General features: G+C 44.9%; 60 protein-coding genes and 1 pseudogene (1 of these 61 running past the window's edge). 17 read left to right on the forward strand and 44 right to left on the reverse strand.

The features are described from left to right. Positions 1-37, reverse strand: the 5' end (the start) of a protein-coding gene (locus SPTER_RS12785) for a replication-associated recombination protein A (RefSeq protein ID WP_144350744.1). 1,283 nt of this gene lie to the left of the window's left edge; only the first 37 of its 1,320 coding nucleotides appear in the window; it begins with the start codon at positions 35-37; its stop codon lies beyond the left edge, outside the window. 717 nt (positions 38-754) lie between these two features. Continuing rightward, positions 755-1,714, reverse strand: a complete 960-nt coding sequence (locus SPTER_RS12790) for a Bug family tripartite tricarboxylate transporter substrate binding protein (protein WP_246105623.1) — start codon at positions 1,712-1,714, stop codon at positions 755-757. 505 nt (positions 1,715-2,219) lie between these two features. Between SPTER_RS12790 and SPTER_RS12795 the strand changes: the two genes are divergently transcribed. Next, positions 2,220-2,546 (forward strand): winged helix-turn-helix transcriptional regulator, encoded by a 327-nt coding sequence (locus SPTER_RS12795; protein WP_144350745.1) that lies wholly within the window; start codon positions 2,220-2,222, stop codon positions 2,544-2,546. A 203-nt stretch (positions 2,547-2,749) separates the two neighbouring features. Here the strand turns inward: SPTER_RS12795 and SPTER_RS12800 are convergent, their stop codons facing one another. Next, positions 2,750-5,701: a chemotaxis protein CheB gene (locus SPTER_RS12800; RefSeq protein ID WP_144350746.1), complete on the reverse strand. Its 2,952-nt coding sequence runs from the start codon at positions 5,699-5,701 to the stop codon at positions 2,750-2,752. 436 nt (positions 5,702-6,137) lie between these two features. On the opposite strand from SPTER_RS12800, the gene SPTER_RS12805 reads away from it, so the two are divergent. Further along, the gene (locus SPTER_RS12805; protein WP_144350747.1) at positions 6,138-6,479 is read left to right on the forward strand and encodes a L,D-transpeptidase; all 342 of its coding nucleotides are present in this window, start codon (positions 6,138-6,140) and stop codon (positions 6,477-6,479) included. On the opposite strand, the gene SPTER_RS24745 is transcribed toward SPTER_RS12805, so the two are convergent. The 7 genes from SPTER_RS24745 to SPTER_RS12835 form a co-directional block, all read right to left on the reverse strand. Next, positions 6,476-6,631: a hypothetical protein gene (locus SPTER_RS24745; RefSeq protein WP_170233253.1), complete on the reverse strand. Its 156-nt coding sequence runs from the start codon at positions 6,629-6,631 to the stop codon at positions 6,476-6,478. The genes SPTER_RS12805 and SPTER_RS24745 overlap by 4 nt on opposite strands. Positions 6,632-6,653: 22 nt before the next feature. Further along, positions 6,654-7,892: a hypothetical protein gene (locus tag SPTER_RS25370; protein WP_246105292.1), complete on the reverse strand. Its 1,239-nt coding sequence runs from the start codon at positions 7,890-7,892 to the stop codon at positions 6,654-6,656. 231 nt (positions 7,893-8,123) lie between these two features. After that, a complete protein-coding gene (locus SPTER_RS12815) occupies positions 8,124-8,522 on the reverse strand; it encodes a GtrA family protein (RefSeq protein WP_144350748.1) in 399 nt (132 codons plus the stop codon). Then, the gene (locus SPTER_RS12820; RefSeq protein WP_144350749.1) at positions 8,506-9,264 is read right to left on the reverse strand and encodes a glycosyltransferase family 2 protein; all 759 of its coding nucleotides are present in this window, start codon (positions 9,262-9,264) and stop codon (positions 8,506-8,508) included. The genes SPTER_RS12815 and SPTER_RS12820 overlap by 17 nt, the downstream gene beginning before the upstream one ends. 67 nt (positions 9,265-9,331) lie before the next feature. Next, positions 9,332-10,351, reverse strand: a complete 1,020-nt coding sequence (locus SPTER_RS12825; protein ID WP_144350750.1) for an NAD-dependent epimerase/dehydratase family protein — start codon at positions 10,349-10,351, stop codon at positions 9,332-9,334. Next, positions 10,351-11,538, reverse strand: a complete 1,188-nt coding sequence (locus SPTER_RS12830) for a nucleotide sugar dehydrogenase (RefSeq protein WP_144350751.1) — start codon at positions 11,536-11,538, stop codon at positions 10,351-10,353. The genes SPTER_RS12825 and SPTER_RS12830 overlap by 1 nt, the downstream gene beginning before the upstream one ends. Before the next feature lie 34 nt (positions 11,539-11,572). Continuing rightward, positions 11,573-13,072: an ArnT family glycosyltransferase gene (locus tag SPTER_RS12835; RefSeq protein ID WP_144350752.1), complete on the reverse strand. Its 1,500-nt coding sequence runs from the start codon at positions 13,070-13,072 to the stop codon at positions 11,573-11,575. Between the two features lie 205 nt (positions 13,073-13,277). Between SPTER_RS12835 and SPTER_RS12840 the strand changes: the two genes are divergently transcribed. Beyond that, on the forward strand, positions 13,278-14,198 hold the full coding sequence (locus tag SPTER_RS12840; RefSeq protein ID WP_144350753.1) for a LysR family transcriptional regulator: 921 nt from the start codon (positions 13,278-13,280) through the stop codon (positions 14,196-14,198). 259 nt (positions 14,199-14,457) lie between these two features. Here SPTER_RS12840 and SPTER_RS12845 read toward each other — a convergent pair whose 3' ends face one another. From SPTER_RS12845 to SPTER_RS12900, 12 genes are all read right to left on the reverse strand, one after another. Further along, the gene (locus SPTER_RS12845; protein WP_144350754.1) at positions 14,458-15,126 is read right to left on the reverse strand and encodes a GntR family transcriptional regulator; all 669 of its coding nucleotides are present in this window, start codon (positions 15,124-15,126) and stop codon (positions 14,458-14,460) included. Between the two features lie 246 nt (positions 15,127-15,372). Next, positions 15,373-16,146 (reverse strand): HpcH/HpaI aldolase family protein, encoded by a 774-nt coding sequence (locus SPTER_RS12850; RefSeq protein WP_144350755.1) that lies wholly within the window; start codon positions 16,144-16,146, stop codon positions 15,373-15,375. A gap of 113 nt (positions 16,147-16,259) precedes the next feature. After that, complete coding sequence (locus SPTER_RS12855; RefSeq protein ID WP_144350756.1) at positions 16,260-17,612, reverse strand: FAD-dependent oxidoreductase; 1,353 nt, start codon at positions 17,610-17,612, stop codon at positions 16,260-16,262. A 70-nt stretch (positions 17,613-17,682) separates the two neighbouring features. Further along, the gene (locus SPTER_RS12860) at positions 17,683-18,072 is read right to left on the reverse strand and encodes a carboxymuconolactone decarboxylase family protein (protein WP_211367274.1); all 390 of its coding nucleotides are present in this window, start codon (positions 18,070-18,072) and stop codon (positions 17,683-17,685) included. Between the two features lie 190 nt (positions 18,073-18,262). Next, positions 18,263-19,549 carry a nickel pincer cofactor-dependent isomerase, group 22 gene (locus tag SPTER_RS12865; protein WP_144350758.1) on the reverse strand — a complete coding sequence of 429 codons (1,287 nt, stop codon included), beginning with the start codon at positions 19,547-19,549 and terminating at the stop codon, positions 18,263-18,265. Positions 19,550-19,696: 147 nt separating this feature from the next. Beyond that, entirely contained in the window at positions 19,697-21,244 is a 1,548-nt protein-coding gene (locus SPTER_RS12870) for a UxaA family hydrolase (protein ID WP_144350759.1), read from the reverse strand. Between the two features lie 58 nt (positions 21,245-21,302). Next, positions 21,303-22,679 (reverse strand): MFS transporter, encoded by a 1,377-nt coding sequence (locus SPTER_RS12875; RefSeq protein ID WP_144350760.1) that lies wholly within the window; start codon positions 22,677-22,679, stop codon positions 21,303-21,305. Between the two features lie 229 nt (positions 22,680-22,908). Continuing rightward, positions 22,909-23,802 carry an NAD(P)-dependent oxidoreductase gene (locus SPTER_RS12880; RefSeq protein WP_144350761.1) on the reverse strand — a complete coding sequence of 298 codons (894 nt, stop codon included), beginning with the start codon at positions 23,800-23,802 and terminating at the stop codon, positions 22,909-22,911. 52 nt (positions 23,803-23,854) lie between these two features. Next, positions 23,855-25,543: a dihydroxy-acid dehydratase gene (gene ilvD / locus SPTER_RS12885; RefSeq protein ID WP_144350762.1), complete on the reverse strand. Its 1,689-nt coding sequence runs from the start codon at positions 25,541-25,543 to the stop codon at positions 23,855-23,857. A gap of 503 nt (positions 25,544-26,046) precedes the next feature. After that, positions 26,047-26,559, reverse strand: a complete 513-nt coding sequence (locus SPTER_RS12890) for a PaaI family thioesterase (RefSeq protein ID WP_211367275.1) — start codon at positions 26,557-26,559, stop codon at positions 26,047-26,049. A gap of 3 nt (positions 26,560-26,562) precedes the next feature. Continuing rightward, on the reverse strand, positions 26,563-27,345 hold the full coding sequence (locus SPTER_RS12895) for an AraC family transcriptional regulator (RefSeq protein ID WP_144350763.1): 783 nt from the start codon (positions 27,343-27,345) through the stop codon (positions 26,563-26,565). A 5-nt stretch (positions 27,346-27,350) separates the two neighbouring features. Then, positions 27,351-27,947 (reverse strand): LysE family translocator, encoded by a 597-nt coding sequence (locus tag SPTER_RS12900; RefSeq protein ID WP_144350764.1) that lies wholly within the window; start codon positions 27,945-27,947, stop codon positions 27,351-27,353. A 282-nt stretch (positions 27,948-28,229) separates the two neighbouring features. Between SPTER_RS12900 and SPTER_RS12905 the strand changes: the two genes are divergently transcribed. After that, on the forward strand, positions 28,230-28,685 hold the full coding sequence (locus tag SPTER_RS12905; protein ID WP_144350765.1) for a CBO0543 family protein: 456 nt from the start codon (positions 28,230-28,232) through the stop codon (positions 28,683-28,685). Between the two features lie 13 nt (positions 28,686-28,698). Here SPTER_RS12905 and SPTER_RS12910 read toward each other — a convergent pair whose 3' ends face one another. Then, entirely contained in the window at positions 28,699-29,322 is a 624-nt protein-coding gene (locus SPTER_RS12910) for a CBO0543 family protein (protein WP_144350766.1), read from the reverse strand. A gap of 180 nt (positions 29,323-29,502) precedes the next feature. On the opposite strand from SPTER_RS12910, the gene SPTER_RS25905 reads away from it, so the two are divergent. The 3 genes from SPTER_RS25905 to SPTER_RS25070 are packed head-to-tail and all read left to right on the forward strand — an operon-like array spanning position 29,503 to position 31,552. Next, on the forward strand, positions 29,503-29,694 hold the full coding sequence (locus tag SPTER_RS25905) for a hypothetical protein (RefSeq protein WP_425474368.1): 192 nt from the start codon (positions 29,503-29,505) through the stop codon (positions 29,692-29,694). Continuing rightward, on the forward strand, positions 29,616-30,692 hold the full coding sequence (locus SPTER_RS25065) for a prolyl oligopeptidase family protein (protein WP_211367276.1): 1,077 nt from the start codon (positions 29,616-29,618) through the stop codon (positions 30,690-30,692). Before SPTER_RS25905 ends, SPTER_RS25065 begins: the two co-directional genes overlap by 79 nt. A gap of 17 nt (positions 30,693-30,709) precedes the next feature. Beyond that, a complete protein-coding gene (locus SPTER_RS25070; protein ID WP_211367277.1) occupies positions 30,710-31,552 on the forward strand; it encodes a prolyl oligopeptidase family serine peptidase in 843 nt (280 codons plus the stop codon). 214 nt (positions 31,553-31,766) lie between these two features. On the opposite strand, the gene SPTER_RS12920 is transcribed toward SPTER_RS25070, so the two are convergent. Both SPTER_RS12920 and SPTER_RS12925 read right to left on the reverse strand, forming a co-directional pair. Beyond that, the gene (locus SPTER_RS12920) at positions 31,767-33,686 is read right to left on the reverse strand and encodes a TonB-dependent receptor plug domain-containing protein (RefSeq protein ID WP_144350767.1); all 1,920 of its coding nucleotides are present in this window, start codon (positions 33,684-33,686) and stop codon (positions 31,767-31,769) included. Positions 33,687-33,918: 232 nt separating this feature from the next. Next, a complete protein-coding gene (locus tag SPTER_RS12925; protein WP_144350768.1) occupies positions 33,919-34,275 on the reverse strand; it encodes a nuclear transport factor 2 family protein in 357 nt (118 codons plus the stop codon). 267 nt (positions 34,276-34,542) lie between these two features. Here SPTER_RS12925 and SPTER_RS12930 point away from each other — a divergent pair, with 267 nt between their 5' ends. After that, the gene (locus SPTER_RS12930) at positions 34,543-35,559 is read left to right on the forward strand and encodes a saccharopine dehydrogenase family protein (protein WP_246105293.1); all 1,017 of its coding nucleotides are present in this window, start codon (positions 34,543-34,545) and stop codon (positions 35,557-35,559) included. A gap of 189 nt (positions 35,560-35,748) precedes the next feature. Here SPTER_RS12930 and SPTER_RS12935 read toward each other — a convergent pair whose 3' ends face one another. The 3 genes from SPTER_RS12935 to SPTER_RS12945 all read right to left on the reverse strand — a co-directional run bounded on the left by SPTER_RS12935 (position 35,749) and on the right by SPTER_RS12945 (position 38,037). After that, positions 35,749-36,063 carry a hypothetical protein gene (locus SPTER_RS12935; protein WP_246105294.1) on the reverse strand — a complete coding sequence of 105 codons (315 nt, stop codon included), beginning with the start codon at positions 36,061-36,063 and terminating at the stop codon, positions 35,749-35,751. Continuing rightward, positions 36,044-37,201 (reverse strand): NADH:flavin oxidoreductase, encoded by a 1,158-nt coding sequence (locus SPTER_RS12940; RefSeq protein ID WP_144350770.1) that lies wholly within the window; start codon positions 37,199-37,201, stop codon positions 36,044-36,046. Before SPTER_RS12940 ends, SPTER_RS12935 begins: the two co-directional genes overlap by 20 nt. A 128-nt stretch (positions 37,202-37,329) precedes the next feature. Next, complete coding sequence (locus SPTER_RS12945) at positions 37,330-38,037, reverse strand: flavodoxin family protein (RefSeq protein WP_246105295.1); 708 nt, start codon at positions 38,035-38,037, stop codon at positions 37,330-37,332. 167 nt (positions 38,038-38,204) lie between these two features. Between SPTER_RS12945 and SPTER_RS12950 the strand changes: the two genes are divergently transcribed. Continuing rightward, the gene (locus SPTER_RS12950; protein ID WP_144350771.1) at positions 38,205-38,798 is read left to right on the forward strand and encodes a TetR/AcrR family transcriptional regulator; all 594 of its coding nucleotides are present in this window, start codon (positions 38,205-38,207) and stop codon (positions 38,796-38,798) included. A gap of 23 nt (positions 38,799-38,821) precedes the next feature. On the opposite strand, the gene SPTER_RS12955 is transcribed toward SPTER_RS12950, so the two are convergent. From SPTER_RS12955 to SPTER_RS13015, 14 genes are all read right to left on the reverse strand, one after another. Next, positions 38,822-39,148, reverse strand: coding sequence for a nucleoside triphosphate pyrophosphohydrolase family protein (locus SPTER_RS12955; protein WP_144350772.1), 327 nt, complete (start codon positions 39,146-39,148; stop codon positions 38,822-38,824). 174 nt (positions 39,149-39,322) lie between these two features. Further along, positions 39,323-39,655: a Dabb family protein gene (locus SPTER_RS12960; RefSeq protein WP_246105296.1), complete on the reverse strand. Its 333-nt coding sequence runs from the start codon at positions 39,653-39,655 to the stop codon at positions 39,323-39,325. 1,018 nt (positions 39,656-40,673) lie between these two features. After that, complete coding sequence (locus SPTER_RS12965; protein ID WP_144350773.1) at positions 40,674-41,606, reverse strand: hypothetical protein; 933 nt, start codon at positions 41,604-41,606, stop codon at positions 40,674-40,676. 26 nt (positions 41,607-41,632) lie between these two features. Further along, positions 41,633-42,205, reverse strand: a complete 573-nt coding sequence (locus SPTER_RS12970) for a YSC84-related protein (protein WP_144350774.1) — start codon at positions 42,203-42,205, stop codon at positions 41,633-41,635. A gap of 46 nt (positions 42,206-42,251) precedes the next feature. Next, on the reverse strand, positions 42,252-42,401 hold the full coding sequence (locus tag SPTER_RS12975; protein ID WP_139164435.1) for a lmo0937 family membrane protein: 150 nt from the start codon (positions 42,399-42,401) through the stop codon (positions 42,252-42,254). A gap of 67 nt (positions 42,402-42,468) precedes the next feature. Continuing rightward, on the reverse strand, positions 42,469-42,918 hold the full coding sequence (locus SPTER_RS12980; protein ID WP_144352898.1) for a hypothetical protein: 450 nt from the start codon (positions 42,916-42,918) through the stop codon (positions 42,469-42,471). Between the two features lie 109 nt (positions 42,919-43,027). Further along, positions 43,028-43,258 (reverse strand): hypothetical protein, encoded by a 231-nt coding sequence (locus SPTER_RS12985; protein ID WP_144350775.1) that lies wholly within the window; start codon positions 43,256-43,258, stop codon positions 43,028-43,030. Positions 43,259-43,383: 125 nt separating this feature from the next. Next, positions 43,384-43,767 (reverse strand): hypothetical protein, encoded by a 384-nt coding sequence (locus SPTER_RS12990; RefSeq protein WP_170233254.1) that lies wholly within the window; start codon positions 43,765-43,767, stop codon positions 43,384-43,386. Positions 43,768-43,832: 65 nt separating this feature from the next. Beyond that, positions 43,833-44,132: a YtxH domain-containing protein gene (locus SPTER_RS12995; RefSeq protein ID WP_144350777.1), complete on the reverse strand. Its 300-nt coding sequence runs from the start codon at positions 44,130-44,132 to the stop codon at positions 43,833-43,835. A 42-nt stretch (positions 44,133-44,174) separates the two neighbouring features. Next, the gene (locus SPTER_RS13000; RefSeq protein WP_170233255.1) at positions 44,175-44,390 is read right to left on the reverse strand and encodes a hypothetical protein; all 216 of its coding nucleotides are present in this window, start codon (positions 44,388-44,390) and stop codon (positions 44,175-44,177) included. 82 nt (positions 44,391-44,472) lie between these two features. After that, a complete protein-coding gene (locus tag SPTER_RS13005) occupies positions 44,473-44,799 on the reverse strand; it encodes a LapA family protein (RefSeq protein WP_144350779.1) in 327 nt (108 codons plus the stop codon). Between the two features lie 165 nt (positions 44,800-44,964). Next, complete coding sequence (locus SPTER_RS13010; protein ID WP_144350780.1) at positions 44,965-45,168, reverse strand: CsbD family protein; 204 nt, start codon at positions 45,166-45,168, stop codon at positions 44,965-44,967. A gap of 497 nt (positions 45,169-45,665) precedes the next feature. Further along, entirely contained in the window at positions 45,666-46,133 is a 468-nt protein-coding gene (locus tag SPTER_RS25375; protein WP_246105297.1) for an AAA-type ATPase lid domain-containing protein, read from the reverse strand. A 19-nt stretch (positions 46,134-46,152) separates the two neighbouring features. Then, the gene (locus SPTER_RS13015) at positions 46,153-47,181 is read right to left on the reverse strand and encodes a sigma-54-dependent transcriptional regulator (RefSeq protein WP_246105298.1); all 1,029 of its coding nucleotides are present in this window, start codon (positions 47,179-47,181) and stop codon (positions 46,153-46,155) included. Between the two features lie 389 nt (positions 47,182-47,570). On the opposite strand from SPTER_RS13015, the gene SPTER_RS13020 reads away from it, so the two are divergent. Further along, complete coding sequence (locus SPTER_RS13020; protein ID WP_144350781.1) at positions 47,571-49,241, forward strand: PAS domain-containing sensor histidine kinase; 1,671 nt, start codon at positions 47,571-47,573, stop codon at positions 49,239-49,241. A 41-nt stretch (positions 49,242-49,282) separates the two neighbouring features. Here the strand turns inward: SPTER_RS13020 and SPTER_RS13025 are convergent, their stop codons facing one another. Then, positions 49,283-50,320: an AI-2E family transporter gene (locus tag SPTER_RS13025; RefSeq protein ID WP_144350782.1), complete on the reverse strand. Its 1,038-nt coding sequence runs from the start codon at positions 50,318-50,320 to the stop codon at positions 49,283-49,285. 886 nt (positions 50,321-51,206) lie between these two features. Here SPTER_RS13025 and SPTER_RS13030 point away from each other — a divergent pair. The 6 genes from SPTER_RS13030 (at position 51,207) to SPTER_RS13050 (ending at position 55,235) form a co-directional block, all read left to right on the forward strand. Further along, entirely contained in the window at positions 51,207-52,160 is a 954-nt protein-coding gene (locus SPTER_RS13030) for a hypothetical protein (protein WP_144350783.1), read from the forward strand. A gap of 42 nt (positions 52,161-52,202) precedes the next feature. After that, complete coding sequence (locus SPTER_RS13035; protein WP_144349161.1) at positions 52,203-52,430, forward strand: GlsB/YeaQ/YmgE family stress response membrane protein; 228 nt, start codon at positions 52,203-52,205, stop codon at positions 52,428-52,430. Positions 52,431-52,560: 130 nt separating this feature from the next. Then, complete coding sequence (locus SPTER_RS13040; RefSeq protein WP_144350784.1) at positions 52,561-52,911, forward strand: hypothetical protein; 351 nt, start codon at positions 52,561-52,563, stop codon at positions 52,909-52,911. Between the two features lie 588 nt (positions 52,912-53,499). Then, positions 53,500-53,703: a DUF5652 family protein gene (locus SPTER_RS13045; RefSeq protein WP_144350785.1), complete on the forward strand. Its 204-nt coding sequence runs from the start codon at positions 53,500-53,502 to the stop codon at positions 53,701-53,703. Positions 53,704-54,808: 1,105 nt separating this feature from the next. Next, the gene (locus SPTER_RS24755) at positions 54,809-54,967 is read left to right on the forward strand and encodes a hypothetical protein (protein ID WP_170233256.1); all 159 of its coding nucleotides are present in this window, start codon (positions 54,809-54,811) and stop codon (positions 54,965-54,967) included. Beyond that, positions 54,960-55,235 (forward strand): hypothetical protein, encoded by a 276-nt coding sequence (locus tag SPTER_RS13050; protein ID WP_144350786.1) that lies wholly within the window; start codon positions 54,960-54,962, stop codon positions 55,233-55,235. Before SPTER_RS24755 ends, SPTER_RS13050 begins: the two co-directional genes overlap by 8 nt. A gap of 278 nt (positions 55,236-55,513) precedes the next feature. On the opposite strand, the gene SPTER_RS13055 is transcribed toward SPTER_RS13050, so the two are convergent. Next, the gene (locus SPTER_RS13055) at positions 55,514-56,191 is read right to left on the reverse strand and encodes a CBO0543 family protein (protein WP_144350787.1); all 678 of its coding nucleotides are present in this window, start codon (positions 56,189-56,191) and stop codon (positions 55,514-55,516) included. A gap of 99 nt (positions 56,192-56,290) precedes the next feature. Between SPTER_RS13055 and SPTER_RS13060 the strand changes: the two are divergent. Continuing rightward, a pseudogene (locus SPTER_RS13060) lies at positions 56,291-57,437 on the forward strand (IS3 family transposase). Positions 57,438-57,671: the final 234 nt, after the last annotated feature.

Below are 57,671 nucleotides of genomic sequence, written 5' to 3' on the forward strand. Positions count from 1 at the left end.
TCCTATTTTCAAAAAAAGTACCTTGTACATAATCCATTCATTACACCTGATTTCCTTAAAACAGTACATTTGTTCTACTTTATATAGTATCATCCTATTGCCCAATTATTCAATAGGCAGCACCAAATGATGAGGATTTCAGCTAGGTATTGCTTCAGCTGTTGCGATCCCGTGGCCGGGCTAAATGGACGATTTGGGAAATTGCCCATGCCTGCAAAAAGATCTCACTGCTTCACTTGTTCTTCTCACCAGTGCGGTCCATGTATTCAAATTTAAAATGGCTTTCCAAAATATTGCTGGAAAGCCATGATCGATGTCCTCACATCAGTCAACAGTGCGCTATGCCAACTTCGACTGATTTTTACGGACTTCCGCCTGATTTAATTTCTTGGCCAAAACAATAGCAATAGCAATGCACTTACAACAAAAGACTGAAGCAACAGTTCCAACACATCCCTAAATCTAACTCGCGACACTGATAACACCTCGCCTTTCATTGTCGGTTTCCCGATTACCGAGACGATTGAACGATTACGTAATTTTCAATTTAATCATAACAAATAAACAAAAACTTATTGTTATATTATAATTAAAATTAGATTAAGATATTGCCCTTATATTTCGGGGGTTTTGCGTTTTTTTGTTACTATTAAGCTACTAATTAATAACTGTTTAAAAGATCTGCATGGTTTTTTTAATAAAAAAGCCCCCCCTACGGAGGAGGGCGGCGTATTCGACTAGTGTCGATAGGTTATTATTTTTTCTGGGCTTTAATCTGCTCTAATATACCGCTTTGTTCCAGTGTTTTTTTCAGTTTCTGACTTTCGGTAATCCACTTGGCTTGTGATTCTTCTGGACCTAAATATTCAACAGGCATACCTATATTATCCATATTTTTTTTGAATTCTGGATCAGCAATGATGACCTTAAACCTTTCTGCCAGCTTGTTTTTAACCGCAACTGGTATCTCTTTTGGCGCAGCAATTCCATGCCAGTTTTTTAACGTAATATCAAATCCTTGCTCTTTAAAAGTCGGTATCTGTTCAAACACCGGATCGGGTATGCGCTGATCACTGGATACGGCAAGGACCCTTACTGTACCATTTTTTACGTGCTCTTTAATAGAAACGGGGTTAATAAATATAAGTTGAACATGTCCGCCTAATAACGCAGCTGTCATTTCACCTCCACCGGAAAAGGGAACATGATTAATTTTGATACCTGCATCATAACCGAACATTTCCCCAAGGACATGTGCAAATGACCCCGTACCACCATGACCAAGTTTTATTGCCCCAGGATGTTGGCGAGCATATATTATTAAGTCGTCCAGTGTTTGCCAAGGCTGATCTGCTTTAGCTACTAATACTACCGGCAATGATGCTATTTGCGCTATAGGTGCTAACGCCGTCAGATAATTATAAGTTGTCGATTCATATAATGAAAGCAATAGCATATCAATACTAGCTATGCCAATAGTGTAACCATCCCAGCTTGCTCCAGCCAATTCATTCCATCCAATAACACCTGCGCCACCGGGCTTATTTATAATAACCAATGGCTGTTCTAAATGCTGAAGAGACACTTTTTCTAATGAACGTGCTGTCATATCCAAACCTCCGCCGACACTGAACGGAACAATTACAGTAATAGGCTTCTCGGGATATTTTTGAACAGGTAATGCTACTTTTTCTACCTCGCCACAACCCCCTATTATGATAGAAATCACCAAGGCTGCTGCTACTAGTAAGACCAGTACTCTTTTCTGCACTACATACCTACCTCCTCGTTCTGCAAAATACTACAATTCAGACAAACTATAAATAAATTATATGGTAATTTCTATGTCATAAATTGTCATTCGAGGAATAAATGACAAAAAAACTGCCTGTAGATCTGATCTTTTTCGATGCGAGTAATGCCAGCGCGCAGCGTTTCACAATCTCCTTGACAAGTATCTCCTTTTATTACGAAACCGTCTGTAAACTATATTTATTTTTTGTGTTTGCAGGCTATAAAAAGCCAGGGTTCAAATATTGCTGAATTTCTATCGAACATAAATCGCCCATTTTCCCCGCGAGTGACGGAAAAATGAAGAATATTACTCATGTGATATTTAATCTTGACTTTGCGTTTCAAATTATATATTCTTATAGGAAGATATTCAAGTATGAACGTTTTTGTTATATACTAACCTTTTTGTTAGTTAAGGAGGTTGTATGGTGGATTTTGAAAGCAAGTATGGGAAATGCCCAATGTATCACACAATGTCAGCAGTAGAGGGTAAGTGGAAGTGGATTATTTTATGGGAAATTTATCAGGCCGAAGTAGTAAGATATAATAAATTGAGAGAAGCGCTACTGCCGATTGCACACAAAACGTTAAGCAAGCAACTAAAAGAGTTGGAAGCAAGCAAATTGATTCATAGGGAACAATATAACGAAGTGCCACCTAAAGTTGAGTATTCATTAACGAATATAGGAAAAACCTTAATTCCTATTCTTGAGCTTATGTATCAATGGGGAGAGAAGCATATTAACAAGTAGTGGAGATTGGTTTAAGCGTAGGCGGGTGTTCCTCCGGCCTGTCAAATGGTGATTATTATATGAAGTCAGTTTTCCTGACTCTGGATCATCGCTCCACCAAACCTCATGGGACAAGAAAGTGCCAGCCTGGTAACCTACCCTGCTGGCACTTTTTGCGCAACCTTGCGATATTGCATTTTGGGTTAGCCAGTAGCCGTTTATCTTTATTTTCCGCCCTGTGCGGCAATAATTTCAAAAGCCATAAGAATCAGCACCGCCTTGTTTTGCGGGTTTACTATCCGGCGGGCATTAACCAGCATCTTTTGCCAGCCTATATCGGGAAGATCGTAGCTGACCGCAAAATCCTTAAACGCCGTATCATGCTCCACAATATCAGTCAGCAGGGTACGCAGATCCGAAAGATTCCACCGGTTATCTTTTTTCGAGAAAATGGATTGACCGATCGTTTCTGCAGGCACCAGCCGAAATGTCTGATAAAAAGCCTTGTTGGCTGTTTTCAGCCGCAAGTGGGCATCGAGAACCACCATGGGGTGCCTTACGGTTTCCACAATGGCTTCCGCGTACGCCTGGGCTTCCCGGGCAACTTCTAAGCTTTTCTTGATTGTATCAATATCGGCGAAGGTGATGATTACGCCATCGATCTTGTTATCTGTAGTTCGATACGGACGTATCTGCATGGAATACCAGTGTCCCCACCGGTCCTGGACCTCCTGCTCCTTACTGTTTAGAGTATCGATTACTTCCAGGCTCGCCTGCTCCAAATTAGGAATATCGATGTTCAGCTTGATACTCTTGATCGGCCGCTCAACATCGGCGCCAATCAGGTTAAAAACCTTTTTAGCAACAGCATTGAATCGCCTGATACGCAAATCGCCGCTGAGAATGAGGACGGGAATATTGATGCTGTGAAGCAGATTGATCATATCATTGTTGATGTGATTCAGTTCCATATTGCGGGTTCCCATTTCTTCGTTCAAGGTCATCAGCTCTTCGTTGGTCGACTGGAGTTCCTCTTTGGCGGTTTCCAACTCCTCATTCATGCTCATTAGCTCTTCATTGCTTGATTGCACTTCTTCGTTGGCCGCTTCGTGCTGGTCGATGATCGACTGCAGGTATTCCTTCGTGGCGGCGACCTCCTGTTTTAAGCCTAGGACCTCATCGGTAGCCCTCGCTTGATGCGAATCTTCCCGCGCCAGAGTGACGTCGTTAGACCTAGACTGGGATGCGGCATCCTGAAATAGCACCAAAAAGTATTCACCTTGCTGAAATGACCCGTTGATCGGGACAACATCAACATTGACCTGGAGGGAATTGCCGTTTTCAAGAACATGCAGGCCTTCTTTTCTGACAAGGATGTTTTCCTTCTTAGCCTGGTAAATGGCTGCCCGCAGTCCGGCGAACAACCCTTCCCGGGCCATCTTCATCAGGTTTAAGCTCGGCATGCCGGACGCCGGTTCGAGATAAACGCCGGTACGGCCCCGGTACTGGATAATATCCAGCTTGCTGTTAATAATGACGCCAGGCGGGGCATATTTGCCGAGAACGATCCGGTCAGCCTCTTTTTGTACATCAAGTAAAGAAATGCCGCTAAAGCTTTCCGGATAGTCGTTGCTGCGGCTTCGAACCGTTGCCGCATGCTCGGTGGCAGAAAGCTCAACTGCCATCGGGGTCGCTACCGATTTTTTCGTATAAATCTGGTGTTTTTTATCCACCAAGTCAAACAAATCCGCAAATACGCCGACCGACTCCGACGCTCCCATGATCAGAAAGCCGCCGGGATTTAAGGCATAATGAAAAATCGGGAATATCCGTTTATGCAATGCCGGCCCGAAATAGATCATCACATTGCGGCAACTGACGAGGTCCACCCTGGAAATAGGCGGGTCCTGCCCGATGTCCTGCCTGGCGAATACGCATATGTCGCGAATGGCCTTGCTGATCTGATAACCCTGTTCGACCTCGACAAAGAAGCGGCTGAGCCTTGGGGGCGAAATGTCGGCCACGATTGTTTTGGGGTAGATTCCGGCACGGGCTTTATCGATAACCGTTTCGTTAATATCGGTGGCAAATATCTGAATTTTCCGACATATGGCCTTATCATCCAGATATTCCTGCAAGGCGATGGCCAAGGAATAGGCCTCTTCGCCGGTGGAGCAACCGGGCACCCAAAGCCGGATAGGCGCGTTAGCTGGGGCAGTGCTGATAATGGATGGGAAAACCACTTTTTTAAATGTATCGAAGACCAGCGGCTCTCTGAAAAATTTCGTGACATTGATCAGCATATCTTGCTGCAGGGCAGCAAGCTCCGCGCCATTTTGCCGCAGATAGACAACATACTCGCCAAGCCTGTCTATTTTGAGTAAAACCATTCGGCGCAGAATACGCCGTTTTATGGTAAGCTGCTTGTATTCAGCGAAATTAATGCCGCTGGCTTTACGAAGCAGGGCAATAATCCTGTTTAGTTCGTCTGCTTCGTCCGGAAACAGCTCGCCGGCTTCGGCCACCGGACCGGTAATCATTAGAGATTGGCCGATCCGCGAAAGTTCGGCACCGATTTTCGCTGGCGTCAGGACAAAATCTACCATGCCGGTGGCGATTGTACTGCGCGGCATGCCGTCGTATTCCGCCGACTGGGGCTCCTGAGCTAAAGTTATGCCGCCGACGGCTTTGATCTCCCGCACACCGCGCGAGCCATCCACGCCGGTTCCCGATAAAATAACGCCGATAGCCCTGTTTCCCTCGTCCATGGCCAGCGATTCCAGGAAAGAATCAATGGGCGTATGCCGTCTCACGTCGCTTTTTTGCGGCGCGGCGGTCAGCACCCCGTGAGAAACGGTCAACTCGGTGCCGGGCGCAATAACGTAAACATGGTTGGGTTGCGCGACGGCGTCATCTCTTACTACGCTGACAGGCATAGTTGTCGCTCTGGACAAAATGTCGGCCAGGGCGCTGTCTTTGTTGGCATCGAGATGTTGAATCACCACAAAAGCCATGCCGACCTTCTCTGGCATGCTCTCAAACAACTGCAACATGGCTGACAAACCGCCGGCGGAGGCCCCAATGCCGACAAGGCCCGCCGCTTTTGCTACCGTTACAGCGGATTGCTTACCGGATTGCCGGCTGCGGGTTTTATCATCGGAATTACTTTTTCTCAACACTTTCCTCCCCTTACAGAAATCGTGCGGCACTCTATGATGAGTCATATACGCTATTACACCGCAGCGACAACTGACAAAATATTTTATAAGTCTTCTAACATTTATTGTGTTTTTCCTTCCTGGAGACTGACAGCATTATCTGAAAAAGCAACCATTATGGAAAAACCGCCGGCCTGGCGGTTTTTCGTCCCTTCGCAATGGTAAAAAAATCAATAAAAAGAACCAGCGCAGAGGCTGGAGCATCCAAGAAGCTGTCGCGAGCACAAACATGCCTATCAAGCAAATTGTTGTAAACCGCTTCTTGTCTACAAGAAGCCACCACACAATCCAAGGCACAATGAGCAAAGCAGCATTAAATTATATAATTTTTTCAACAAATCTTTGTTTCTATTGTAAAAAATGCTACATAGAATATCATTAGGAGGGATGATAAATGAACAACAAAGTGATTGTTAACCTGACTACTCACCGAGCCTACTACTATGAAGATAATCAATTAATTAGAGAATACCCTGTGGGCAGTGGCAAAGCAGAAACACCTACCCCACCCGGCAGCTACGAAGTTATTGAAAAGCTGATCTTTGACAAACCAGGTGAATTTGACCTTGGGTCCCGGAGATTGGTTTTATCTTCTGACAAAACCTGTCTGCACGGTTCATGGGACGGCCCTGTGGAAGGATATGTTTCCGGCGGCTGCGTCAGAATGTATAATAAAGATATTGAAGAACTGTTTGAAAAAATGGAGATTGGCGCACCTGTAGTTATGCTACTTTAATCGTCTTGCCGCTCGTTTTCTTTAGCTAATGGTTTCGCAGCAGGGGCAGGCTTGAAATTTCGCTGTTTAAATAAATCTTTCGGATATTCATAATTTTGCTCAATATTGAGGCTTCCGAGCAATACTAATCGTGCCAATAAAGCTATTCCCATAATCAGAGCAAAGCTACCCGCCCTACGCCTTCACAGTACCAACCCCGAAGGCGGTATTGTTCCGAAGTACCTGCTCCACCATGTTAGCTTCGGCATTGACACAACTGACCAGTAGGACAAGTTCCGAAACCTTGTCTCTCCTCCGGCTGGTCATCTTTCGTCCCGTCAGGAGGTAGTCGCCGGCGAGCCCGACCGCCGCGCCGCCAAACAGCCCGATCAGCGCCCAGAATATTGGCCCCCAGGCCCAGACAAACCCGTAGATTGTACCCAGAACCATGCCTATAGTGCCGAACACGGAGGCAGTATCGATGATGCTGACTCCATCGGACCGGTAGATGGTATCTAAAATTGCAAAGTTTTTTTGCTTCTGAGCGAGAGGTATCGCCAGCATCTTTTCTTTGGCAATACCCTTTGCTTCCAGCTCGGTTATGGCAAGCTCAACAAATGACGAATGATTGAAAGTGGCCGCTATCAGCATCTGGGTCGCTCCCTCCGTTATTGGTATGGGCAGTTCAAGCAGCAATCGCTGGTATCTTTTCGCGAGATATTCGCGTTGTTCCGTATCAAACTTTTTGTTCAGTTCCACCGTGCAAGAGTATGAATCGTAGGCGGCAAAGCAGTAAAGCGACGGCATGAACAGTAACCATTGTGGATCGGCTACAGCCAGCGCCTGGCCCAAATCTCCCAAAAATGTAAAATGCACGACCTGGAACAATCGCGAATAATAAACGCTGATCATCCAGAAGGTGATCATGAAAAGGCCGGTGACCATTCGCATGACGAACATATGCCCCAGTCCCGGAAACACCATGCTCCAGAAGACGCTGACCCAAGGCGACCTTTTGTCCAGGAAATTAATGCTGTACGGCAGCACTGTGAACACATCAATCGGCGCTTTTTCCCGTTCGGCAAGCACGGCCTGCTTATTGAGGCTTACAGTATGGTTGTAGGCATCCCAAAGTCCGTAACAATACGCAAGGATATAGGCCAACAGCCACCTGGTATCCAGCACTTCTTTGGCAAGCTCGATCCGCCCGGTAAACGAGTATAATATTGCCACATTTACATGCGCCATCAGATTGATGAGGATTTCCATAACTACCAGCACGAAGCCTTTGATATAACTGCCGATCATTATCTGCCCGAAGCCTCCGAAAGAGGCCGCCCACCATACGGTCATGAGCGGATTCCGGACATGCATCTCCGATGTGGTAAAAGCGGAAAGGGCCAATCGCTTGCGGCGCGGCGTGTAGTCGCTCATTCATTTCTCCTTAGGTATGCCCGTTCATTAGTCTATGCCCCGTGTTTAAGCGGTAACCATCACTGCCGCAAATTCGAAGCAAATTATGTTAAGTCAATTTCAACACACTAAATCCGGCTACTCCCCGTTTTATTATTGGCTCAATTGTAAGCCTTCGGACTGGGTAGTATCTTTAGTTATGCCCAATTCCATTCCCGATAAACCCCATCCCTCTTCGCCATGGCCGGCTGATTAACAGGAGTACAGCCACCATCTGCGCAGCGAAAAATTCCAGATAAACACGAGGCCGGTAGCCCCAATCTTGGCTGTCATCGGATAGATATCCCCTAATTCAATAGCTAAGAATATAAGCACCAGGTCAAGCAATAAGCCGGTGGTATTCAGGGCTAGGATACTTAATGCTTCGATATTGGCATTGAACTTACACTGATTTTTAAAGACAAACTCTCTTCCCAGGAAAAAATTGACGATAACGGATAATACAAAACTGCCGGCAGCCGCAGCAATATAATGATAGCCAAGTTTCAGGTAAAGAACGTAAAATAAGCTCCAGTCTACCAGGGCCGCAATACCGCCAACACAGAAATAGCGTAAAAACTGATTCAGTAAGCCCCTATTTCGAGATAACATTTTTGTTGCTATCCTGCTGCTTAAACTTTACATAATTTAGACTAAACCAGGTTTCACAGAGGGCAAGGAAATACCATTTCAAATAAAATGGCAGCCATCTAAGCAATTGGAACCGTGATTCTCCTGCCGTCCGTTCCTGCCAGGAAGCAGGTACCTCCGTTATTCTATAGCCATTCAAATAGGCTTTTACCGTAATTTCCATGCCGATTTCAAAACCGCCGGCACTCTCAATTTGAATAGATTCAATAACAGCCTTGTGATACATTTTAAAACTGTTGGTTATATCGTGCGTAGCAATTCCTGTTGCCCAATGCAGGCTTACGCCCGCCAGGCGGGACAAGGCTTTTTTAAGGAGCGGTCCCCCATATTGCTGCCCGCCTTTCATATACCGCGAACCGCAGACAAGGTGATTGCCCTCTTTTACAATTTTAGCGTACATTAGATCCACGGCATCCAGACTGTCTGATAAATCGGCCATTAACACCAGCACGATGCTGCCTTCAAAGGTATGTAACCCTGTTTTGATGGCATTTAGCGCCCCACGGCCATAGATATTCTTTTTTAAATGAATTGGGAAATTATATTTTGCGCGTACCTTGTACACAACAGGTAAAGTATTATCCTCTTCGCAGTCATAGATAAGCGTAAGCCTTTTTTCTGTTTTGACATGGCTCGCTATCTGCTTTAGCAGGTTTTCGATATTTGCCCCTTCGTTATATACCGGGACAACAATATCAAGCATGTTATACACCTCCTTGTTTTCCTTGTTCACCCGGGGAGTCCTGAGTAACGAACTCCTCTTGTTCTATTTAAATATTGCCGGTCTTCACCTGCTCTTTGATCCAGGGGATGACTTCATCAAGCATAACGTTCAAATCCGATTTAGCCTCAAAACCGAGCAAGTTTTTCGCCTTGTCTACGGCCGGTATCCGTTTTTGCACATCATACACATAGGGTGTATCCGATAGGTAGCGGAACGGCTTGTCCCCATTCACCTTGTTCCAGATAGCTTCTGCCAGCTCCAATACCGTAGTTGAAACCGGTGTTGACAGATTAAAGTCTTCGTTAACTGCTTGTTCGTTTTCAATGCACAGCGCAATGCCCTCGGCCAGATCACCGCCATAGGTGTAATGGCGTATTTGCCTGCCGGTCCCCAAAATATGCAGCGGATCCTGCCCCTTGATAATCTTTTGCACCAGATCGGGGACAACATGGCTCATAGCCAGCTTTACATTGCCGGAAAGAATTTCCTTTTCATTTTTAGCCCGCCGTTCACCGGTTCCCACACAATTGAAGGGCCGTATAACCGTATAGGGAAGTTGGTATTGCTCCCATGCCCCCTTGGCAAAATACTCGCACGCCAGCTTCTGAAACCCATAAGTAGACAGCGGCGGCGGGCAGCGCAATTGCTCTCCTTCCGGGCTGGGATAAACAGCCGTAGATTCATAAACCATCGACGAAGATAAAACATTAATCTTACGTAATTTTTTATGCTGATAGGCCCAGATAGCGGCATCAAAGGTAGCGGCCGTAATGCGCTCATTTTCTGCGAGCAGATCATAGGCATATTCGTGAAAATAAGTGATCCCGCCAATCATTGCCGCCATCGCCACAACCTGATCACAGTCGGCGATTAGTTCCTTCAGCAAATGGCTGTCCTTAACATCGCCTTGCACAAACTGATAACGCGGATGATGGTCATAGGATTTTTCCACCGGACCATATTTACTGTAGTTATCAATGCCTACAACCGAATGACCGCGTTGCAATAATTCTTCTACCAGATAGCCGGCGATAAAGCCGGCCGAGCCGGTAACCAGGATTTTCACTATATTAGCCCTCCTCTGCCCAATACATTCCAGATATCAACAGTAACTTTATTGAGCGGAATGTCCAGTCCCTGATATTGTTTATGAGGGGTGGCGATGATCAAAATATCGGCCTGGGCAATCACTTCCGCCTGCGGCAGCAAGGAATCATCCGTCACATAAGGATCGGCACTCAAAACGCTGCCGGCATGCACCTGCAGGATTTTACGCAATTTGTACGACAGAGATTCACGGATATCATCCGAGTTCCCCTTAAATGCCATGCCCAGAATGCCTACAGTCATTTTGTTCAGCAGATATTTCACTTTTAACTTTTGCACTATATAGTTAGGCAGCCCCTCATTGACCAGCATGGCTGAATGCCCCAGATAAAAGTTGCCATTATTGAAAGCAGCCAGCTGCATCGCATCCTTAAACAAGCAAGGCCCGGCGGCAAAACCGGCTTTCGGTAAATCCCGGGCGCGGTCATACCGGTGTGTGACGGCATGATAAACTTTATAAAAGTCCAGGTTATAATCATTGGCAATCATATAAAATTGATTGGCAACAGCAAATTTAATGTACCGCCAGACATTCGTAAACAGCTTGGCCAATTCGGCTTCCGTCGGCTGCACTTCCACCAGTTCAGTTGTCAGGAGGCCAAATAAATCCCGGCATTCCTGCAAACCTGCCGGCGTAAAGGATGAAATAATCTGCGGCAAGGAGTATAGCTCCGTCATGGCCTTACCTTCTAAGATCCGTTCCGGACAGAAGCAGACATTCATGGTTAAGCCTGCTTCCCGCAGCCAGTCATTGACCCGTTCACTAATCCCCGGGTAGACTGTGCTGCGCAAAATTAAGGTTTGGCCGTTGCGAAAATACGGCATGCACTGATTCACCGAATCAACCATCACTTGGAAATTCGGGTTTAGATGCTCATCCACCGGCGTACCAATGATCATAATTACAATCTTACTCTGGGAAATTACCGCCGGCGAATCAGATAGCTCCAGCGTGCCGTCAGCCAGTACCTTTTGCAGCAAGCCAGCGGCGCCTTCTTCATGAAAAGGCATGGTCCCTTGTCTTACGGTATGTACCGCCTCTGTGCTGATATCATAGACGATTACTTTTTTGCCACGATCAGCCAGCGTAATGGATAAAGGCAAGCCGACATGCCCGCAGCCGCCAATCACACATATATCATACATAAACATAGCTCCACCTCAAATCTGTTGAAATCATTTATTCTTCCGCAAAATACTTATCGGTAAAATAATTACCCTGCGTTGGCAGCCAGGCCGGCAGCTGATAGTATTTGTTTTTAATCGGCCGCAAAACCAGTTCGCGATAAACACCATACCGGAAAGCGCTGCCCTGGATTAAGTATAAGCTTGTATTCTCTAATTTTATTTCTGTAACGGAAACGGTTTGAAAATACGGCATGTATTTATTCATATCAGGCGGCGCGGTACGGACGATTGCTATATTTTTCTGGTCAAATTGCCGAAAATCAGTGTACATATCATCATGACGGGCGTGAAAAGAGCCTGGCCCAAAGCTGCTTATGTATCTGCCTGTATAGTAATACAGCACGGCTGACTTAGAATAGCTTTCGGTAGTCAAAATATAGTCTGTAGTATACGGGGTAAGAATGTCCGCTACTGCCCGGGGCTGCCAATAGAATAACGCCTGCTGATAAAGCTTGCTGTGCGTCAATTTCGCAGGCGGATTAATCACAATATACGCTATTAAGGAATTTACAGTAAACGTACATATTGCAACCAGCAGAACTACCTTGCGGAAAGTTGCTGCATTAAAGTGAAAGATGGTAAGGATGAACACAAAGGGCAGAAAAGCCAGCGGCCAATGAATGCCAATTGATTTGGTGAAAGACAAGAGGGCCAGAATGCCCAGCGGCACGTAACATAAAACCAAATAGTAGCGCCGCAGCGACTCTGCCGCAACAACATGCCGCGCTGATTTCACGGGCCGGAATAAACAGTACATCGTAAACGGTGTGAGCAGAAACAGGAGTTGCCCCAGATAAACAAAAAAATTCCCCGGTGTAAAGGAACCCATGGCGTGATTACGGTTAAATACATTAAACATAATATTGGCCCAGGCATGAGTATAGTTGTAGTATACATTCAGCAGCACAAAGGGTATGGTACAGGCAGCTACCAGCGCAAGCGCGGCAAAGCCCCGGCGATTACGCTGATAAAGCAGCACATAGACGCCATAGGCGATGATAAGTAAGACGGAAAAATATTTAGATAAAAAAGCACAACCGAGGAAAACCCCTGCTAAGATTAAACTTATCCGCTTATTAAGGTGCAGACCCTGATAGAAGCAGACCGCCGACAGGGAGACAAACAATAAAAGCGGCGTATCGGTGGTAACTAAAATATTCATCATATTAAGCGGTGATACCAAAAATAAGATCACCGCCCAGCGAGCACGGTTTTTATCGAGAACCTTTAGCAGACTATACATAACAGCACCAACAATATATGGGAAAATAAGCGCCGGGAGCCGGAGAGCATACTCACTGGCGCTAAATTTCATAATGAGCGCCAGCAGCCAGCCAATCATTGGCGGATGATCATAATAACCAATGTCCGGAAATGTTCCCCACGTGTAAAATAATGCCTCATCGCCAGTAAACGGAATTATATAGGCTAGCAGCGACTTTATTAGAAATGTCGCCATTACTGTTATCCATAAAAGCTTGTCTGTAGGCAAATAATATCATCCTTCCTGAGAAAAAAATTAGGTCCATAGCTAGTTGCACCGGCACATCTCCAGCATTCCATGTTGTCCAACAAACAGGATTTAAGCTTGCAGAAAACATATTTATAGTGTACTCTTGTAATTATCATTGGTCTAATACTATAATTATTATAAACTACATAGGATTAACACTATATCATTGTTAAGGGTGGGGCAAATGGAATTAAGACAGCTTCAATACATGTTGAAGGTTGCCGAAGAAGGCAGTTTCTCTAAAGCGGCCCAGCAATTATACATATCGCAGCCATCTTTAAGCCAGTGTATTCAAAGGATCGAACAACGGTTTGGACTTCAATTGTTTGACCGGGCAACTACCCCCTTAAGCCTGACCTATGCCGGCGAGGTTTTTGTGGAAAATGCGCGGCGCATGCTAAACTTGAATCATCAATTCCAGTCGCAAATGCAGGAAATTATTGACTTTAAAAAAGGACGCCTCACAATCGGCGTTTCCAACATCCGGGGCAGCATTTTATTTCCTAATGTTCTCCCCTTGTTCTGTAGAAAATTCCCTGGAATTGAAGTGATCCACAGGGATGGCACCCTAGCTGAATTAGAAGATTTTGCAATAAGAGGGGTAACAGACCTTTCCTTGATTAACTTACCGCTGAACAAGCCACACTTTATCAGCGAGCCTCTCTTCACCGAGAATATTGTGCTTATCGCCCCCCGCAGTCACCCTTTGAACAAGCCCGCCGGCACGCGGCCGCCGTGGCCGCAAATCCATGTGGCCGGGTTACGGGAAGAGCCTTTCCTTTTACTGAAGAAAGGACGAAAAATGCGAGAGCTTGCTGATCAATGTTTTATTAATGCCGGGTTTAACCCTCGAATTGTATTTGAAAGTGATAATTATGAAACAATATTATCGCTAGTAAAGGCTGGCCTGGGTATTACTTTCGGTTTGGATGTGTTAGCACTATTTAGAGTACCTGATCAGCTGGCTTTCTGCACGTTTGCTGAGCCCCTGCCGTCGCGAACATTTGCGGCAGTTTATTGTAAAGAACGGCATCTGTCACGGGCAGCGCGTGAATTTATAGCTTTGACAAAAGACATATTAGCTGCAAACGATAACGTTGGTTAAAATCGGCAAAAAAAAACAACCTGAATATTCATGTCATAAAATTAACTGATTACAAATTACCGCCCTACCGGCGATCGCCCTGTGTATTGCAGAGATTGCTTTTATAGACGAAAAGGATAACAAAAATAGGGCTGCCTTATGGCAGCCCTTGTCTACCGCCTCCGGTGGCCGGTAGACTCGGAATGTTCCATTTAAACAATGCTGTGACATTCTCTTTACGGTCTTAGAAACTATGTGTGCAGTTATGTTGACTTTTACACTACTCTTTAGCCGGTAACCATGTGTTCATATTTCTGCGAATCAGATTTTCTGTATAATCAAGCACACAATTTAATTTTTGAATTGCTTCTTTCTCTTCACCTGCTGCAATCATTTTCATTAAGTCAATATGAGCATAGTTTATTTCCAGCGTTAATTCCTCGTTGGATTCATAGTGGTAAAAATAAATTCTTTGAGACAATGCATAAAACGGCACAATAGCCTGCCAGGCAAATAGATTTTTTGAACATTGACCCAATAACTGATTAAATTGCTCATCAATTTGAACTGCGTAAAAACGATCATTATCTTTCGTCGCCTGCTCATATTGATTTGCTAATTGCAATAACCTTTCTCGCTCTGAAGCAGTTGCATATTTACAGGCTCTTTTCACAATTAATTCCTCCAATACTGCCCGAACTTCTAATTGTAAAAAAATTTCATCTGTTTTAATTTCAGTAATGAGAATTCCCCTTCGGGGAATGATGGAAACCAAAGCGGCAGATTCCAGTCGTTTGAAAGCTTCCCGTATAGGCATTCTGCCAATTCCCAGTAATTTGCTAATTTCATTTTCAGAAACAACTTCACCCGGTTTTAATTTAAGAGTGATAATCATCTCTTTAAGCGTTATATATGCTTTTTCAGCTAAGGATAGTTCATTATTACTCAAGATGCATTCCTCTTTCAATTACTTATTTATCACCTGATATAATAGTATTATATCAGGTGATAAATAAAATGCGAATACTTTCCTAATTAAGTATCACAGTTTTATATTCAGCTTATTCTGTGTCAACAGAAATTTGGCTGAGCATATTATTTTAGCAAGTGGTTTTCTGCAACAGAGAGAGCCAAAGCCAAAGAAAAATATAACAAATTCTCCTGAATATTATTCAGGAGAATTTGAAAATACATTTTAGTTTTTAGTATCTTCCCGTCCAACTCTGACCATTTCTTTGAATTTCTCGGATATTAACGCGGAGGCCACAAGCGAAACAAATCTTGCTCCCTGGGCTGCACACCGGCCAAGATCCTGAATATTGCTGGCCATGGTTCCCATATAAACTCCCTGCTCTTTACCGCGACGAAGTAAATCCTGAATAACCCTTTGCACTTCCGGATGATTCCATCCTTCCGCCTTATAGCCCATAGAAACCGATAAATCTGCCGGACCTACAAATGCAATATCAATGCCAGGTACGCTAACAATTTCCTCAAAATTTTTGACTGCTTCCATTGTCTCAATATGAACGACGATTAACGTATTTTGATCGGCCGCATCCAAATATTCTTTACCAATATAATTACCATATCGTGCGGCCCTAACCGAATACGCCGCTCCTCTTGTGCCTAGCGGAGCAAATTTTGCTTTTCTTACAACCGCCTCGGCATCGGCTCTGGTATTGATCATTGGAACCTGGATACCTTTTGCTCCCCGATCCAGTGCTTTTTGAATGGAGGCTTGATTGTAGGAAACACGGACAATTGGAGTTACGTTTGTTAACTCGGCGGCCCGAATGAGTTCCTCAATATCGGCATCTGAAAATGCTCCATGCTCATTATCAATAACGATAAAATCCAGGCCGGAATAGCCAATAATTTCTATCAGCGTTGGTGAATTAATATTTACGAATAACCCCAATGCTGTTTCACCGCGACTCAATTTTTCCTTTAACGCATTTTCCAACATATGAACACTTCCTTTTTGACATACTTTTCAGTATTTATGCCTAGAACTAAACCATTCTAAAAATTTGCAACAACATTCCGTTTTTCCAATCACCTCTTTGTTATTCTCTATTTTCACTCCATTCTCGCATTGTCTTTATTCATCAGGAAGCGGATTTCTTCTCCTGCCAACGCACGAATAGCTCTGTTACTTTTGATTGCAAGACCCGCAGCGATACCGGCCGCTTGACCATATTGAAAACACTGCGCCGTTACCCTTGCCGATGCCATTGCTTCGTGTTCAGCAGACAAGGACCGGCCGGCTATAAGAATATTTTCGCCCTTGACAGGCACAAGAGCACCAAAAGGAATCTCATAATAATCATCTACAATCCATTCAACTTTTGGCTTTTCACCGCTGTGCAATTCAATTGGCCAGGGACATTTCGCAATACCGTCCGTACGTTTCCGATGCGATATAACATCTTGGTTGGTTAAACACGCCACTCCTACTATGCTTCTGGTCTGTCTTACCCCAACCTCAACACCGGTATCATCAATAAAACTGTTTTCACAGCCGGCAACATATTTTTTTAGAAATGAGGCATACGCCCGAGCCTGCCGACGGCCTACAATTTCAGCTTCCGTGTGATCCCGGGGCAGCATGACATTTAATTCTCTGCCGTCTCTGCCCACAATCCGGGTAGCATTTACCAGCAATTCGTTAGGACGTGGCGTACTAAAAATCCAGATTTTCTTCCGGGGCAAATCATAGCCGTCGTTTTCACAGGCCGCTTCAATCTGCTTTGTAATTTTCGCTGGCGATATCGTATCATCACCCCATTCTTGCAAAAATGCCTGTACATCAACACCCCCAAGTCTGAAAATCATTGTAGGATTCTGAATATGCCCATTATCACCCATCACATAGTCGTAGCCTGATCTATAAATGAGATCCGCGTCGCCAGTGGCATCAATGATTACTTTTGCATGAATAGCCGCTACACCGGATTTTGTATCAATAACGATGCCTTTATAATCCCTATCGTCTTTAATCACGCCCACAATATTGGAATGATATAAAATATTAGCTCCGGCAGCTTCCAACAAGTTTTCAGCAACCTCACGCCAGACCAACGAATCATGGGTTACCGTCCAGGTCTTTCCGTATTTCTGAGGTGCAGTAACTCCATCCATTTTAGCAAGCTCTCTGTAGAATTTATCTGTAAAACCATATACAATTTGTTCGGGTCTAGAATTTACATCGCTTGCTAAAAACAGGCCGCAGATAGTACCTGATAATCCGGCAACAGCGGCACCGCCTAAAAATCCGTACTTTTCAACCAGCAATACTGAATTTCCTGACCGGGCAGCTGTTTCCGCAGCGGCTATACCAGCCGCGCCGCCACCGGCTACCAACACATCGACCGTAGCAAATACAGGCAATGTATGGCAAGAATTTTCAACATACAGGTCCCTGAATTTCATGAAAACTCTCCTTTCTCAGTATTTAATATACTATAAATATTTACATTGATAAAAAATTCCTTTAATATCATCAGTCCTCCGTCGATACTATCAAGGACTTATTTCTAAGTACCTGTAAAGCATTAATAGCAGTAGGAAATCCTGCGTAAGGAGAAGTTTGGATAATAATTTCCTCCAGCTCTGCTACGCTTAACCCCACCTTCATAGCAGCAGGAAAATGAACTTTCAGCTGGGCTTCCCGCCCAAGGACGGTGAGTGCCGTAATAATAACAATTTCTCTGTCTCGCAATGTTAAGCCGCTCCGGCTTAAGATATCGCCAAAAGCAAATTCGATAATATATTTACCAAGATCATCTAATGGAAGAATAGCCTCCTCGCCAGTTTCCCCGGTCATTTCTCTCATTTTTTGCAATCCACGCTGATATCTTGACTCTATTTCTACCATATTTTCATCCCACACCAGGCTGTGCATAGCAAAAATCTATACCTGGTACCCCTTTCTTCTCGACCATAGTTATTAGGTTGCTGCCGACTTCGCGGAGAGTTTCAAGCCTTTGGAGCAGCTTCTTGATTCGCTTTAGCCTGTTTTTGGTAAACCTTTTAAATTTATACAGTATCGTTACAGCATTGTAATATATTTATGTTTGTACTTAACAAACGTGGCCTAAATTCAAAATGTTGCCCTGTTCATCAAAGCCTATTTCTTCAGCCTCACCGAGAACTGTTATATCGGGATGCTGATTTGCTTCCTCCAGCATGTTCTCCGATATATAAATTTTCTCAACATGAAGGCTATTCGGTATACGAACCATTCTAACCTGAGTTGCATCAAGAATATTGCAGGTTTTGATCGATCCCTGAACGGCTAAACGGTCATTGTCCATAATCAAAGGGATCTTGCCGGAGACAAGAGTTGTAGAAGTTATATTGTTGGCATAGGTATATTCAAAATTTATTTTATGAAAGAGTCTGCGAGTACTAAAGTCCGCCAGTCCCATGCCGGAGCAATTTCCATGACTTTGCTCACTCACATCAAGAATCGCCAGCCTGCCGGGTTCGGGGCCTACGCTTATATATGGCGTGGCTGCTCTCCCGGTTGTATAAGGATCCATGCCGCCGCCGGAGAACTCTTTGCCGATCATGTCGACAAGGAGGACATCCATGGGCTTTAGCAATAACCTTGGCATGCTCTGTTTTGCTTCCAGCAATAATACTCTTTCTTTTTCAATAATTTTTTCTGCTGGAATGGCGGCGATCTTTCTGACGCGGTCATAAGCATTTTCCACAGTGCCAATGCCAAATAGAAAAGGAAGCTTTTCCAATTTAATTCTGGCCATATCCACGATAAACTCGGCCATGCTCCCCCAGCCTAATGTGTGACAAGATTCCGCCCCTTTTTGTTTTCCCAGCCCAATTGTAATCATTTTAACCAGGCCGCTCTCATTCGGACCGCTAAATCCGTTATGCGCTTTTATCCGGTTGATCACAATAATTCCATCAGCTTCAAAAGCATTTTTGTCGATCAGTATTGGTAAGCCATTGTCCATAATCCCTAGATGGATAACCTCCATGGATGAAAGAATCGGACAGCCCGCGCTTGTTTCTGTTACGCCAAGATTAGCCAATACATCAATCTGTCCTTCGGCTGTGGCTCCCCCATGACTGCCCATTGCGGGCACAATAAAAGGCTCGGCTCCACACCGTTTAAGCTCGTCAATTGTAGCCCGCACAATTCTTGAAATTTGAGCTACGCCCCGGCTTCCTACGCCAACAGCAATTCGCATGCCTTTTGTTACACGATTGGCAATTTGGGGATTCCGCAATTCTTTAGCTACAGCACCCTCTATGTCTATAATCTCATCGTTTGAAAAATGTTGTTGAATCTTTATCATTTTGGGTATTTTAACATCCTGCAGCATTTTTCTAATAATCTCCATTTTATCCTCCCCATCAATTACTTGGCACTGCACTGCTTAAGCAGAACTACATAAAGACAATGGAAAAAGCTAGTGAGCTGGCAGTACATCATCGTTTGGCACCTACCAGCCCAGCTTCTAGCGGGAGATTGCCTTTACACTATGGGTTTAACCCATTAAGGTAAGTCTCCAGGGAACAAATTCCGCTCTGCCTACGCCCAGCTCTTCACTTTTAGTTTTTTCACCGGAGGCAACCCGCAAAATCTGATCAAATATTTTTTGACCCATCTCTTGAACGTTCACTTCGCCATCAATTACAATTCCGCAATTCATATCCATATCTTCTTCCATGCGCATATACATTGGTGTATTGGAGGCCAATTTCATTGTCGGCGATGGAACAGATCCAAAGCACGAACCACGCCCGGTGGTAAACACAATCATATTGGCACCGCCCGCAATCTGTCCGGTTGCTGATGCAGGATCATAGCCGGTAGTATCCATAAAGACGAGACCCTTTTGTGTAACCGGCTGCGCGTATTCATACACAGCCATTAGTGGACCTGACCCGCCCTTTTTTACGCCTCCCAATGATTTCTCAAAAACATTTGCCAACCCGCCTTTATTATTACCCGGACTTACCCTGCCATTAATCTGCATGTCGCGCCCGACACAATATTCCTCTTTCCACCAGCGCATTCTTGCCACCAGTTTTTCCCCAACTTCCCGGCTGACCGCCCGACAAGTAAGAGTTTGTTCTAACCCGTAGATTTCCGAGGTTTCAGACAGAATTGCCGTTCCGCCATTGCGTGTCAATAAATCCATTGCAGCTCCTAAGGACGGATTGGCTGACAAGCCAGAAAAGCCGTCAGAACCACCACACTGCAGCCCTATTGTAATATGGCTGGCAGGAACTGTTTGCCGTCTAGCTTTATTGGCATCCGGCAACATTTCTTTTACTGCAGCAATACCTGCTTCAATTGTCTTACGCGTCCCGCCAATTTCTTGCATGATAAGAGTTCTGACATTTGGCCCAGGTTGTATATTCTCCGCCTTTAAGAAATCTTCCATCAGATTTCGCTCACAGCCAAGTCCAACAATCACCATTCCGGCAAAATTAGGATGACGCACATAGCCACCGAGTGTTCTCCTTAGCACTGCCATAGGACCTGCGGTCGAATCCCCGCCGCACCCTTGATCATGACTGAGCTGTACAACGCCGTTCACGTTGGCAAACTCAGCCAGCCGTTCTTCAGTAAAATAATCAGCAACTTTATTGACAACGGTGGCTGCACAATTAGAGATTGCTATCACTCCTATATAGTTACGAGTTGCCACTCGCCCGTCTTTCCTCACAATTCCCTGAAATGTTGCGCGCTCATTTTCCGGTATCATTTCCAGCGGCCGATAATCGCGGCAGAAGGCATAATCGCGCTGATATTCATGGAATTCAATATTATGATCATGCAGCATCGTTCCCGGAGTCAGATCGACGGCAGCAAAGCCAATCACCGTATTATATTTTAAAATTGGTTCCCCTTTGTGAATCGGTACTGTTGCGATTTTGTAGCCTGAAGGAACTTCACTGAGTGTGGTAATTTTTTCGTTTGGGATAACGGTGCCAGCCGGAATCACGGTGCGGGCCACAACTACATTATCCTTTGCATCCAAACGAATAACCGGACTGATTAGTTTCCTCCCTGATTGAATAGCCATTACTACTTCCTCCCTTTTCTTTCACGCTGAGTGACATATATGAATTGATGTTAATATTTTATTCTTTAAGTTCAAATCTCTGAATTTTTCCTACAATAACCCAATAACTTAAGATAACCATTACACCATGGACACCGACGTAGATGAGCGCACCATTGAAAGAACCTGTTGCGTGCAGAATGTAGCCAATAACAACGGGAGTAATGATACCAGACATCTGACCAATCGAATTAAATACACCACCCGTAAGCCCAACAATTTTCTTAGGAGCCGTATCAGCAACTACAGTCCACCCCAAATTACCAAAGCCTTTCCCAAAGAAGGCTGCACTCATTAGAAAAACAACCATCGCGTCTGTCTGCACATAATTACAGAGAATAATAAACGCGCTAAGAGTGAAGCCAATGGTAATTGGAATCTTTCTGGCAAGAGACAGTGAGCCAGTTTTTTTCAATATCCAGTCGGAAACAAACCCGGCAAGAACACCGCCGATGCCACCTGCAATAGCGGGTATTGATGCCATGAATCCGGCTTGGAGGATAGATAATCCACGTTCTTTTACCAAATAAATCGGAAACCATGACCAGTAAAACCACGAAATAGCAGTAATACAGTATTGCGCTAGAAAAATGCCTCCCAGCATTCTGCTCTTAAACAATTGTCCAATATCACTTAGTTTTACTTTTGGTTTTGAACTCGCTTCATTGGACTTGCTTTCCCCAATATTTGCGTCCATATCGATCAGGCCGCCACCTGCTTGAATTAAGTCAAGTTCAGCCTGATTAACACCTTTATGCTTACTTGGCACCTGAAATAAGGCTTGCCAGATGAACGCCAATATGATCCCTAAGGCTCCCATGACAATATACACATAATGCCAACTGAAAGTATATGCCAGCCACCCCATAAAGGGAGTGAAGATCGCCAAAGAAAAATACTGCGCGCTGTTAAATATTGATCCGGCAATACCACGCTCATGACCCGGGAACCAACTGGCAATAATCTTTCCGGAAGATGGGCCAACAGGTGTCTCAAATATTCCAAGGCAAAAACGTAACCCTAATAATAGGAAGAACGCGATGCTCGAAGGAACGATAAATCCCATCAGTACAGTCACAACAGACCACATAAATAAGCCAATGAAAATTGTTTTCTTCGAGCCAATTTTGTCACCTAGCCAGCCTGCCGGTACTTGGCCCAGAACATACGCCCAACTAAATGCCGAAAAAAGATAGCCCAACTGAACGGAATCAAACCCCAGATCTTTTCCCATCCCCACCCCGGCTACTGACAACGTTGCCCTGTCGGCCGTACTTAAAGTGAGGATAATCGTTATTAGTGCTAACACTAAAAAGCGGTAACGGGTGGGTCTCTGGAGAGGTATTTCAGTTTGTATTCCGTAGTCACTTTTCGCATTTGCGGCTTCCTTATTCATGATTTTCTCCCTCCTGTAAATTGAATAAAAAATTATGAAACATCAAAACATAGGCAATTCAATGTGTTGATTTATTATTCTGTATATTTCAGCTGCAAAATGCTAGGGCCGAAGACACTTCCTAAAAATCAGCAATCTACTTTTAGGATAGTAGTGTCCAGCACCTAGATCTAGCGTACAAATATGTTTGAACTTACTTTTATAACCAAACTCCTAATAACCTAGCAAATCATTTACCTGTCCCTACTCTTACTTCCACGTCAGCCATCTCTTCAATTAGGCGGATAACATTGGTATGATCCTCTTCCCCCAAGCCTTTCGCCATACAAGTTTTGTAAAATTCATGTACGATGCTCGCCACAGGCATGGGGGCATCGATACCCCGGCTAAGCTCCATCGCCAGACGCAGGTCCTTGTACTGCAGTTTGCTTTTAAAACCTGGGGCAAAATCTCCCTGAAGGATATTGGCGCCACGGATTTCGATCGCCCCGCATCTTGCATAGCCTGCGGACATAACCTCCATAATTTTGGCTGGGTCGGCACCTGCTTTGGTGCCCAGCACAAGAGCTTCGCCTAGCGCCAGCACGGTGGAAGCCGCCAGCACCTGATTACAGGATTTTACAACCTGCCCCATCGAACTTCCGCCGACATGAGTCACGCGTTTACCCAACACATTAAAGACCGGCAGACAGGTTTCAAATGCTGCTTTTTCACCGCCTACCATGATCGACAGTGTACCGGCAATAGCGCCTTTGTCGCCGCCGCTGACGGGAGCATCCAGCATCAGCGCGCCGGTTTCTTTAACTTTGGCCGCCAATTCTTTAGTTGACAGCGCTGAGATTGTACTCATATCCACGATTATTTTGCCTTGCTTGAGCACAGGCAGTACACTGGTGATTACCGCTTGTACCTGTGGAGTATCAGGCACCATGGTGATAGTAATGTCGGCCATTGCCACGACGGACTGCGCATCCGTCTCCGCAATGGCGCCATCTTTTACTACATCCTGAATTTCGGACGCCTGAATGCTGTAAACATGTACCTGGTAACCAGCTGCCAATAGATTCCGCACCATCGGTCTTCCCATAATTCCTAAGCCAATAAAGCCCAGTTTCTTTTCCATATTGCTGTTCCTTCCTTACATGGGCCAATTTTTTTGGCCCATGCATTTATTTTTATTTTTTCCTGAAATCGCGTTTTCCTAACACTGCGCCTTGCGCAATCGGCTGTACAAGTTCGCAGTACTGCGCCAAATAAGTACCTGCCTTTAAATGAGGCTTGGCCGGAGGTGTCCATCTGCTTAAACGTTCATCAATTTCTGCATTAGCTATATGGGCATGAATAGTTCTGGCTTCCATATCAATGGTAATGGTTTCTCCTTGTTTAACAATGGCCAATGGGCCGCCAGCCGCCGCTTCGGGCATCATCTGACCAACTACGATGCCTCGGTTTAAGCCGGATAATTCACCGTCAGTAACAACCGCAACATAAGGCGCCAGACCGGCACCGTTCATAGCTGCGACAAAACTGCAGGCAAACACGGTGCCAGGACCACCGATCGGTCCCATATTTCTTAAAATAATAACATCACCTTTTTTGATTTCGCCCTTACCAATCGCTTCAATGGCTTCATCTTCACCGTCAAAAATATTTGCAGGCCCTTCAAACCGATCGATCCCCTGCGGTACGGCTGAGAGTTTAACGATACAGCCGTCCGGTGCAATATTGCCTCTAAAGATCGCAACGCCGGGACGTTTACTTTGCGGATCTTTAACAGTTTTAATTACTCTGTCGTCGTTAATTTTGGCATCGTCTATGTTTTCCGCGACAGTTGTTCCGTTTACTGTAAGAATTTCTTTATTTAATTTATCTTCTAATCGTTTCATAACAGCTCTCGTACCACCTGCGGCTTCCAGATCCTCTGTACGATATGGTCCGTTTGGACGAACAGCTGTCAGTAGTGGAATTTTACTTGCCAGATTTTCGTACATTTTCACAACATCAATATCAAGTTCCGCCTCGGTAGCAATAGCTGATAAATGCCGGACCGTATTAACTGAGCCGCCCACAGCCTGAACGACCATAATTGCGTTTTCGATAGCTTTTTCTGTGACAATATCGCGAGGACAAATATTTTGATTGATCAGTTCAACGATTCTTTCCCCAACCTTGCGTGCATAATCATACAGCTTACGGCTTTCAGCCTTTACCGGCGAATTGCCAGCCAGGGATATGCCCAGCGCCTCTGCAACAATATGCATCGAATTTGCTGTACCTAAGCCGGCACAAACCCCCGGTGTCTGGATTGCAGCTTCCGTCATATCGGTCAAATCTTCCAGGGAAATGGTGCCGGCCTGTAATGCCCCCACCGCTTCATAGACATCGTCAATATCAACAAACTGTCCGCTGCTGCAATAACCGCCGACTTGATACCCGCAGGTTAATACCAGCGTAGGCACGTTCAGCCTGACGGCCGCCATAATATGGGCCGGTGTCGTTTTATCACATGACGATAAGCAGACCATGCCGTCCAGCACCGCTCCCTCGACCATGCATTCAATTTCATTAACAATCAGATCCCGCGTTGGCATAAGATATCTCGCTTTTTTCCCAGCACTGGTAACAAAATCACTGGGCGCTACGGTTCTCACTTCAAAAGGGAGCCCGCCAGCCATACGAATCGCATTTTGCACTGCTTCTGAGACCTTGTTCACATGAATAAAGCAGCTTGATAACGTCGAAGAAGTGTTAATTACCGCAATTTTCGGTTTTTTCATATCATCATCCGTAATACTCATAGCACGCCATTGCGCTCTTCTTACTGCCCACCTGGTTGTACCTGGTTCAAAGTCACTTCTGTACATTTTCTTCCTCCTAAGTACTTTTCTGTCGTACTCGATCAGTTTAGACGAGATAATCCATTCTTGATATAGCTATAATATATGTGTAATATATCAGCGCTATATCAAGAATATCATATTGTAAAATAATTTGCAATAGTAGACAAAATTTAAAAATACATGCTGGAAGATGAGCTACCAGATAAGTTACTTTGCTCCATAATTATTCCTCCTTAGTTAAATAAAAAATAGACGTCCAATGTAAATTGAACGTCTAAATCATCTTTAAAAATCCCAATCTTCTATCTGCTGATTTTTTGTGTCTACGCCCTCTATATTGATAACCGCAGTAACGCGAATTGACGATGTTCTTATTTCTTCTCCTTCTCCCACAAACACAATGCTTGTAGAAGTACTGAAATCTGCTTCAACTATTCGTTTGCTGTAACACCATCAATGCTTTTCAACTGTCGACTTTAGGTGAGTGATATTGACAAAAGGGGGGTACATTACTGCTTTCAAAGCTCCTAACCTTCCGAGACGCCAGGGCGACCTTGAAGTGTCATCATAGTTGCTGTCATTGTTGCTACCAATTTTGGTTCTTCTGAACCTAAAGCGAAAACTTCGCCTGAGCAAACAGTAATCGTCTTCCCCGGCTTGACGACCATACCTCTGGCTAGAAACCTTTCACCCTTCGCAGGGGCAAGAAGATTAACCTTAAATTCAATTGTCAGGACCGAGGCCCCGGCAGGCATAAGACTCAAAGCTGCATAACCACAGGCACTATCAACGATGGTTGTTATAATGCCCGCATGTAGGAAACCGTGTTGTTGGGTAAGATTATCACGAAACTGCATTAGAATCTCAACTTCACCCGGAATGACCTTCACTAGTTCGGCACCAATAAGATTCATCACAGCTTGTTGGGTAAAACTCGCTTGAACACGGTTTGCAAAATCAGGAGTTTGCGGGGTAAAACGACTTCTTGATTCCGCCATATTACTCTCACCTTTCTTATAAGTTCTTAAAAGTTTAAACATTCTCTAGTTCATGTTTAAATGTGACTTATATTCGAACGCTGTTATTCCATAGATTCTTTTGAAATGCTTATTTAAGTGAGATAAATCAACAAACCCGCATTCTGCTACAGCCGAGTAAATATCCTTGTTTTTTTCTAGTAACTGCTTAGCACGATTTACCTTGCAAAATATAAAATATTGATATGGGGAAATTCCGGCATTAGCTTTAAATAACCTGATAAACTGGTACTTTGAGATAGAAAACTCTTTGCATATTTCATCAAGGCTCATTACATCATCTAATTTAGAATAAATCATTTCCTTGGCTTTATGAATTAGCTTATTATCTCTTTTATAATCGATAAAGATATTAATTGGATTAAAGTTATCTACGAGGGATAGGAGCAGTTCACTACACAAGACTTTATCTTCTTCACGCTGAATTGCATTTGAAAGATTTAAGATACTATTCCTAAGAGCCTGATTATAGACAACTGGAGCTGCAAAACGAACCATATCCTTTTTTCCTAGTATATCCAAAAACAGTCTCGGCTCAATATATAGCATAACATAATCAAGACCCGAACTATCATGCGCCCTACCATCATGTATCTGTTCAGGATTGAAGAGCATAACCCCATTCTCATATGACGCATGGAAACTGCCATCTAAATTATACTCTTGAATGCCACGCAGGGTCACACCCAATGCATATTCCTCATGACAATGCTTCTTATATGTGAAATCTGTAAAACTAGCTGATAGCGCAGTGATATCTGATGATTTTTTATATATGAATCTTGCCATGTCCGTCATCTCCCAATAAGCTCAACCAATCCTGAGCCCATTATAGCAGAATATATCAGAAAAAGTGACATACTTACATTAACCAGTTTTTGATACTTCAGCAAGATTTCCTTGAAAATCGCCCCGAAAATCACCCAAGTGACAAATGCTAAAAAGCCAATAGCAGTAATAATCGCAACAAATATCGCTAATAAATGGGGGTCAGTGTAGTATGGCATAACAAAACTGGGGATTACCGTCATTGTAAACAACACTACCTTGGGATTTACAAACTGCATGATAAAACCCGACCTAAGCGTTGCAACTTGTTTTTCAGTTGACCCTGATGTATCCATTTTGTATATCTGATAGGCCAAATACAAAATATAAAGGGTCCCTATGATCTGCATTACAATCAATATTTTCGGTATTATGGACACAAGCACGGTATTTAATATGGCGGAGATGGCAAGTAGGGCCCCAAAGGCAATTGTTGCTCCATACGAATATTCCATAGCTCTTTTTATGCCAAACCCCTGCACCGTAGACAATATAACAATATTGGTAGGTCCAGGTGTAAATGTTACAATAACGCAGTATATTAAAAAAGATGTAATGTTCATGATATAAGCTCCTCGGAAGTTAATATCATAAATTATACATCAAGAAAAACAGATGCATATAGTACATTATTGCAAGGCTGCAAATAATCAATATCAGTCCGACAAAATGCACTTATGAAAAACGCCCGCTACCTTCCTGGCAGCAGGCGTTAAACAGCGCAACCCACATGCGTAATAAAGAGGCAGTTTTGAATACTGCCTCAGATCAAGGGTAAAATATAAAGTAGCGCTTTACTACCTATTACGAGTTTAGTTATTGATGGTATAACAGGAGATCATTGTATGAATATGGATATTATTCTCATCACTGCCAATATGCTTATACATCCCACTATAGTTGCTGTTCTTTATTGGCAAAAACCTTTGCCTTCGCGGCGACTTCTGAATTTATTCTTTTTTAGTTCATGGCTTGCATTTACAAGTAATCTGCTAGGTCTTCACTTTGGGACGTGGGATTTCCCTTCACCAACAATTGGTCGGCCGGGGACAGAATTGCTGTATGGCCTTTTGGGCCTGCCACCTAAAGCAATAATGCTTGTGTACCTTTTGAAGCCGTCCGTTTCCTACAACACCGTAGTAATCGCCATTGTTTCAGCGTTGACCATCTCCTGGGAATGGGCTGGTCTAAAATACTCGCATCTTCTGGTATATCATCACTGGCACCTCTCTTTGACATATCTGGCGGCATTTACAGCCTATTCTTTTCTCGCATTTTTATGGCAGAAGAAAGTTCTATAGACCTATCTATTGTTTACTTTTCGTCCTTATCGCCGTCAAATAATTTCATTGCCGGGCTGAGTGCCGTAAACAACGTTGATCGTCTGTTTTCTGTTGCGTATTGTTGCTCAATATTGGCAATCCAAATAACGAAACTCCTTACGCCCCAGGGAATAGCCATGAGATATATAAATGAATTGATATAATTCCAATTTCCAAGCCATAATACATCTGCCCAAACATACAAAGGATGGGCAATAAAAGCAAATAATCCCGCTACAATAGTGTTTAGTAAAACAAAACGCCACCACGTATTACCGTATTGATAAGCCAACATATGAAATATCGGGTTCATGGTATATGAAAAAGGGAATATGCTTGCCTTTAAAGGAATAATGCGGGTCTTATATTCCCACAGACCATATTCAGTCGCAATTACGTCAGTGCATACAAATAGAAATGTCAATATAAAACCAAATAAAAGTATTTCACGCAATCTGCTCTTGTCGATTAGGATAAATAATAGCACACAAGATATCGCAAGAAAACCAGCAATGACCAACCACCCCAGAGCCAGAGCTTCTTTAGTACTCCAATGAAAGTATGAAATTTTCGCCGAAATGATCACCGCGTTTACCAATTGATAAAAAGTATCCATATTACCTCCATCGTCAACTTTTCTTTAGCTTTGACAGATGGAAAAACTTTATACCATACGAGACTTCTATCACCTTCCTAGCACCTATAGATAGGGTTTCGTTAATCCGTTACTTGCCTGTAGACAGTAACGTGCAGGGATAAATCCACACGGTCAAATTCCCAAAAAATCCGCGCAAAAATTGAGGCCAAAACCCGCCGCAACGATGTCGTTGACGAACTGTTCGGACAGAAGATCGCCGATCCCTATCGGTGGCTGGAGAATGACGTTCGCACTGACAAGGCTGTCGCCGATTGGGTCGCGGCTCAAAATGCGGTCACGCAATCCTATCTCGCTACCTTACCCGGGCGCGAGTCTTCAGGGAGCGGCTGAGGGCCCTGTTCGATCACGAGCGGGTCACCGCGCCACACAAGCGGGGCGGGCGCTATTTCTACACGCGCAATCCGGGCCTCAACAATCAGGCGGCCCTTTACGTTCGCGACGGGGCGGCCGGAGCGGATCACGTCCTGATCGATCCCAACCAATGGTCGGAAGACGGCACGACCGCGCTCGCGGAATGGTCGGCGTCGAAAGACGGCTCCCATGTAGCCTATGCGATCCAGGAGGGCGGCACGGACTGGCGCACGATCCGTGTCCTGGATGTGAACACCGGCCGCATACTCGAAGACGAGGTCCAATGGGCGCGCTTCACCCAGATCTCGTGGTCGAAGGACGGCTCCGGCTTCTTCTACTCGCGCTACCCCGAACCGGACGAAGGCACCGCGTTCGAGGCGAGCCTTGCCGGCCACGCGATCTATTTCCACACGCTGGGCACGCCCCAGGCGCAGGACCGGCTCATCCATGCCACGCCCGCTCAGTCGAATCTGGTCCACATATCCAGCGTCACCGATGACGGTCGATATCTGATGATCTACTCGACGCCCGGCTCCAGTACCGTGGCGCTGTCAGTTGCGGACCTCTCGACGCCCGACTGGGCGGTGCGCCCTCTGGTGGAAAACTTCGACACCGAATGGGGCGTCATCGGCAATGTCGGAACGAAACTCTTCCTGATGACCACGCGGGACGCAGAGCACCGCAAGATCGTGACGCTCGATCTCGCCGATCCCGCTCCGGTCTTTACCGACCTTGTGGGCGAACAGGAGGTCGTTCTAAATGATGCGGCGCTGTTCGGCGGCCGACTGTTGGCATCCTATCTTGTCGATGCCAAGGCCCAGGTCCACCGCTACAAGCTCGACGGAACGCCCGATGGCGTCGTCGAGCTTCCCGGCATCGGCAGCGCTGGCGGATTTCTCGGCAATCCGGAGGAGCCGGAAAGCTTCTTCGTCTTCACCAGCTTCGACGCCCCGTCACGGTTTACCGCTACGACGTAACCGCGAACACAAGGGAGGTGTGGGCCGCACCGAAGGTCGATGCAGACCTCGACCGGATCGTGGTAGATCAGCGCTTCTACACCGCCAAGGACGGCACGCGCATTCCGATGTTCATCGTCCGGCGGAGAGACGCGACCGGCCCCGCTCCGACCTTGCTCTATGGCTATGGCGGCTTCGGTATCAGCATGATACCCGTCTGGTCGCCCGCGTGGTTCGCCTGGGTGGAACAGGGCGGCGTGCTGGCGGTGGCCAACATTCGTGGCGGCGGCGAATACGGCAAGGCGTGGCACGATGCGGGCCGGCTTGAAAAAAAACAGAACGTCTTCGACGATTTCATCGCCGCCGGCGAATATCTGAAAGCTGGTGGGACCACGCCCGCCGCTGGGCTGGCGATCCAGGGCGAATCCGGCGGCGGCCTTCTCGTCGGCGCCGTCGTCAACCAGCGCCCGGACCTGTTTGCGGCTTCCCTTGCAGGCGTCGGCGTCATGGACATGCTTCGCTACCACCGGTTCACCGGCGGACAGTTGTGGATGGCCGATTTCGGAGACCCCGCGCAGGAGGCGGATTTCCGCAATCTCCGTGCCTATTCGCCCTACCACAACATAGTGCCAGGCCGGGATTATCCCGCGATCCTGGCCACGACCGCCGACACGGACAACCGCGTCGTGCCAGGCCATACCTTCAAGTATATCGCTGCCCTTCAGGCTGCTGACCTCGGCCCGAAGCCGCACCTGGTTCGCATCGAAACCCGGGCCGGTCATGGCGCCGGCAAGCCGCTGGACAAGATCATCCAGGAGGTGGCCGACTTATGGGCTTTCGCCGCTTATTGGACCGGGCTCAACGTGGAGGCCGCGCGATAACCGGCATACAGTGTATTTTTTTGATCATTTTTCTTGGCTTGTTCCTTGGCCTTTGTTGGCAGCTTTTTGCTGCTTCTCGACCCATTAATCCGTCGCTTCCATGCAGTTGAATAAGCCGAGCTTGCGCTCTTGGTTCTTTCATAGAAACCTTTCTGATGTTTACGGCGGTATAAATCATCGATTTATACCGCCATTTTATTCTTATATCCTGTTGTTAAAACGTGTGTTCAATACCCATGAGGAAGTGTCTCCCCAACATAGGATATCTGCCGGGGTATTTACCTGTGTTTATCATCTCGTAGGCTTCGTCTGTCAGGTTCATGCCTTTGGCATAAATTCTTGTTTGGCCGCTCAATTTATAGCCTGCGGTCAGGTCAAGCGTTACATACGAGCTGTTGCTGTAGGTCGATTCATCGCGCCCTGTGCCGGCAAGAAGCGTTGCGCCTGCATCAAACCTGCCGTTGTCATATTGGGTGCTCAGCCAGTAGCCGTTCGGCCTGCTGTTTAAATAGTCCAGATAGTAACCATCTGAGGCATTCTGTTTTTCTACTTTTGCATAAGAATACCCGGCGCTTACCTTAAAATCAGCCGTCATATTCCGGGTTATGCTAAGCTCCAGGCCGCGTCGTTTTTCTCTATTCAAATTTATGTATTTACCTGGTGAGCCGCTTTGCCAGGCCAGGGCGTTTTTCATCTCGCTGATGTACAGGCTGGTTTGCAAATACGTCTTTTTATCAAGATTGCTGTTGAGGCCAAGGGTCCATGTATCGCCGCTCTCAGGCACTAAATCGGGATTGCCGATCATATTTTCCGTATTGGAATAGCGCATGGTCATGGAAGGGTTCTTGATTGATTGCCCCCAGGCCAGATACATGTTGGTGACATCTGAAAGTTCTTTATTCAAAGAAATGTGGGCAGTGGTATCATTGCCGAAATCACTGTGATGATCATAACGCGCGCCCAGATTTAACGACCAGCGATTGCCTAAATCAAGACGGTTTTCTAAAAATAAGGCGCTGGTGCTGACATGCGCTCCCGATTGGATCCCGCTGCTTAATTGGTCAAATTTTTCGCGGCGTACATCCAAGCCGGAAATAAGCGTGTAGGTATCGGCAACAAGCCAGCTTTGCTGATACTCCGCGCCTACAGCGTACAGCTTATGTTTATAGGGATTTGTTCCGTAGATTGTTTGCGCATCGCTGTGATTGCGGTATATGCGGAAGAAGTCGGCTTTGCCCCTATCTTTATTCCAGGAGTACGTTATTGACGTATTAAAATCACTGCCGTCCCGTTCCGCTCCCGGTTGATTGACCTTCCCTTCCGAAACAGGATTCTTAATATATAAACCATAACCGTTATTCTCAGACATTCCTTCTATTTCAAAAGAAAGCTCTTTGTCTGAGCCGTAAAGTTTATCGACACGCAGATTGGCATACTCGCGGTCAATGTAGCTGTCACTAAATTCATCTTTGTTCCCTGATATGGCATTGCGGAATTGATAATTATCGCGTTTATGCTTTTCAATCGTGAACATATACCGGAGACTGTCAGAGCCGCCTTGCTGCGTCAAGGTAGTACGCCGGTCATTCCATGTGCCGAAATCCTGGGCTAAAGTCGTTTTTTCTTCCACAGATTTTTTGGTGATAATATTGATCACACCGCCTACGGCATCACTGCCGTATAAGGCCGAGTTCGGCCCGCGTACAATTTCTATTCTTTCGATATTTTTTACCGCGAGATTGTTCATATTAAACGCGCGGCTGTTGCCGCTGACAACCAGATGACTCCAGTTCATTCTTCTTCCATTGACTAAAACCAATACACGGTCATCGCCATTAATGACCGGATAAGAATACACCGAGCCATTCGCCGGAATATGGACATTATGAGCACGCAAAATATCCGATACCTGAGAAAAAGCCCCTTTTTCAATGGCCTCATTTGCAATAACGGTAACATTCGCCGCCACTTTGCTGAGTTTTTCCGGAATGCGGCTAGCCGTGACCACATAAGAGTCAAACGCAAATTCCGAAACTTCCGACTGACTTTCTTCCTGCGCAAACGCCTGGCCGCCTGCTGTCAGCGTTGCTGCCGCCAATACCAGGGCTGTAAAGACCCGCCTTGTCCTTCTCATTTCCTCACTCCTTACATAATTTTCAGCATCGGTAGTATCCAAAAATAACTACACTAAAGATAACAATAATCATTCTCAATCATATATGCTGACTTTTTTTGTGTCAATAGTTTCGTTTTCTTCCATGTGTTTAACTTGTGCTAATGTCACCTAGTAGACTATCGCGATAAAATGCCATTATGGACAACGAGGTACTTTACCTAACGTCTCAAAACAACTGATAAAACTGTAGTTAATTTGATGTTTTAGAAATTTGAACGGTAAGTCTGGAGATTTTACCTTCTTTGATTATAAAATGATGGTCAAGCATGAGTGGGTCGGGAAGTCCGGTTTTGTCGAAATTACCGTCTACTCTGGCAGTGACGACAATCTCCTGGTTGCGCTGAACTGTATTTGTGACCTCATATTTGACTTTGGCCGCAAATACATCGGTTTCACTCCATTCTTTGATTGCATTTATGCCACTATACTCATGAGCGCCATCAATAAGAATGGCATTATTGGTAAAGTTGGCAATAAACGCATCAGGGTCAGGGCCGTTGGCAGCATGAAAAAAAGCGTCAACAGGCTGAGGCAGTTTTGTAAGCATAATATCACCCCCTTTCTATATTGTGTGATTAGTTAACCACCTAATATCATAACTAATGTGATATGACAACAGTGTGTCATATTAAGTTTATGTATATAGCTTTAATTGTATTTTTTTGAGATTTACGATCCTGAATAAGACAGGAATTAAATATAAACTGCAATTTAAATATGACATACTGTTGTCCTATTTCCATGTATATAATGGAGAAAACATAGGGAGCATACTAATACATCAGGTACAATCCTTTGCATGGTAGAATAATCTATGGAGGTAAAAGTGACTATAAAAATGGCTAAGCATAAAGTCCTTGTTTATGGAGCGACTGGTTATACTGGTAAACTCATTTGCCTGAGACTCAAGGAACTTAATATCAATTTTGCTATTGCAGGAAGAGATAAAGCCAAAGTGGCTGAATTATCCTCGCAGTTAAATGTGCCCAACTTTGTTTTTGCAACTAGTGATTTCGGGGGATGGCAAGAAGCTCTTAGCGGGTGTGCATGCTTAATCAATGCGGCTGGGCCTTTTGCCCTTACTGCCGAGAACGCAATGCATGCCTGCTTGCAAAACAAAATTCATTATTTGGATATTAGCGCCGAAATACCAACTTACCAGCTCGCTGCAGCTCTGGATCAACAAGCAAAGGAAGCTGGAATTATGATAATCTCTGGAGCCGGCCTATTTGTTGCTTATGATGCCCTGGTTGTCCATACAGCGAAAAGAGTAAAATGCGCGCAGCAACTTTTCGTCGCATTTAGTCATTATGGTGGATTTTCGCAAGGCTCCATTAAGAGCGCCAAGTACATTGAGGAGCTCGGTTTACTGATTCGTGAGAATGGAGAGTTGCAACAAATCACTGACGCAAACCCGAAGGCTTTTGATTTTGGGGAAGGACCGCAAGAGTGTTTTCCTACCTCGCTAGGCGGGACTATCTTGTCCTATAAATCCACAGCAATTCCTAATATAAGAGAATACTTTCAGGTGCAATTATCGGCACTGACGACTAATCCTACAGATATAAAAAATCTTCCAGAGGGGCCAACCGCTGAAGAACGTGCTGCGGGGAGAAATAAATTAGCGGTGGAGGTGATTGGGAGCAGCGGTGATTCCGCCTATTCAATTGCCGACCTGCCTTCAGGGTATACACTAACGCCGTTGTCTGTCGTTGCCGTAACATGTCGGATAGTAAATGGAGATTTCAAGGCTGGGTATCAAACATCAGGCTCCGCTTATGGAGAAAATATCATAAGCGATATTCCGAATTCGCGTATTATTGACTGTTGATCTTAAGGCATGTGTTTGCCACCAGCGGGGAAAGCGTTCAAATACTCTGCACAAAAGGCGCCTTATTAGGGTTTGAGAATCAGCAGAATAAAGATCGAGTAAGGCTACGTTTATAAAAAATAACGGATATTCAAAAATAATCCTGTATATAACAGAAGCTTTATACAGGATTATTATTACTTAATTTTTTTATGTTTTTCTTAAATAACCGTGTGATTCAGCGGCCGGGCTGATGACCACATGGACAAAGTAATCAGGCAGTCCATCCAGCGGCAGCCAGTACATAAGAAATTCCTTACCGTCCGGGGTTTTTGATTTGATATACGCGGGCTGTTGCGTGGCAAGAGCCTGATTCGCCAAACAATTTTTATGGCGCTCGGGCGGATCAATGTTAGCACAGTTCATTCCCTCTGTTAGTCCCCACTCGCGACAAATTTTATTAACAGCAATAATCTCTTTGCTTTTATCAGCCAGTATAACCGGCTCAGGGAAATTCCCCCACATCAGTTGAAATGCACGAATTGTCTCGGAATGAATGATGGCTGCACCTTCGCTTTCTGTTTCCTTTAAATACACAACTTGCGCCAATCTTATGGCAGCCGTTGCAGGAAATGCATTTGGCCGGTTCCAGGTTTCCCGATTGCCACCGGTTAATTAGGTCGCTTTCACATATCAGCGGTCGGCAAAGAGCAAAATAATCAATATTGCTTTCATTTAAAAAATTCATCATTGCCGGTATGTCGCGATAGCCGCCTACGGCAATGACGGGAATGCGAATGAGTTGTTTCATTTCAGCAGTATGCTTTAGAAAGTAGGGTGTCTGGCCTTTGGCTATCGTTCTTGCATAGCCTTCATTCGGACGGGATGAGGGGCCGCCGCCGCTGATTTCCACAGCGGTTATGCCTAACTCCGCCAGCTTTTGGCAGACGTATTTGCATTCGGCAAAAGTCAAGCCTTGCTCCCTAAAGTCTTCACTATTGATTTTAATTAAGACGGGATATTCCGGACCAACCTTTGCCCGTATTTTCTGATAGGTCTCTATAATCATTCGGCTACGGTTTTCGATGCCTCCGCCATATGCATCGGTGCGTCGATTAAAGTAAGGAGTTAGAAATTGGCTTAGCAGTGTTTCGTGGGCTGCATGAATTTGTACGCCGTCAAAGCCTACTGCTTTTGCCCGGAAGGCCGCTGCAGCGAACGCTTCCTGCAGTACGATAATATCTTCCTGTGTCATTGCCTTGGCGGCAACGTTGTTATGTCCCGCTTCATCCAGCATACTGGGCACCCAAATGACTTTGCCGGGCACAGCGGATAAAAATTTTTGAAATCCCGGACTGACGAGCTGCACGATTATGTTTGCCTGATATTGATGGGCCATAGCAGTCAATTTTTTGTATTCATCGAGGAAAGAATCATTAAAAATTCCCATTTGCTTGGGCAGTAGGGTTTCCAATTCACAAACGGCTGTCGCACCGGTAATAATCGTTCCGACGCCGCCTTTTGCCAAATCTTCATACATTTGAAACAGCGCTTCTGTCATATGACCGTGTCCGTCAGCAACGCCCTCATAGGTAGCAGGCCGGATAAAGCGGTTTTTTAGTGTAAGACCGCTAAGCTCTGTTTGATCAAACAATGATTTCATGAAATCACTCCTAATTCCAAATGTTGCATATCCCATGCAGGCCAAAGCAACATGTTGTATATGTTGCAGCTATTGATTATGTTAATAACTGAAAGAGTACCTGGCAATAGATAAAACTACGGAAAGCATTAACCTTTCAATTGTTTTAAAAGGGTCGCTATATTTTTACCCAAAGTTTGAAATGTTTGTATACCTTCTTCATCCTTTTGGACATCGCCCGGATTAAGGGCTAACGTCATGTTCCAGTAGCTAGAAGACGGCATAACCATCTCGGAAATACCGAAGAAAAAATTAATTGCAGAGTAAGTAAAAGTTGCTCCGGCTCGACGAACAGAAACCACTGCAGCCCCGACTTTACCTCTGAGCATGTCACCCCCATTAGCCTTTGATACAAATCCACAGCGATCGATGAGTGCCTTTACTTCTGTAGACACGTTACTACAATAAGTTGGAGAACCAATGATAATTCCGTCCGCCTCAATCATTTTCCGGATAAAAATATTCATTTCATCGTCCTGGCGTATACAGCGGTTATCCTTTGTTTCCAAGCACATCCCACAAGCAAGACACCCGAAAACTTTGCGCCCTCCTAATTGAATAATTTCCGTCTCAATGCCTTCATTTTTTAATTCTGCTAAAACAATTTTCAGGCTCTGCTCTGTATTTCCATTAATTCTTGGACTTCCGTTAAAAGCAATCACTTTCAATTCCGTCACCTTTCTCTCATTTTTAGTAATATCATTTTGCTGCCGTTTTCTATATTGCCGCCATATTTGTAGGGTCATTTCCCTTACCAACGTGTTATGTCCCGCTTCTTCTATCACACTGGATCCCATACATCCATACATGCCAAAACAACACGTTGTATATGACGCAACTATTTATTATGATAATAACTGAAAGAGTACCTAGCAATAGATAAAACTACGGGAATGTTGGTTAACCAACAGCAATGAATAAATGTTGGTTAACGTTAAATATCGTATAGGAAAAGGTGAAAGCTATGGCAGGACGCCTCAAAGAGAACGATCCGAGGGTTATCCGGACACGTCAGTTAATTCAAGATGCGTTTCATTCACTGAGTAAGGAGAAAAAATTTAATGATATTACCATTCGCGATATTACGGAACGGGCTGCAATCAACAGGGGAACGTTTTATGCTCATTTTGCTGATAAGTATGCTCTAATGGAATTGATTATTGAGGATACATTTATGACGACTGTATACCAACAACTTCAGTCTCAGGAAGAACTGACACCGGAGGCACTGCGAAATTTGATTATTTCCGTGTGCAGGTATCATGAACAATTGAGCACAAGCTGCAGGCGTACAGCGCAAGCCGTTTTTCCGCTTATCGAAATGAAAGTAAAAAGCCAGTTGGAGCAAATGGTGTCCAACTGGCTGGCTAAACGGGCGGCCAAACCGGAAGCGGATAAAAGTATACAATGGGCGGCGGTCATGGTCAGCCAATCAATCTATGGTGCTGCGTATCTTTGGAATGCCAGGGGACGAAAACCATCGGTCACTATTTTTGCAGATGAAATTCTGTGTTTCTTATTGCCGGGACTGCAGGCAGTAATAGAAAAAGAGGATTAAATACAGTTAAAAAATTCTTATCGTTAACCTTTTAAATTTTTTTCCGTTTTTGATAAAAAATTCTCCAAGGCTTCATTGATATCAAAATTCATGCGGTCAGCCAAAATTATCAACCACCATATACACTCGCCAAGTTTATGTTCCAGTTCAGATTTGGAATCTCCATTTGTTGGCCAACGGCCCTGCTGAGACATTGTCAGACGACCAACCAATCCAGCATCTGTCAGAAAAGCCAGCGCATCTTCTTCTACTGTCCATTCTTTTTCATGATACTGTTTTTCTAATTGATGGTAGCATTCTCTTATTTGAACGGAGCGTTTAATCACTTCATTTAAGTTCATATTGTTCATAACTGTCCTCTTCTTTCCTCATAGATTTTCAGTTTATCTGTTAGCGTAATGATAAGATCTTCATTTATATGGTCACCCCCATTACGATTGCCACATAGATGTAACCTGACTACAAATTTTAATACTCATTTGGACTTAACCACTATGCCCCTATGTTATAACCTAGCTGGTTTCTTATGATTCAGAACATACGACAGCAATGCTCTCTATCACATCTGCCATATATTGGGATACTTCGATATGCACAGGATGAACGATATAAGCCTCTAAATCTTCCATGGAATCATATTGAGCGATCTGCAAGATGTCATAGGATGACGCATCTTGGCGTATGTTTACTTTGACTGTTAGATCACGAAGAGATTCAATTTTATCCTTCATACTGAGCAATTTATCCCTGGCATTTCCAATATTTTCACTGTTCCTATCCTTTAGTTTAATTAGTATATTATTAGTGATCATTTTTTTACTCCTTTCTGATTTTTTATTTGTATTTATGTCTGCCAACTATTCCTCTTTGCTGAGGCAATCTCTTATCACCTCCTGTTTTTCTTTAGTATACACAAGTTAATAAGACAATAGTATGTCATATTAAACTAATCGTTGATAAATTTCTAAAGCTTGCCTTATCCGTATCACGAAAATCTTACACGATCTTTCAATGGCTTCGCAATGTACTGTACATTTCAGGAGGATATTTATTAAAACTGGTAATTCCAACTGTTTACAAAAATAAACAACCCTGAACTTGCTTTCTGATAACGAAGAAGCAATTCAGGGTTGGTATGCCTACTAGATCATCATTCTATTGTAAGTAGGCTTCTCTATGAAGACCTGTTTTTCCCCTTACCTACTGCTGTAATTTTATAAGCAAAGCATTCATGGACGCTGACGCGGTGTCCACTTGATTAGATTCGTAGAAAAACAAAAGGAGAAAGGTTTCCCCTTCTCCTTTTTAAAGCGAGCATCCTTACAGCCATCTTTCACTTAACAGAGTGATCCATTAAGCGGAGCGGAACAAACTTTCTTTTCGGACAATCGAAATCGGTCAACTCACATTAACAAAAAAGCGACTACCGTCTGGACTGGTTAACAACTTACAAAAACCTCAGAAACCTGAATTCCCAACATTCTCGCGATACTGTAAAACCCGTAGTCGCTGTAAGGTTGCTCGCTCTACTATAGACTAACATGATGCCGGAACATTGTCAATATGATTCACATCCAAAGCCCTGCTCAAGCCCTGAAATCGGCTCCTTGAAACACAGAAAGTCCGCATCAGCGAATAGCTGGCCGATTTTTCCTCCAACTACGCCGTTAGTATTGATTACATAATAAAAAACATCACCCCGTGAACTGTTCTAGAACAACGGACAGGAAAATTCGAATGGAGATCATAGGTTCCCTGACTCCTTGATGTTTAGCCGTGGACCGGCATTTACCGGTTGCGGTCGTCGCTAAAGCGCATTTTCAGGATCGGTTAATTGACCCGGTCATGGGCCATCTCGTTTCGGAAAAGATCATCCTATGATTTCGGTTGACTTTCTGAAATCGTTGCAATGGAATCAAGCACACCACTGCGAAACTGAAGCTGCTTAGTGCCATAGATCCAAACCGAATCATGCTTTTCCCGGCGGGAGGGGTTGCCCCAGCTAAGCTGTACTTGTTCTTTGGTCATCCCTTCTTCTACATTTCCGGCTTGAATTTTCTGCCACAAAGTGTCAGATCCGCCGAGGCTAATTCTCGGATTTTCCATAAACAAGGCATTTTGCCAAGGAGGTGCCTCGGTCCAGGATTGAATGGGCATGTTGGTCCAACTGTATGCGATGGGTAAAATCGCTTTTTCCCCATTCACGTCAACAATCAGCCAAATGGGCTCCTGCGATTTATTGCCTGCGTAGACATCAAGCACGACAACCGGACCGCCAATTGGCGTGGACACTGACGCCGGCGTTCTATTCCGGCCAGGGATATACAGCCCGGTCAGTTCTCTATACTTAGGGTAAACCGTTTTTCCCAGAAATTGCTGCCGGGCATTTTTCAGGTCAGCGCTTAACACCAAGCCCTCCAACTGGCCCCGCATGGTACGCCCCACTAATTTTTCACCGGTTTCCTTTACCGTCATATAGACCATATATTCTTTTTGCCTGTTGCCGGCCGCAAACGATACGATTTCAGTAACGACAACTTGCTTGCCAACATATTCCGCATAGGGAATACGCAGGGAACGATCGCCCTCCAATCCGCGGGCTGCTTGCTCTGCGGCAAATATCTCGTAGCCGGCGGACTGCTTTTCCGCCGGCAAAGCCAGAAAAGTGAAGGCCTGCCCTGTCCATTGTTCGACTCTCACATCAGCCGGCGGCGCCGCCTTGACTGCATTTGCCGCCACCGCCCCGGCACTGCCCAAGCCAACTAATAAACTCAACACCAGCAACATCCGTAAACTTAGCATTTTCATACTTATTTCCTCCTCATATTATTTCCTTAGTTCAAGTCATTATCCTTAAAATAGCGAATGCCCCTGACCGTTATGCTGGCTTCGAGACCTTTGTCGGTCAATTGATACATCCAGACGTCCGGAGCCACGGAAACAGCCCCCTGCAAGGAATCGCCGCTCACACTGTCCGTGGCGGCAACCGTCGCCTGACCGCCAAATTCCCAGCCGCTATCGGCAAAATCGGCAAAGGCTTTTTCGGTGCCAAAGACAAAAAGCACTTTGTATTTTTTGATCCCCAGCCCAAAGCCGACTTGTACATCGCTTGTTTTCATGAAGATCTCTTGCCCGGTGCGGTTGTTGACCGACATGCCCTTACCGCCCCCGCCGCCTAAAAAGACCACTTTAACGTCGGTGATGGCGAACGCGGCATACCCGGCTGCGTTCGCGACAGCGTCTCTGGCCTTGGGCTGAACGCTGTAAACTTCGTTGAGCGTTTCCTGCGTTGCCTCCCGGATGGCCTGGCGCTTTTCTTCAACGGTGGCCGCGCTTACCACGGCGCCCGTCATCCCCAGCAATACAATCAGCAGGGTGAATATTTTTGTCAATATGTTAAAACGCATGTTGTCATCTCTTTCTGTTGCCCGGATCCATTTTTCATAAATGGTCCTACAAGGTTCGCCGTCCTGTAATAAAATTAACCAAAAATACGATGACGGCAATTACGAGCAGAATGTGGATCAGGCCGCCCATAGTATAGGATGTAACGATCCCTAACAGCCACATTACGATCAAAATAATGCAGATTGTTTGCAGCATAGTCTCTCTCCTCCCTGTAGTTTATCTTAAGGTCTGCGGACAAACGTCAGGCAGGCCCGACTCCCCGTTAAAACTTAAAGGTCAGGCCAATGCCGGTACGGTTGTGATCGCTGCCGCCATCCGGCCTGAAGGTAAGGTAGTTGACGTTGATATCCAAATTGTCGACCAGGTTGTAGTTGACCCCAACTTGCATTTCTGTAAAGTCGCTGCCGGCAATCAGTGACACGTAGCCATCCAGAGCAGGGGCCAATGCCATGTTCGCCGCTGCGCCGACGTAAGGATTGGAACCATGGTAATCCCGGTTGCCAAGAATGGCTCTAAAGCCCCTGAAATCATATTGTCCGTAAAAGTCGTGCTCCTGCAATCCTAATGTAAGATTATTGGTGAGTTTGTGCTCCACATAGAAATCGTCATCCACAAAACCGATGGCTGTCCGGCCTCTATCCAGGTTATTGATCGGAGCGGCAAACCCAGTGCCGATACCGGTTACGAAAAGAAGCAATAAAGCGAATATCATTTTTTTCAACAGAAAAACCCCCTATTATTTTAACTTTGGCCTACCACGATGCCAGAACCATTACCATCCAATTGCACTTCTGACCTACTGCCTGTTTTCATATAAGCTTCTACCGGCCAGCCTTCCTGCGCCAGTTCATCCAGCGCAAATCGCCAATGCGGTCGCTGTAAGCAGCCATGCAGGCAATCGCCGCCAGATAGAGCTTGTACGCTTCCTCATACTCGGCCAACGCTCCGGCCTGAACGGTAACGGGCAACAGCAAGCAACCCACAATAATCACTTTGCTGATGAAGGTTGCTATGGTGACCTTCCAGCGGGCTTTTCTACTAACCGTTTTCATTCTTTTTCCTAATCGAAAATTATAGGATACCAAAATATTTCATAATGGCAACCGCGAGAATAACGGCCACAATCGTGTATACCATGTAACCATCCCTCCTCTACCGCTTGGTCAGACTCTTGTTCTCATCCGATTTTTGTGAATACAGACTTTAAAATTTCGCCAATCACCTTCACATAGATGATGAAGGTTTCCACTCCGTCATGCAAGCCGTCTGCCGTATCTGCCAAATCCGCCTTTAATGACCGAACTGCGTGACTTGTTTGGCCAATCGTTTCCGTCATGCTGACGCAGAGCAAATTGAGGTTCATCAATGCGGCCGGGAGCAAGGAAAGCGTCTCACGGATGTCCTTGTCGTGAGCGGCTAAAACTTGCCGGGCCTGGTTGAACAAGAGAATTGCCTGACGGAGAATGGCGATCAAATACGCACTGACAATGACCATCATCGAAATAAGGACGAACAAGCCAAAGTCATACAATGTAATATACATGGGTTCCCTTGCTTTCAACAGAATGACTTAGCGAACAGCCGCGCACTCCGGCCCAGCCGTTCGTTGTTTTTCATCAAGAAGTTTTACTTCTTTATGGTTAGCTCTTCGGTGACTTTTGTCTTTGTTTCATGCAGCTTTTCTTTGGCTTCTTCCGCCTTTTCTTTGGCGCTTGTCAAGACGTCCTTAGCCTTGCGGGGAAATTCCTTAGCAGCATTGGCAATATCCTTGCGCGTTTCCCTGCCGGACTTAGGGGTCAAAAGGACACCGGCAACTGCCCCGACTGTCAAGCCTACAGCCGCCCCGATGACGGTACCATTTATTTTTTTTTCCTGCCTTTTGCAAACGGATTTCTTTCCTTTTTCAATTAGCTCTCTAATAGACATGTTTTTTACCTCCGATATTTTATGATGACACCATTGCGCTGATTAAAAGACGCTTTCATTGGCGATCTGCAGTTCTTTATGTTTTTGGGCAAATGCATTTCTCAGTTTTTCAAGGCTTCTTACCCGGCCGAGATATTCCGCTCTCATTGCAGCCTGCACCGAGGCAGCTTTTCCCAGCATCTTCGCCAGTTGAGCATTACTTCGCATTAAATGACCTTCGGTTCTATTCAGCGCTCTGTCCAGATCCAACTCATGCACTTCGCGTGCACCTCCTGCTTCATTCCAGTTGTCACTTGCTAACCCCGCCTGTATGCGGCTAAAGCGCATCCGGCCGCCGAGCCTACCCCCGCGTTTCCAGCAATTGCTCCGCTGCCAATTTCTCTTCAAACCGGGTATCCCGATCTAAGATTTCCGTTTTTATTAACGCCTGCTCCAACTCATGGATCCGGTTTTCCGCCTGCCGCAGCGATAGGCGCAAGCGAAGCTGGACCATCCCTTGACTAAGTAATGCAATAAGAATGCCTGCCCCTGTCGAGCCTAGGACTACGATGGCAAACGAAGTAGTGCCGCTCCAAGCCAAAAAATGGATCGTCACCGGTATGGCGTTCTGTAACGCAAAGAAGGTAATCAACACGGCAAAAACCATGGCAAAAATTAAATAGATCAAACAGGGTTCCCTCCTTTAACATCAGTTTGACCTCGGGAAGCATGTGATAGGAAGTAGGGTGGCGAAGCGTTACGCTAAAAAACTCACCGGCCTGCACGATGGACTAAGTCATAAACAGACGATTTTTTCCCTCTGACTCCTTGCTCCTTAGTTGAACGCCGGGAACTACTTTTTGTGGTTGCTGATAAAACTCTTATATTCCTCTTCGGCCTTGTCCTTGGTGTACCCATATTTCGTTTGCAGAAGCCCCATCAGTTTCTCTGATTTTCCCTCTACAGTGGTAAGATCGTCGTCGGTGAGTTTGCCCCACTTTTCTTTGACACCGCCTTTCAGCTCATGCCATTTCCCTTTCAGTATATCTTCGTTCATATTTTCCTCCTAATTGACTTCATTTTGGGCTTACTGCCACCCTACCCGTCCTTAATAGTACGCAATAAGCGTGCCAACACCGCCCCTTACCCCCGCCCCCTTTACGCCGCCTGCAATGACGGGAAAAATGCTTCCAGCGGTCTGTATAGCCGGTGGTCCTTTCCGCACAACAGATTCGTTCACGCTGACCTGAACGGATCATTCCCGGCGGTCTTTTGCTGCCTATCCCCTTGCCTGCCGTACCGCGCAGGTTCAGCGCATGCTATAGTCTCCCGCAAAATATTGCCTGGGGCTGCGGGCGCGGCAGGATGACCAATGCAAAAAGCATGGCTCCTTTTTTGCGGGTGTTCGTATTGCTTGCGAACAAACAATACCCCCAAAGAGCCATGCTTTTGCCTGTTTTTATTTATTTGCACGAGATTGCCCGCCAATGCTAAGCCATTTCGTTGTTCTTGACTGGAATGCATTCCGGCCAAGAACCGGCCCAGACCAGCAATTTACGCCTTGGGCACCGCAGTGTTCACAACGTCCGTTGGCAACTGGCGCGGTTTTTTGGTTGCCTTTTTTCGTTCCAACCGGCAGTAAAGGGAACGCCGGGAGATCCCTAAATATTTGGCGGCCTCCGTTTTATTCTCATGGCACAGTGCTAAAGACTGATGGACAAGACTGTCGATAAATTCTTCCAAATCGAGCCCTGTTGCGGGTAAAAGAAAGCGATGAGGGTCAAGCGTCCGGGCGTTCAATGGTACGTCCAAAGGGGTGGAGGCCACTTTCTGCAGGGTATTCAAATTCAGATGCAGGGATTTGAGCTCCACATCGTCATACATCAGCACGGCCAATTCCATCGTATTCCTGAGTTCACGCACATTCCCCGGCCAGTCGTAAGCCAGCAGCAGATCAGCCGCACTTGGGCCGATCCGGCGAAAACGCTTCCCTTTTTGTTCGGCAAACTGCTTGAGAAACATTTCAGCAAGCGGAATAATATCATCCGTACGCTCGCGCAGGGGGGGGAATGACGATATGACCGACTTTCAGCCGGAAAAACAAATCCCGGCGAAAAGTTCCCTGTGCCACCCGCTGCTCTAAATCCGCATTGGTGGCACAGATAATCCGCACATCCGTCTTTATTTTTTTCAAACCGCCAACGCGGTAAAATTCCTTTTCCTGTATAACTCTCAGCAGCTTCCCCTGCAGCTCCAAAGGGATCTCGCCCACTTCGTCCAGCAGCAATGTACCGCCTTGCGCCACATCCAGTTTCCCTTTCTGCCCTTTCGTCAGGCCGCCGGTAAAAGAACCGGGCTCATAACCAAACAGCTCGCTTTCAAATAAACCGGCGGTCAGGGCCGCGCAATTCAGGTCAATGAAGGGCTCCTGGGTAATCCTATTGCCATAATGAATGATTCTAGAGATGATTTCCTTGCCGGTACCTGTCTCTCCCTGGATCAGCACCGGTATGGACCGGCCTTCATGAAATATTGCGGCCAATCGCAATAACTGGTTCATTTGGTCGGAGAAAAAACCGACATGATCGATTCCGGCGATTTGTGAGAGTACCTGTTTCAGCCGGGATACCTCACGCCGCGTCTCTGCGGTTGCCGCTTGCACTTCTTCGCCAAAACGGTCGGTCAGCACTTTGTTCTCACGGAGCAATGCGCGGTGTTCGACAATCCGCTCCGTAACCGCCGCCAGTTCAATCACGTTCACCGGCTTTAGCAGATAATCATAGGCCCCTTCCAGTAAGATATCGACAGCGGCTCCCCGATCATCATAATTGGTAAACAAAACGACATCTGCTTTTTCTCCGGGCAGGGCCGTTATGCGATGCAGCAAATCTTGCCCTGGCATCGCCGGCATTTTGATATCCGTCAGCACCATCGAAAAAGCACCCGCAGTATAGGTGGCGTACGCTGCTTCGACGTCGCTTCGTTCCGTGACATGATGCCCCATTTCCCGCAAAAATCCGGCAACTCCCGCTCTGCTGTCCGTATCATAATCAACAAGTAAAATATTCAACCGAACTCCCTTCTCCTGCCCCCGCCCTTATTACGGCGATTTCAAACAGGAATGCCGCCGCTGCTGACTGCCTTCATCCGCTACGCGCTACGACGGTCGAAACCAAACCTTCTATGAAGAGATTCGGCAAACTAATGCATTATCCTCTAACGATACCAGTTTATTTTAACATTATGTAAACAACCATATCCGCCTTGCATCAATACGTGAACCGATACGCTCATGCTTTCTCACCCCTATTCCTTCTGTAATAGACAAGCCAACCCCTTCCTACTCCGCCTCTTTGAACTATTTAACGGAAAATGTAGGATAATTCCCTGAAAATGTTGAATATAATAAAGTTGTAAAAAAAAATACTGGCGAATCATTTGCCAGGGGGTGGCCATCAAATGGACAAACAAAGCCGAAATGTAAAAACTGCCGAGCAGAAAGGAAGAAAACGGATCGAAAATACAAAAGGAACACAGACTGCCGATTATTTTGCAGAGGATATTGCTGCTGGTAAAATACCGGAGGGTGCTGAGTGTCCGGCCGGTTATCAGGATTTATTTGACAACCTGCCCAATGGGTGTGCCTATTACCGGGTCCTATTTGACGCAGCAGGAAACTCTGTTGATGACCTGATCTATACGAAAGTCAATTCGGCCTATGCTGCCAATATAGGGCGTCCACGGAGCGAACTGATCGGCAAGCGGGTGACAGAGGTTTTTCCGCACCTGACTGAAACAAGCCGCCAGTGGCTGCAAACGTATATAAAAGTGGCCTTGTCCGGGGAGCCGGTGGCCTTTACTCAATATTCCGATCAGCAAGACAAGTGGTATGCCATTGCTGCATACAGCCCGCAGCGTGGTCATGTGGTTGAGATATCGGAAGATATTACCGAGAGAAAACAAGCCGAGGCCAACGCAGAGCAGTATATGGCTGAACTGGCAAAGAAAAACAGGGAGCTCACGGCCACCCAGTCCCGTTACCGGGGCCTGTTGGACCATATGCAGGAAATATTCGAATACCATCGGGTAATCGCCGATGATCATGGCCAGCCGGTTGATCTCGAATTTGCCGAAGTCAATCCCGCTTTCGAAATGCGGACAGGCCTCAAGGTTGCGGAGGTTGTGGGGAAACGCCTGCCTGTGGTCAACCATGGCATTGACAAAGCCACTTGGATTAAAATATTAGGCGACGTAGAGCTCACGGGGCAGCCGATCATGCTGGAGCAATACTCAAAAAATACCGATTCCTGGTACAGAGTGTCTGCCTATAGCCCGGAGAAAGGGCATGTTGCCAGCATTCTGGAGGATATTACCGAACAAAAAAAAGCGGAAATTCAAAAAAGCGCGAACCAAAAGCAAGTCGCGTTGATCGAAAGAGTGGCATGGTTAGGCGCCTTGGCCTCAGGGGTGGCTCACGAGATTAATCAGCCGCTGCAAGCACTGAAGATCATGGCCGATGGGATGATCTATTGGCATGATAAAGGGAAAGAAACGAGTATTGAAAAGGTCATTGAGAACTGCCGGGGTATTTCGGTGCAGGCCGGCTATATCACGGCTATTCTCGAATGGATGCAGGATTCCGTAAACAGGGCTTGGTCTCACACCCCGGAAGCAGTCGATTTAAACAAAATGATTAAGCAAGCAATCAGTATGGTTCAAGAAAGATTAAGGGCCCACAGTATTCAGCTACGGGAAAACAACACGTGTACGGTTTCCCCTACCGTATGGGGAGATGTCAGGCGGTTAGAAGAAATCGTCATCATTATTTTGGTCAATGCCATCGAGTCTTTTGAGGGTGTGGACCAGGCCAAAAAAGAGATTGTGATTACGACCTCATGTACCGAGGAAAAAGCGGTCATCGAGATTAGCAATAATGGACCGCCTATTCCTGAAGAGATTATCGGAAAAATATTTAAACCGTTTTTTTCCTCCGCAAAGTCCGGCAGCAAACTGGGCATGGGGCTGTCCATTGTAAAATCTATTGTCAATATCCATAACGGAACGATTCAGGTTGCCAGCTTGAACCAGCAAGTGACGTTTCGAATTGAATTTCCGCAATATGGGCCATGAGGACAGCGGTGCGTGACCCCATATTGAACATTACTCCCTTTTTATTCGATTTGTGCAACCAGCTTGGCTGCTTCTGCGACAACTAATCTTACCAAACCAAAAAGCGGCACGGCAATAAACATGCCTATGGTTCCCCAGAAATAATTGCCTATCAAGATGACAATTATGATAACTGCTGGATGCAGGCCAGCGGATTTCCCTTGTAAGCGCGGCATTATGAAATTGCCTTCTGTTTGTTGAATGATCAAAACCGCAGCCAATGTGATAATTGCTTGACTAAACCCGCTGGTTAATAAGGCAATCATGGTTGCAAGGATACCAGCTAAAATCGAGCCAAAATAAGGAATGAAATTGAGGACTCCTGCAAGCACGCCCAACAGAACAGAAAACTTGACGCCGATCAACATAAAAACGATGGTGGATAAAACCCCGACGATCAAAGCGATCAAAGCTTGCATTTTTATATAGCTCCAAATAACGAGATCTGTGCCTTCCATCAGATTGATTGTCGTTTGACGCAAACTTTTGGGCATATGGTCCACAATATACTGTGCCATTTCTTTGCCAGAAGCTAAGAAGTAAACGATCATGCTTAAAGCAAGGATCAGATCCACACCATTTAGAATAGATCCTAAGCCCGAAATGATGACAGATTCCAAGAAGTTCCCCAGCCAACTAATTAATTCAGCAACATATTGTTTCAACTCTCCCAGCATGGTTGGGGAGAATCCAACTTTCTCCAGATAAATAAATCCAGCCGCGATAACCTGATTAAAATTTTCACTAATGGACTGATACTCGTTGATAAGTTCAGTAGCCTGACTCACTATCAGCGATAAAATAACATTACTTATAGCAACTAAGACAACAATGATCACCGTGGAGATAATGCTAATCGCAAGCCACTTTTTTATCTTTAGTTTTTTTTCGGTGTATTCCACCAAGGGATTCAGCAGGCAGGCTGCCACAAGGGCAATCAAGACCGGTTGCAAAGCTGGCGCAGCTTGAAATACAACCCAACCGATGGCGGCTCCCAGTATGGTGATTGCCCATAATTTTGTATTAGACATATTTAACATAAAAACCCCTCATTTATAACTTCTTAATTATCATGCCAAGTTTAAGTTATTTACTTCCCAATATTTAACCTTACTTCCCTCCTTCATGTTGTTCCTTTTTCCCAGCCATTCTTAAATGATAGAACATCTGGCGCCTGCATCAATACGATAGTTTTTAGGTATTGGACTAAAATCATTCGACTATAACAACTATAACCCCTAAGTTTATTTTATGTCAACAAAGGGGCTATTGATGTTTAATGCAATGACCGTAACCGCGCAACCGAAGCATTTCTACATGAACTTTTTGGCAAAACCACCCCAAACCGGCATTTTCTTTATCCTCAAAATGTAAAAATCCCGCATAAAACACAAGAAAATAATGTATATTTCTAACCTATGTAATGCCACAAATGCCGATTTACGGGCTTTTTCGTACTTTTGATATTTTATCCACCAAGACAACAGCACGTCGTGATACGCCTGGTCTATGTAATACCCACATTTCTTGTCTCAATATACAAAAGAAGCAAAGGACCTTTCTTCTTGATGGCTTTAAGAAGGTATTTTGCAAGATATCCAATATTGTCTAATTATAATATACAATTGTTTATTCAAGGAAAACTATTATTGACATAAACTACTATATATCGTATAATGACTTATAAGGTATTTGAAGTTTCCGACGATTACTACAATGCAATATTGTGTTTTAGCCGCCAGGGGATATTTAAAACTGGGTGTGATATTATCATACTCGCCGGCCTGCGCCGAATATCCAGCATGGGGGCTTTTTCTTATGCATAAATGCAAGCATAAGCACATGTGCTAATCAATAAAGCTGCTCTTATCCGGGCGATTGGTTTCACATTTTTATAGCAATAAATAAAAATTTGGGGGAAAACAAATGAAAATGTTCAGCTTGCGTATTTTCTTGGTTTTGAGTTTACTGGCAGGGTTGGGGACAGTTGGTTCTGTTGGGGCGGCCAAGGCACCCAGTGCAAACCCGGCAGCTAATGTAATGGTCGAACAATGGGTAGGCCATAACTTCACTTTTCTTGCTTTACCTGTCGATAAGCAAGCGGCAGGCTACGAGATTTTTATAGGCGAAGAAGCAGTTCATGGTTTCCAGGGGGACCGTTCGGTTCGAATTCCCTACGCTGAATATGTTGGCAAACAAATTACAGTTACCGGAATAGTACCTTTTCCCGCTGGCTATAATCAAAAGGAATATATTGTTACTATGACGGTAGATGATACCGGCGAGAAGCTGGCTGCCCGTACCATGCGCGGGCAATTAGAAGGCCTGGTGTTAACCTCTGATTTGACTAATGCCCGGCAACAATTCTTAGGAACTACGGTTTACCCTAAGTTTAGAGATTTGTCAGGACTATATTGGACTAACACGACAATGCCAAGGTCAGTCTCCCTGCCAATTGGCAGCCCGGTTACCGTCGTCGATGTGTATGCAGGCAATCAATCGCAAAAACCGATTTGGCTGATTGTTTCAGTAAACGGGGAAAAAGCGATTCTCCCCATTGCTTACAGTTGGACCAATACTCCAGTTGAAGCGTGGACTGAGGCTCCCCCGTGGCAAGCTGATCTGTTTGCGGCAGACCCCAAAATCAGTCTGGGCGGATCTTATGCTTTGTGGGCGCAAATTGAAAATGGGGATATAGAAGAAGGCATGACTAAAGAGCAGGTACATCTTAGTTGGGGTAAGCCTATGCGTACTGAAAAAAACGATTCGGTTTGGCTATATGGCACTAAGAGACTTACATTCCATGGCGTTGTGCTGGCTTCCATTGAAACTCTTTCGGAAACAAATGAGACGTCAATCGATACAGTTTCTGTTAAGTGATTTTGAGGGTGGTTAATTTAAAACTGAGACGGAGGATTACGTATGCTTTGGTTTCTGATAATTGGTATTATTGCGGGTTGGTTGGCTGGTCAGGTTATAAAGGGCGGAGGCTTTGGCCTTGTCGGTGATTTAGTCATCGGTGTAGTAGGCTCTTTTATCGGCGGATATTTGTTTAGCCTTTTAGGGATCAGTACCTATGGCACAATCGGTGAAATCATCATGGCAACTTTCGGAGCGATTATACTGTTATGGGTTATACGAATTTTTTAAGTAACTTTTTATGCTGGCCAGACAAGAGGATAGTCATTAAGGTGCAGCGGCAGATCAAGAAATACCAATCTGAGGTAGTGATGCCTCGTTGGCAAAAGTAATTCAATAAATATTAGGAACGTGAAGAAAAATGAGACGTATGATTGCAATGTTATTCTCAACTGTCTTAATGCTAGTTTTTGCAGCCGGATGTGGAAATATCACAGGTGGTGAATTTACCGGTAAATGGGTAAATTCTGAAAGGTCTGCAGAAACAGTTGAAATTAAGCGAAATGGAGAAAGTTTTATTGTAACGCAGAGTACCCCTACTACTATCGCTAAAATCGTTAACAATGATGAAAAGAGAACAAGAGAATATACAGCTGTTTTAAAAGATGGCGTTCTCACTGTAAACACAGGGTCCGAAGCGAAAACCATATCTTATGTAAAAGATGGCGATTATCTGCTATTTGAAGAACATAAATTTATAAGACAAAAATAACTTTATTATAGCATTGGATGTTATTGATAGCAGAAGTTTGATCCCGGCCCAAAAAGAAACAGATTGAATAGTCCTAGCCGGAGGAAGATAAAGAATACCAGCAACACGAGATTGATGAAACTGTTAAACACATTGTTTGTAAAGCTTAGAGCCTTAAGGCTCTTTTCTTTTATCTATATTTCATTATAAAGGATTTGAGTTTCGCAGGGATTCAATACGATCTACCTTGATTATACCAAAAGGGCAACAGCCGAAGAACGTGCTGAGGGAAGAAAAAAATTAGCTGTGGAGGTGATTGGGAGCAACGGTGATTCTCCTATTCAATTGCAGACCTGCTTTCAGGGGTATACGCTAACTTCGTTGTCTGTCGTTGCCGTTACGAGCGCGCCGTCTCTCCCGGTAGTGTATGAGCCAGTCTGCCGCCACCCGGTTTTCCCTCTTAATCTGCTCCTTTACGTCCACTGCTGGCATCATATCCCCACCCTCAAAATAATATAAACGCAGATTAGGGCAGACTAGCTGCCCTTTTTGATATAAACTTATTACTATAGGCATCCTATATTTAATTAAAACAGAAAGGAGAATTATATGGAAAACATAATTTCCACAATCCACCATACCCCTTGGTTGCTTACTTTAATTGTCATATGGAGTATAGCATGGAAAGCTGTCGCCACTTGGCATGCTGCCCGGAATAGTCAATTAGGATGGTTTATCGCACTATTCATTATTAACACCCTCGGCGTGTTAGAAATCATCTATCTTGCCTTCTTCTCAAAAAGAAAATCATAACAAGGGTTCATACGGCATACATAAAATTTCCGTCCCACTCCCATATTCACTGCATGCCCTTGGCCTTTACACAGTCACACATTATCAGCATCCTCACCTAATCTTTCAGATTTTTACCTGATGTATATAAGCTGAGCTAGGAAATACTAACATCGGAGGTGATTTCCTTGAAAAATTCTACTGATCATAACAAAAAGTTTGATCGTAAGACTCATGTCATTTCAAACTTGAATGGCAAAGACACACCCCCTGATATTAAGAAAAATGTCTATGCGGATCAAAAAGAAGGCAACAGATAGCGACCACACTTTATCGCTAGAGCCGCCAGAGTAACTGTTTTTACAGTTCTCTGGCTTCTTTTATTGCTAAGTCCAGCCGCTTCGATGTTATAACGAACAAGATGGCTTCCACCTGCACATATGGCAAGTCGTTAAAAGACTTAACCATTTTCATGGCCGGATCACGCTAGACCTCATTGTTCATGTATTTACCGGACCACTCATCTACGACCATTAATTTGCTTTCCGCGGGCATTTCATCCCCCCCCCCCCCACACAAAAAATCATGCATAACATAAACCACTATCACATATAAATAGACTGGGATAATTTACGCTTAATACTCTTAAACAAAGATGCTATAGTAACGCAACTTGGTTAAGTCCCAACTCACTCAAAAACTGACTTGGCGGCATGCTTGTGATCGCCTTGGACAGCCCTGACAAATGCCCTCTTATTTTACCCCGTCCCCGGCAGCGTGGATTCGTGCTTATTCAAATCCCCATTGTTTGTAAACAATGATAAGTCTAAAAAAATATACTCCTTATGCTCCCAACCTTCCTTAGAGCAGAGATTGAGAATACCTAATATGCCCTCCTATCTGTTGTCTCTTGACAATAAATTCATATCCTGTATATAGATAACAGTCAACCTTTTATTATTGTTATTAACAATATTTTTTATTGCCTTGCTATTGTCTACAGGCAATGTAATAAAGTACAATATAATTACGGAATATAACTGCTGAACAACTTCAAGAAGCAGCTGGATATCTGGATTTTACTGAGCCTCAAGAAGATAAAAAACCAAAAGACCTCGAAAAGTTTTTGGACAATCATGAAATCAGGTTTGATGGCATACCACTTACTGAAGATGACAAAGCCAACATCCGCAAATCACTGGAAACCATCTTCTGGGACGCCAGAGAGAAAAATAAAAAGGCTCGGGCAGAAGCCAAAGCCAGAAAGGAGAAAAGTCATGACTAATGAAGAATTTCAACGACTAGTCCTTGAGAAACTTGGGAAGTTAGAACAAGGCCAACAACATCTGTTTGAACACTTAAACAGCGTTGAGTCAAAAATTAATACCGGATTCAAAAACACACGCGAGGCAAATGATGCTTTACTTGGCTTAGTCGAGAAAACCTATCGAGAAGCAGAATTTATTCCACGAGTTGAAGCTAAAATAGATCTTCTAGCTAAACGACTTTTTGAAAACGAAGCAGAAATCGCACTACTCAAACGCGCTAAGTAATAACCGTATTACTCAAGCGCGTTTTTATTTGTCAATCTATGTCGAACATTTGTTCCGAAGAGGTTGAATTATGACTCCCGAAATAAAACTGGCTCCTATCGGGAGCGACCGCAAAAACGACTACATACGTCATAAAGAAAAGCAAAAAATCCACTGTTATTCCGATGATTATGGATACAGCGGATTTTATTTATTTCCCTTCCTGCCAGCCCATATAGGGCGACTCTTAGTTTGATTCTAAAAAAGCGCCATTGAAAGTTTATGTGGCTCTTATCCTACTATTCGTCTTGCCTCTCGTATTCTTTGTCTAATGGTTTCATAGCAGGGGCGAGCTTGAAATTTTCCTGTTTAAATAAATCTTTGGCATGTTTGTAATTTTGCTCAATCTTGAGGATTCCGAGCAATACGAATCGCGCCAAAAAAGCTATTCCCATAACCAAGACAAAGCTATAAATAAGATTCCACTTGTATAGCGTTAAGAAATGGAATATTGTTAATAGCGGGAAGAACACAAAAGAGATAATCCCCACGGTTATGGTAGTCCAAATAAGGAATTTCTTCCACGAATGGCAATATTGATGAACCGCCATTAAAGCCAACGGTGTCAGAGTGAAATCATGCAGAAACGGGGTGGGAATAAATGGAGTTTCGCGAATATTGTAACTCCAAAGGCCAATGTTGCTTGCGATAATATCCATCACGATTCTACCAACAGCTACGAATGACCCAAACAATAGTATTTGGGATAATCGCTGTTTATCTACTATTACCCACCAGATGGCATAAGAAATGGCAACGAGGACGACCAAGCTCCACCACTGAACAGTAAAGAGTATTTGTGTTTTCCATTGGGTGTATGTTAAATTCCACAATTCAAGTCTAAGCTGATGTATCATCTCAGCAGTAATCATATAGAGCCCTCCTTGGGTTGTAATGCGCTCTTTAGTATCTCCCATGTGAAGTGTTTTATATGCGAAAGTATACTTGCCCCGTCCCCCCTTTGATGGACAGTAGAAACGCGTAGTATACTGGAATCAGAGAGGGGAATGAAAATGGTGAAACAGTTTAGCGCCGAGTTTAAACTGCAAGCGGTGAAAAGAGTAGAAGCGACCGGTGGGCCGGTATCCAAAGTGGCAGCCGAGTTAGGGATCAATGAGAATACGCTTCATGGGTGGTTGAAAAAGTATCGGGAAAAACCTAATGCCCCTTTTCCCGGCAGCGGCAAGCTCAGTCCAGACGATGAGCGGCTAAGAAAGCTAGAACGAGAAAATCGTGACCTGCGGGAGGAAAATGAGATTTTAAAAAAGGCGGCAGCGTACTTCGCGAAGAACCAGAAATAAAAGGTTCAAATTTATCAAAGCTAACCGCCAAACCTATCGGGTGGAGAAGCTGTGCAAAGTGCTGGGGGTATCCCGCAGTGGCTACTATGCATGGGAAAATCGCCCGAAAAGCCAAAGGGACTTAGAAAACGAGGCCATCTTGGCGCAGATTGAGCAACTTCATCAAACGAAACGCCATGTTTATGGTTGCCGTAAAATCTATCAAGAGTTGCGCCGTAAGGGTCTGAGAGTAAATCATAAGCGGATAGAACGCCTGATGAAGCAGGCGGGCATTCACTCTAAAACAGCCAAAATATTCAAGGCCACTACGAATTCGAAACATGCCCTTGCCGTTGCCGAAAACCTGTTAAACCGTGAGTTTACAGCCTCCAGGCCCAATCAAAAAATGGTCAGTGACATCACCTATCTATGGACGGAGGAAGGCTGGCTGTACGTGGCTGCCATCATTGACCTATGCGGGCAAAGAGTGGTCGGATTATCCATGAGTGAGCGGATGACCAAAGAACTGGTCATGCAGGCGTTAGACAGTGTCTGCAAGCGAGCTCGGCCGCCCCACGGCGTACTCATTCACTCCGATCGTGGCAGCCAGTATTGCTCTAAGGATTATCAGGATGTGCTCAAAGAGCGCGGATTTATTTGCAGCATGTCCAGGAAGGGCAACTGTTGGGACAACGCACCAATGGAGGCATTTTGGGGCAAGATGAAATATGAATGGCTGATCGGGCAACGGTTTCAGACCCGCGAACAGGCCAGGGCCGCCGTATTTGAATATGTGGAAATCTTTTATAACCGGCAACGAATTCATGCCACCAATGGATACCGAACTCCCGAAGAGTACTATTTGTTGGCTATGGCTGCTTAAATCAGCGAAATAGTAAGCTATCCTGTGAAAAACTATGTTATCCTTGTGCTTTTTCTGTCTATTGAACGGGGGACGCCGCATACTCCGCCCGTTATGCGCTTGCCTTTCCCCGCTGGGAGGATCGCAGACAAGGGGACCAAAAGAATATGAACGACCGGTGGTTGAATGAATCCATAATCAACTGCTCTGCATGGGAGGCAAAAAACAAGCACCGGGCAACCGGTGCAGGCAATT

The organism is Sporomusa termitida (genome assembly GCF_007641255.1).
Lineage (GTDB): Bacteria > Bacillota > Negativicutes > Sporomusales > Sporomusaceae > Sporomusa > Sporomusa termitida.

Coding starts and splice junctions, on each gene's coding strand:
- SPTER_RS12970 (WP_144350774.1), bottom strand. CDS start 42,205: ATGCGTTTTAACATATTGACAAAAATATTCACCCTGCTGATTGTATTG.
- SPTER_RS12880 (WP_144350761.1), bottom strand. CDS start 23,802: ATGGAAAAGAAACTGGGCTTTATTGGCTTAGGAATTATGGGAAGACCG.
- SPTER_RS13035 (WP_144349161.1), top strand. CDS start 52,203: ATGCTTTGGTTTCTGATAATTGGTATTATTGCGGGTTGGTTGGCTGGT.
- SPTER_RS12925 (WP_144350768.1), bottom strand. CDS start 34,275: ATGCTTACAAAACTGCCTCAGCCTGTTGACGCTTTTTTTCATGCTGCC.
- SPTER_RS12950 (WP_144350771.1), top strand. CDS start 38,205: ATGGCAGGACGCCTCAAAGAGAACGATCCGAGGGTTATCCGGACACGT.
- SPTER_RS13050 (WP_144350786.1), top strand. CDS start 54,960: ATGACTAATGAAGAATTTCAACGACTAGTCCTTGAGAAACTTGGGAAG.
- SPTER_RS12815 (WP_144350748.1), bottom strand. CDS start 8,522: ATGTTATCTCGAAATAGGGGCTTACTGAATCAGTTTTTACGCTATTTC.
- SPTER_RS12900 (WP_144350764.1), bottom strand. CDS start 27,947: ATGAACATTACATCTTTTTTAATATACTGCGTTATTGTAACATTTACA.
- SPTER_RS12855 (WP_144350756.1), bottom strand. CDS start 17,612: ATGAAATTCAGGGACCTGTATGTTGAAAATTCTTGCCATACATTGCCT.
- SPTER_RS12945 (WP_246105295.1), bottom strand. CDS start 38,037: ATGGGATCCAGTGTGATAGAAGAAGCGGGACATAACACGTTGGTAAGG.
- SPTER_RS12875 (WP_144350760.1), bottom strand. CDS start 22,679: ATGAATAAGGAAGCCGCAAATGCGAAAAGTGACTACGGAATACAAACT.
- SPTER_RS12895 (WP_144350763.1), bottom strand. CDS start 27,345: ATGGCAAGATTCATATATAAAAAATCATCAGATATCACTGCGCTATCA.
- SPTER_RS12830 (WP_144350751.1), bottom strand. CDS start 11,538: ATGTATGATATATGTGTGATTGGCGGCTGCGGGCATGTCGGCTTGCCT.
- SPTER_RS12820 (WP_144350749.1), bottom strand. CDS start 9,264: ATGCTTGATATTGTTGTCCCGGTATATAACGAAGGGGCAAATATCGAA.
- SPTER_RS12850 (WP_144350755.1), bottom strand. CDS start 16,146: ATGTTGGAAAATGCGTTAAAGGAAAAATTGAGTCGCGGTGAAACAGCA.
- SPTER_RS12840 (WP_144350753.1), top strand. CDS start 13,278: ATGGAATTAAGACAGCTTCAATACATGTTGAAGGTTGCCGAAGAAGGC.
- SPTER_RS12805 (WP_144350747.1), top strand. CDS start 6,138: ATGAACAACAAAGTGATTGTTAACCTGACTACTCACCGAGCCTACTAC.
- SPTER_RS12910 (WP_144350766.1), bottom strand. CDS start 29,322: ATGGATACTTTTTATCAATTGGTAAACGCGGTGATCATTTCGGCGAAA.
- SPTER_RS13025 (WP_144350782.1), bottom strand. CDS start 50,320: ATGTTAAATATGTCTAATACAAAATTATGGGCAATCACCATACTGGGA.
- SPTER_RS12985 (WP_144350775.1), bottom strand. CDS start 43,258: ATGAAAACGGTTAGTAGAAAAGCCCGCTGGAAGGTCACCATAGCAACC.
- SPTER_RS12795 (WP_144350745.1), top strand. CDS start 2,220: ATGGTGGATTTTGAAAGCAAGTATGGGAAATGCCCAATGTATCACACA.
- SPTER_RS25375 (WP_246105297.1), bottom strand. CDS start 46,133: ATGTTTCTCAAGCAGTTTGCCGAACAAAAAGGGAAGCGTTTTCGCCGG.
- SPTER_RS12870 (WP_144350759.1), bottom strand. CDS start 21,244: ATGGCTATTCAATCAGGGAGGAAACTAATCAGTCCGGTTATTCGTTTG.
- SPTER_RS12935 (WP_246105294.1), bottom strand. CDS start 36,063: ATGTGGGGGAATTTCCCTGAGCCGGTTATACTGGCTGATAAAAGCAAA.
- SPTER_RS12930 (WP_246105293.1), top strand. CDS start 34,543: ATGGAGGTAAAAGTGACTATAAAAATGGCTAAGCATAAAGTCCTTGTT.
- SPTER_RS12920 (WP_144350767.1), bottom strand. CDS start 33,686: ATGAGAAGGACAAGGCGGGTCTTTACAGCCCTGGTATTGGCGGCAGCA.
- SPTER_RS25370 (WP_246105292.1), bottom strand. CDS start 7,892: ATGAGCGACTACACGCCGCGCCGCAAGCGATTGGCCCTTTCCGCTTTT.
- ilvD (WP_144350762.1), bottom strand. CDS start 25,543: ATGTACAGAAGTGACTTTGAACCAGGTACAACCAGGTGGGCAGTAAGA.
- SPTER_RS13010 (WP_144350780.1), bottom strand. CDS start 45,168: ATGAACGAAGATATACTGAAAGGGAAATGGCATGAGCTGAAAGGCGGT.
- SPTER_RS13045 (WP_144350785.1), top strand. CDS start 53,500: ATGGAAAACATAATTTCCACAATCCACCATACCCCTTGGTTGCTTACT.
- SPTER_RS12940 (WP_144350770.1), bottom strand. CDS start 37,201: ATGAAATCATTGTTTGATCAAACAGAGCTTAGCGGTCTTACACTAAAA.
- SPTER_RS12995 (WP_144350777.1), bottom strand. CDS start 44,132: ATGTCTATTAGAGAGCTAATTGAAAAAGGAAAGAAATCCGTTTGCAAA.
- SPTER_RS13030 (WP_144350783.1), top strand. CDS start 51,207: ATGAAAATGTTCAGCTTGCGTATTTTCTTGGTTTTGAGTTTACTGGCA.
- SPTER_RS24745 (WP_170233253.1), bottom strand. CDS start 6,631: ATGGGAATAGCTTTATTGGCACGATTAGTATTGCTCGGAAGCCTCAAT.
- SPTER_RS12975 (WP_139164435.1), bottom strand. CDS start 42,401: ATGCTGCAAACAATCTGCATTATTTTGATCGTAATGTGGCTGTTAGGG.
- SPTER_RS12965 (WP_144350773.1), bottom strand. CDS start 41,606: ATGAAAATGCTAAGTTTACGGATGTTGCTGGTGTTGAGTTTATTAGTT.
- SPTER_RS13020 (WP_144350781.1), top strand. CDS start 47,571: ATGGACAAACAAAGCCGAAATGTAAAAACTGCCGAGCAGAAAGGAAGA.
- SPTER_RS12980 (WP_144352898.1), bottom strand. CDS start 42,918: ATGATATTCGCTTTATTGCTTCTTTTCGTAACCGGTATCGGCACTGGG.
- SPTER_RS12955 (WP_144350772.1), bottom strand. CDS start 39,148: ATGAACAATATGAACTTAAATGAAGTGATTAAACGCTCCGTTCAAATA.
- SPTER_RS12890 (WP_211367275.1), bottom strand. CDS start 26,559: ATGTTTAAACTTTTAAGAACTTATAAGAAAGGTGAGAGTAATATGGCG.
- SPTER_RS13040 (WP_144350784.1), top strand. CDS start 52,561: ATGAGACGTATGATTGCAATGTTATTCTCAACTGTCTTAATGCTAGTT.
- SPTER_RS12865 (WP_144350758.1), bottom strand. CDS start 19,549: ATGGAGATTATTAGAAAAATGCTGCAGGATGTTAAAATACCCAAAATG.
- SPTER_RS13055 (WP_144350787.1), bottom strand. CDS start 56,191: ATGGGAGATACTAAAGAGCGCATTACAACCCAAGGAGGGCTCTATATG.
- SPTER_RS12905 (WP_144350765.1), top strand. CDS start 28,230: ATGAATATGGATATTATTCTCATCACTGCCAATATGCTTATACATCCC.